Genomic DNA, 57,473 nt, shown 5'->3' with positions numbered 1-57,473 from the left:
GCGCAGGTGCGGCGAGGTGTGCCCGGTGTCGGACACCTCGGTCAGCAGGGTCAGATCACGCAGCAGCCGCAGGTGCAGCGGCCCCGAGGCGTGCCGTACCGCATTGGTGACCAGCTCGCTGACCGCCAGCTCGGTCGCGTACGACAGCTCCTCCAGGCCCCACGCCCGCAGCTGCGCGGTCGCCAGCTCCCGGGCCGCACCCACCGCGGCCGGTTCGGCGGGCAGCTCCCAGGCCGCCACCTGCCGCGCGTCCAGCTCACGGGTGCGCACCAGCAGCAGCGCCGAGTCGTCGGCGGCCGGTCCGTCCGGCAGCAGCTCGGCCATCGCACGGTCGCACAGCTCCTCCAGCGGCCGGCGGTTCTCGGCCAGCACCCGGCCCAGGATCTCCAGCCCCTGGTCGACGTCCCGGTGCGGTGACTCCACCAGCCCGTCCGTGAACAGCGCGATCAGACTGCCCGGCGGCAGTTCGAGGTCCAGCGACTCGAACGGCAGCCCGCCCAGGCCGAGCGGCGGCCCGGCCGGCAGATCGGGGAAGAACATCGTGCCCGACGGGTCGACCACGGCCGGCGGCAGATGCCCGGCCCGGGCCATGGTGCAGCGCCGCGACACCGGGTCGTAGACCGCGTAGAGGCAGGTCACGCCGGTGGCCACGTCGTCCGGGCCGGTGTGCGCGCCGACCTGGACCGTCTCCTCCTCCGCGGGCTGCCCCACCAGGTCGTCCAGCCGGCTCAGCAGCTCGTCGGGCGACAGGTCCAGCTGGGCCAGCGCCCGGACCGTGGTCCGCAGCCGCCCCATGGTCGCCGCCGCCTCCAGGCCGTGACCCACCACGTCGCCCACCACCAGCCCGACCCGGGTCCCCGACAGCCCGATCACGTCGAACCAGTCACCGCCCACCCCGGCCCGGTCGTCGCTGGGCAGATAGCGGTACGCCACGTCCACCGCGGACTGCTCCGGCACGTGCTGCGGCAGCAGATTGCGCTGCAGGGCCAGCGCGGCGGCGTGCTCGCGGGTGAAGCGGCGGGCGTTGTCCAGGCACACCGCCGTCCGGGTGACCAGCTCGTCGGCGAGTTCGATCTCGCCCTTGTCGAACACCGAGGGGTGCGTCCCGCGCGTGAAGGTCACCAGCCCCATCGGGGCGCCGCCCGCCCGCAGCGGCACCACCATCGAGTTCTCCGCCCGCACCATCCCCCCGGAGGACAGACTGCGGTACTGCAGCGACCCCGGCGGATACTCGATCCGGTACGGGCTGTGCGGTACGGCGTCCGCCGGGTCACCGGCGCTGCGGGTGGCGACCCGGACCAGCGGCGGCACCGTACCGTCCCCCGGCGCCGGCTCCTCGCCCTCCAGCACCGGGCGCACCAGGTCCACGGTGACCGTCCGCGCGAAGTCCGGCACCGCGACCTCGGTGATCTCCCGGGCCGTGACCGTCATGTCGAGCGTCGTCCCGATCCGGATACCGGCCGCCACCAGCAGGTTCAGCCGGCGCTGCGCCTGATAGCGGTCGGTGATGTCGAAGGCGTCCTCACACACCCCGAGGACCCGCCCGTGCGCGTCGTGCAGCCGGTAGTAGGAGCACGACCAGACGTGGTCCGGGCCCGGCTCGGACGGCTGCTGGCCGACGAAGTGCAGATCGAGGACCGGCTCACCGGTCTCCAGGACCTGCTGCATCACCGCGTCGAGCGTGCGCGGGTACCCCTCCGTCACGAACTCGCCGTCCGGGTACAGCGCCTCGGCCCGGGTACCGAGGAACTCCCGCAGCGGCAGCCCGATCTCCTTCACGAACGCGGCGTTCCCCCACGTCACCCGCAGATCGGTGTCATAGATGCCGAGCCCCACCGGGGACTGCGTGGCCAGCCCGTGCAGCATCGCCTGCCGCGACTCCCACTCCTGCTGCGCGTCCAGCCCGGCCGCCACCAGGATGCAGGCCGGCGCACCCGGCGCGGAGCCGCCGGCCGCGGGCTCCAGCGGGCAGGTGGTGACCGCCACCGGCAGCAGCCGGCCGTCCCGGTGCCGTGCGGTGCCCGGCCGGCCGCTGCTCAGCAAGGGCTCCGCGGACGACCGGGACCCCGCGTCACCGCCCGCCTCGGCGGCCGGGAAGAACGTCTCACAGGGGCGCCCGATGACCTCCTCCGGCCGGTACCCGAGCAGCCGCTGCGCGGCCGGACTCCAGCCGATGACCAGGTCCCGGGCGTCGAGCACCGCTGTGGCCGCCCTGGTGACGTCGAGGGGACCACGGAAGTCGGCGCTCTCCGCCGCGTTCCATGCGTTCATGGCATCAACCCAGCCCGGTTCAGTACCTACAGCATCGAGCCGGATCAAGACCGGCACAACTGCGCTGCCCCGCGACGGGCGCCCCGGTGCGGCCCCGCTGTGTCGCTGGCACAGTGGGAGGGGGTGCGAAGCGACAGGAGGCGGATGGCATGTCGGCCCATGGCCCCACGACCCCGGTGCGCGGCGCTCCGTGCTGGGTCAGCCTGATGGCCCGCGATCTCGAAACGGCGCAGGAGTTCTACTCCGCCGTGCTGGGCTGGCGGTTCCGCCCGGCCAGCCTCGGCCAGGAGTTCTCCGTCGCGATGGCCGACGGGCAGCCGGTCGCCGGCATCGGCGCACTCGCCCAGAGCTTCCAGGTCGCGGTGGCCTGGACGTCGTACTTCGCGGTGGAGGACGCCGACCTGACCGCCGACCGGATCCGCGAGCGCGGCGCGACCGTCGCGGTCGGCCCGCTCAAACTCGGCCCCGGACGCGCCGCGCTGGCCGCCGACCGCGACGGCGCCACCTTCGGTTTCTGGGAGGGCCAGACGCTCGCCTGGTCGGTCGGGCAGGGGCGCGCCCCCGCCTGCCTGGAACTGCGCACCCGAGATGCCTTCGAGGCCGCCATCTTCTACGCCGAGGTCTTCGAATGGGCCTCCGACCGGCCCGGCGGCTGCGAGGTCACCTACGAACACGACCAGGTCGTCGTGCACGACGGCACCCACACCGTCGCCACCCTGCGCGGCGGCGGGGTCGAGGCCGCCCCGGACCCACGGGTGCGGCCGCGCTGGCACGTGCACTTCCCGGTCGACGACATCGAGAAGGTGGCCGCCACCGCGGTCGCCGCCGGCGGGACCGTCACCCCGGTGACGGCGACCGCCGACGGCAACGGCAGTCAGGCCGTCGTCCGCGACCCCGACGGCGGCCTGTTCACCGTCACCTCGTCCGAGCCCCCCTGATCCCCGCCGGACCGCGAGTCCGGGCGGCCGGCCGGCGCGTCACCGGCCCTGCTCCGGTTCCAGCGGGGGACACCACGCCGCCTGCTTCCGCCCGCCGACCCGGCCGCAGAACCCGGCCTGGGCGGGCCGCCCCGTCCGGTCGATGCGCTGCACCGACAGCAGCTTGTCCAGCGGCACCTGGCGGTCCACCTCACCGCCGAAGCTGATGATCCCGCTCGCCCCGTCGAGCGCCTCGTCCCCGTGCACCCCGCTGATCGCGTGCCACACCGCGGGCGGCGTCAGCGGCATCTGCGCGGCCTCCTCCCGCAGTTGCTTGACCGCGTTGACGTACAGCTTCACGGCGTCGAAACCGAGCGCCGCATGCCCGTCGAGCGAGGAGTTGGGCACCTTCGCGCACTCCTCGGGGAACAACCGGCTCAGCTCCGCGTACAGCTCGCTGCTGCCGTCGCAGTGCGCCGAACCGAGCGTGAAGTCCAGGAAGTCGTACGGGATCCCCGGATAGTGCCCCCGGCGGTCCGCGTCCGCCGCCAGCCGGGCCACGTCGTCCCCGCCGATCAGCACCGGCGGATCGGAGTTGCAGGACTCGTTGATCCCGCCGAGCAGCGACTCGAAGTCCTCCGAGCGCCCCGCGAAGAACACCACCCCCGGGTACGAACAGCTCCGCTGCCCCACCGTGCCCGGGCCCGGGGCGTCCGACGAGGGCTCCTGGCCCGGCGGCGGGGGCGGGGTGAACGACGTCCGCTCCACCGCGAACTCCCGCGCCCGGAAGCGCCGTTCGACGTCGTCGCTGAGCGTCCTGCTGTAGGTGTCGCTGGGATCGGCGGACGCGATGATCCGCACCCGCCGGGCCGGCCGGCCCGCACCGGTCCGTACCACGTGGTCGGCGTAGGCGGCGGCCACCTCCGCCTCCCGGGTGTTCTGCGGCGACACCTGGAAGTACATCGGCGACTGGCGCACCAGCGAATCCGCGGACAGCGTGGTGGCCACCATCGGCAGCCCCACCGCGGTCAGTTTCCGTATCGTCCGGTTGGTCGCCTCCCGGCTCTGGTCCAGCCCGGTGACCCCCACCAGCGACGGGTCCTGCTGCCCCAGCCGCTCCAGGATCTCCACCACCCGCGGGCCGAACCGCATCCCGGACCCGGCGTTCGCGGGGAAGATCCGCAGGATCGGCTCGGTGGCCCCGCTGCTCCGCAGCTGCCGGGACTGTGCGCTCGCCGCGCCCTGCAACGCCTCGCGCCCGTAAGCGAGTTGACCGGTGAGCTTGCCCGAGACGCTGAGCAGCGCGGACAGATGCACCAGGGTGACGAACGGCCGTTCCGGCGCCGCCCGGTGCTCCTGCTCGGCGACCGCGTTCTGGGCGTAGATCTTCTGCAGGGTCCGGTCCAGCGACGGATCGGGGGAGTGGAAGGTGAAACCGTGCCGGGCCACCCCGATGCACTCGCCGGTCTCCGCGGTGCGCAGGGTCTCCGCGTCGGCGTTGAACCGGCCGAGGCCGCAGTGCGCCTGCCGGTACCGGCCCTCCGCGCCCAACACCAGACCGCCCGCGCCCAGCAGCGCGGCGACGACCGCGCCGGCCGCCACGACGGACACCCCCTTGCGCGCCCACAACGGCGGTTCGGGGATCCGCAGCCGGGCGTCCTGCGCCACCTCCAGCCGCCGGGTCAGCTCGTAGCTCTCCTCGGACGGCGGCATCAGCCGCGGCACCCTGACCGGCAGGTACCAGGGGGCGCGGTTACGGGCCCGGCCCTGGTGCAGGAAGGTGTCCCGCCAGCCGCCGTAGAGCCGGTCGGTCAGCTCCCACAGCTCGCTGCGGCCCCAGTCCGCCCGGGCCCGGCTGCCCTCGGCCGGCGGCTCCGCCCCGCACGCGATGATCAGCAGCGGATCGAAGGCACCGGTCTCGTTGCGGACGTCGATGACGGCCTGGAGCAGCTCATGACCGCAGTTGTCCGGGCCCACCCCGTCGAGCAGCGCGACGCAGTACGCGGTGCGCCGGGCCGTACGGGGCCGCCACGGCCGGCGGCGGAAGGCGACCCGCAGATCCTCCAGGAACGCGTTGACCATCAGCTTCCGCAGCTGCTCCGGGTCCTCGACCTGGTGGTGCGGTGCGGTCAGCCGCTCGGCGAACCCGATGAAGGTACCCGGGTCGCGCGGGGCGAGATAGGGCTGGTTGAGCAGCCAGCGGTACTCCCGGCCCAGGCCGCGGCGGACCCGGAACCAGGCGAGCGGGAAGACGTGCACCGCGAACAGCCACACCCACCACGGCACCGTGCCGTCGACCGCCAGCTCGGTCTCCGGGGAGCGCAGCAGCCCGAACATCCGCCGCCGCCGGAACTCCCGCTCGCGCAGCCCCTGTAACAGCGTGTGGTCGGTGCCCTCCACGTCGCCCAGGTCGTCGGGGCGGTTCCCGGTGCCGACCTGGGTCAGCCAGTTGACCAGGCCGAACCGGCGGAAACGGACCCTGCCGTCACTGCCGTTGACGCTCCGTGCGAAGCCCTGGGCGAGGCGTTCCAGGGTCCGCCGCACCGCCTCGACGGACTCCGGCTCGGACCGCGGCGCGTCGGCCGCGAGGTCGCAGCGCACATGCGGCACCCGGCGCGGATCGGCGTGGCTGAGGAAGTAGCCGATGCCCTTGGCGAGTTGGGTGTGGTCGGGGCCGGCCACCAGACAGAGCACCGGCAGGCCCTCCCGGCCCTGCGCCACTCCTCGGTGCCGCACCGGTTCCGGACACTCCCGCCGGCGTGGCCGGCGGGTCAGGTCGGCGATCAGACGGAGCAGATGGCCGGCTCCGCGGAAGACAGGGATCTGGGAATCGAGTTCGTTCGACGCCATGGTGCCCCTGAGGACGGGTCGGGGTAGGGCCGGTATTCTGACACCGCGTCCCAGGCGGTCGCTATGGTTCCGCCGTACTCGAGGACCCCGTGGCCACCAACGGCCCCGCCCGCCCCGGGGAGGGGGCGGGCGGGGCGTCAGCTGCGTCGTCGCTGTCTTGGTCGCTGTCGTGCCGGTGTGTCGGACGAATCCGTCGAACGTCTTCGGCGGACGTCGTTGCCGATCGGCGTTGTCGAACGGCGTTGCCGATCAGCGTTGTTGAACGGCGTGGTCAGTTCAGCGAATCGATCACGGCATCACCCCCGCACTCTGGTCACTGCCGGCGCTCTGGTCGGCACCGGCACCCTGGTCGGCACCCGCGCTCGGGTCGGCACCGGCGCTGGCGTCGCCCCCGGCGCTCTGGTCACCACCGGCGGCCTGGCCGCCGCCGGCGCTCTGGTCACCGCCCGCGCCCGCGCTCCCGGCGCCGCCACCGGCTGCACCCGCGTCGCCGCCACCGGCTGCACTCCCGTCACCGCCGCCGGCTGCACCGCCGCCGCCCCCGCCGGCGCCGATCTCCGCGCCGGTGGCCTTGAGGGCGTCGGTGACCGGCTGGAAGAAGGTCTCGCCGCCCTGGGTGCAGTCGCCGCTGCCGCCCGAGGTCAGCCCGACGGCGGAGTCACCGGCGAACATCGAGCCGCCGCTGTCGCCCGGCTCGGCACAGACGTCCGTCTGTATCAGGCCGTTGACGATGTCGCCGTTGCCGTAGTTGACCGTGGCGTCCAGCCCGGTGACGGTGCCGTCGTGCACGCCGGTGGTGGACCCCGAACGCTGCACCTTCATGCCGACGGCGGCCTCCGCCGCCTTGGTGATCTTCTGGGTGGAGCCGTTGCCGAGATCCACCGCGCTCTGCGGCTGCGCGCTCTTGTCGTCGTAGGTGACCAGCGCGAAGTCGGTCTTCGGGAACTGCGAGTCCTGCACGCTGCCGAGCGGCTGGCTGCCGGCCTGGTCCGCGGACCAGGTGGGGGAGTCGTTGCCGCAGTGGCCCGCCGTCAGGAACGCGGGCGCGCCCTTCACCGTGACGTTGAAGCCCAGCGAACAGCGGGCGTTGCCACCGAAGATGGCACTGCCGCCGATCGGCCCGGCCGCCGAACCGCCGCCCCCTTGCCCGCCGTTGGCCCCCTGCCCGCCGTCCTGGCCGCCGTTGGCCTGACCGCCGTTGGCCTGACCGCCGTTCGCCTGGCCGCCGTTGGCCCCCTGGCCACCGTTCTGGCCCTCGCCGCCGGCCGGCGGGGTCCCCGGGTCCTCGCTCATTCCCCCGCCGTCGAACCGCCGGAACTCGCCCTGCGACCGCTTGACGGTGACCATGTCCGCGCCCATGCCACGGGTGGCCTTGTTGAGCGTCGCCATCTTCGTACCGGTGACAGTTCTGTCGGCGACCACCACGATCTTGTTGGTCTTCGGGTCGATCGACCAGGCGGTGCCGGGCACCGCCACGGTCTCGCGCAGCGTCTGCGTCCCGGCCTTGAGCGCGGTCATGCTGTTGTGCACGACCTTCGCGACCGCGCCCTTGGCCTGCACCCGCTCGGCGGCGTCCTGCGACAGCACGTTCATCACCAGGTGGCCGTTGGCGCCGTCCAGGTACCAGCCGGCGTTGTCGGCGCCGAGGTCCGACTTCAGGGCCGTCGCCAGCCGCGTCGCCGCGGAGGCGCTGAAGGTACGTGGGGCCGGCGGCCGGTCCGTGCTCGCATTGGCGTTGGGGAGCAGGATCGCCGCGCCCATGACGGCGGCCGCGGCGGCGCCGATGACGACGCCGGTCCGCTTGTTCACATGTCGGTGGCTCACTTCACTGACCTCCAGGCCGCACAGGAACGGAGCACACGGAGCGCCGTGGTGCGGCGCGGCGCGCCCCGTGTGTGGTTGCATCCAGTCCTACGGAGTCCGCCGCACCCCGGACTCAGGCCCGCTCAACCTGTGATGAATTCCGCCGGCCACCTGTGCGACGCCCTACACTCCCGCGCCCGGCCCGCGCGGACCGGCCGGAGGACGACCGGCCCGGGCGTGACCGAATCCGTGCCCTCACCGCCCCGGCTCTGCTTGGCTGGTGCCCTCGGCGATCACCACGACCGGGTGATCACCACGACCACGGGAGGTCCACGCCATGGCACTCACCCACTGGGGGTTCATCTACACGGCGGCCGGCAGCGCCGCCGGCGGCGAGGTGAACGTGGTGGACACCGGCTCCTGCCGCAGCGTGTTCATCGGGGTAAGCAAGCCCGAGGAGGGCGTCGAGGCGGCCCGCAAGCTGGTGGCCGACGGGGTCCAACTGATCGAGCTGTGCGGCGGTTTCGGGCCGGTCTGGGCCGGCCGGATCATCGACGCGATCGACGGCGTGGTCCCGGTGGGCACGGTCGGGTACGGGCCCGAGGCCGTCGACCAGGTCCACGCGATCTTCTCCTGACCGGGCCGCGGCCCGTCCGCCCCGCCGGGCGCCGCGGCGGGGCGTGAAGATCAGCTGTCACCGCGCTTAAGAAAACCTCGATGGACCCGGCGCCCGCCGTACGGAAGATTTTCCGGCGGAGATCGGGTGGCCGGAACATGACCGCCCCCGACACGTCATGCACTCTTACGTACGGGAGCCGTCGCGGTGAAGGCACTGGTCAAGCAGAAGGCGGAGCCGGGGCTCTGGCTCACGGAGGTGCCGGAACCGGCCATCGGCCCGGGCGATGTCCTGATCAAGGTGCTCCGCACCGGCATCTGCGGCACCGACCTGCACATCCGCGCCTGGGACGGCTGGGCGCAGCAGACGCTGACCACCCCGCTGACGATCGGCCACGAATTCGTCGGCGAGGTGGTCGCCACCGGCCGTGACGTGGCCGACATCGCGACCGGCGACCTGGTCAGCGGCGAGGGCCACCTGGTCTGCGGCAAGTGCCGCAACTGCCTCGCCGGGCGCCGCCACCTGTGCCGCGCCACGGTCGGGCTCGGCGTCGGCCGGGACGGCGCCTTCGCCGAATACGTGGCACTGCCCGCGACGAACGTGTGGGTGCACCGCGTCCCCGTGGACCTCGACATCGCCGCCGTCTTCGACCCGTTCGGCAACGCCGTGCACACCGCGCTGTCGTTCCCGCTGGTCGGCGAGGACGTCCTGATCACCGGCGCCGGGCCGATCGGCCTGATGGCGGCGGCGGTGGCCCGGCACGCGGGCGCTCGCAACGTCATGATCACCGACGTCAGCGAGGAACGCCTGGCGCTGGCCCGCAAGATCGGCGTCAGCCTGGCGCTCAACGTCGCCGAGGCGGACATCGCCGACGGCCAGCGCGCCCTCGGTCTGCGGGAGGGCTTCGACGTCGGACTGGAGATGTCCGGGCGGCCCGAGGCGGTCCGCGACATGATCGCTAACATGACGCACGGTGGCCGGATCGCGATGCTCGGCCTGCCCGCCCAGGACTTCCCGGTCGACTGGTCGCGGATCGTCACCTCCATGATCACGATCAAGGGCATCTACGGCCGGGAGATGTTCGAGACCTGGTACGCGATGTCCGTCCTGCTCGAAGGCGGACTGGACCTCGCCCCGGTGATCACCGGCCGGTACCCGTACACCGACTTCGAGGCCGCCTTCGACGACGCCGCGAGCGGCCGCAGCGGCAAGATCATCCTGGACTGGAGCGCCTGATCACGGCCCGACCGCGCCCGCCCGTCCCACCCGCACCCTCCTGGAGATTTCCTGATGTTCCACTCCGTACGCGACGAACTGCGCGGCACCCTCGACGAGATCGTCGCCGCCGGCCTGCACAAGCCCGAGCGGGTCATCGGCACGCCCCAGTCGGCGACCGTCGACGTCACCGCCGGGGGCAACCCCGGTGAGGTCCTCAACTTCTGCGCCAACAACTACCTGGGACTCGCCGACCACCCCGAGGTCATCGCGGCCGCCCACCAGGCGCTGGACCGCTGGGGCTACGGCATGGCGTCGGTGCGTTTCATCTGCGGCACGCAGGAGGTGCACAAGGAGCTGGAGGCGCGGCTGTCCGCGTTCCTCGGCCAGGAGGACACCATCCTGTACTCCTCCTGCTTCGACGCCAACGGCGGAGTCTTCGAGACCCTGCTCGGCCCGGACGACGCGGTCATCTCCGACGCCCTCAACCACGCCTCCATCATCGACGGCATTCGGCTGTGCAAGGCCCGCCGCTTCCGCTACGCCAACCGCGATCTGGCCGATCTGGAACGGCAGTTGAAGGAGGCCACCGAGGGCGGCGCGGGCCGCAAGCTGATCGTCACCGACGGCGTCTTCTCCATGGACGGCTACGTGGCGCCGCTGCGCGAGATCTGCGACCTGGCCGACGCCTACGACGCGATGGTGATGGTCGACGACTCGCACGCGGTCGGCTTCGTCGGCGCCGGCGGCCGCGGCACCCCCGAACTCCACGGCGTGATGGACCGTGTCGACATCATCACCGGCACCCTCGGCAAGGCGCTCGGCGGCGCCTCCGGCGGCTATGTCGCGGCCCGCGCCGAGATCGTCGCCCTGCTGCGCCAGCGCTCCCGGCCCTACCTCTTCTCCAACTCGCTCGCCCCGGTGATCGCCGCGGCCTCCCTCAAGGTCCTCGACCTGCTGGAGTCGGCCGGTGACCTGCGCGAACGGCTGCACGCCAACACCGCGCTGTTCCGCTCCCGGATGACCGAGGAGGGCTTCGACGTCCTGCCCGGCGACCACGCCATCGCCCCCGTCATGATCGGCGACGCGTCCCGCGCGGCCCGGCTGGCCGAGCTGCTGCTGGAGCGCGGGGTGTACGTGATCGGCTTCTCGTACCCGGTCGTGCCGCAGGGCCAGGCCCGGATCCGCGTCCAGCTCTCCGCCGCGCACTCCACCGAGGACGTGCACCGTGCGGTGGACGCCTTCGTAGCGGCGCGAGCCGCGATGAACGCCGAGGCGCGGGCCGCGATGAACGCCGAGGCAGCCGTCACGGGGGACTGACCGGCCGGTCCGTCCCGCATGCTGGGACACTGGGGACATGATCGAAGCACGCCGGCTGCACATCCTCCGTGCGGTGGCCGACCACCGCACGGTCACCGCCGCGGCCGCCGCGCTCTACCTCACGCCCTCGGCGGTGTCCCAGCAACTGGCCGCCCTGGAACAGGAGACCGGCCACCGCCTGGTGGAGCGCAGCGCCCGCGGGGTCCGGCTGACGCCCGCGGGCGACATCCTGCTCAGCCATGCCAACGCCGTCCTCGCCCAGCTGGAACGCGCCGAGTCCGAGCTCGCCGCGTACGGCTCGGGCGAGGCCGGCACCGTCACCGTCGCGTCCTTCGCCACCGGCATCGGCCTGGTCGTCGCGCCCGCGCTCACCGCGCTGGCCGGCTGCGCGCCCGGCATACGGGTCCGCGTCCAGGACGCCGAGGGCGACGCCAGCCTGCGGATGGTCCTCGACCGGCAGGTCGACGTCGCGGTGGCGGTCGAATACCGGGGCGCGCCCCGCGCCGACGATCCCCGGCTGACCCGGGTCCCGCTCTACGCCGAACCCTTCGACGCGGTCCTCCCGCCCGGCCACCGCCTCGCCGAGGCCGACCGGGTCGCCGTCGCCGACCTCGCCGAGGACCCCTGGATCGGCCCCTACCCCGGCAACCCCTGCCATGACGTGGTCGTCCTGGCCTGCGAGTACGCCGGTTTCCAGCCCCGGCTGGAACACTCCTCCGACGACTTCCGGGCGGTGGTCGCGCTCGCCTCCGCCGCGGCCGGCGTGGCGCTGGTGCCCCGCTCGGCGCTGCGCGACATGGACCTGACCGGGGTCGTGGTCCGTCCCCTCGACGATGTCGCGCCCACCCGCCGGGTCTTCGCCGCGGTGCGCCGCGGGGCAGAGGAGCACCCGCTGTTCCGCCCGGTCCTGACCGCGCTCCAGGAGGCGGCGGCCGCGCAGGGCTGACCGGCGTTCGGGTGCTTCGGTCCGCCGCGGACGGCGTCCTTCCGCGCTGCCCCGCCCGCCCGTGGCAGGCTCGGCACCGGCTGTGGCGAGGAGGCGAGGCGATGTCGGTCGGCCCCACCGGCCGGAGCGGATCCACCGGCCCCGGCGCCCCGGACGGCACACCGCCGGCCGCCGCGCCCCCCGACCCCTACGGCCCGGTGCGCGCCCACGGCTACGCGAGGGTGCTGCTGACCGCGGCCCTGATCGGGTTCCCGGTCTGCCTGGTCGCGTTCGGCTTCCTCGCCGCCGTCCACGCCCTGGAACCGCTGCTCTACGACGACCTGCCGCATGCGCTGGGCCTCGCCGGCACGCCGCTGTGGTGGCCGCTGCCGATGCTCGCGGTCGCCGGGCTGCTGACCGGGCTCGCCATCCGCCACCTCCCCGGGAACGGCGGCCACGAACCGGCCGAGGGACTGGCGCTCGGCGGCCCGCCCGCGCTGTCCGCACTGCCCGGCGTCGCGCTCGCGTCCCTGGCCTCGCTCGCCTTCGGCGCGGTGCTCGGCCCGGAGGCCCCGCTGATCGCCCTGGGCGGCGGGCTGGCCGCGGCCGCCGGCCGGCTGACCAGGCGGGGGACCGACGCCCGGACGGTGGCCGCGGTGGGCGCGGCCGGCAGCTTCGCCGCGATCAGCGCGCTGCTCGGTTCGCCGCTGGTGGGCGCGTTCCTGCTGATGGAGGTCTCCGGGGTGGCCGGCCCGATGCTGGGGATGATGCTGGTGCCCGGCCTGCTCGCCTCCGGCATCGGGGCGCTGGTCTTCACCGGGCTGGGCGACTGGACCGGACTCGGGACGTACTCCCTCACGCTGCACGACGTCCCCCGGGCCGCCGAACCCACCGCCCCGGAGTTCGGCTGGGCCCTGGTCATCGGGGTGGCCGCCGCGGTCGCCGGCACCGGGGTCCGGCGGTTCGCGCTGTTCCTCAAGGGGCGGGTGGCCCGCCACCGGGTGCCGGCCACGGTGCTGATGGGGCTGGTGGTGGGCGCCCTGGCGGTGGGCTTCTCCGCGGCCACCGGCAAGCCCGCCCAGGAGCTGCTCTTCTCGGGCCAGTCGGCGCTGGGGACGCTGTTCCACGACAGCGCCGGATATTCCGTGGCGGCGCTGCTGCTGCTCCTCCTGGGCAAGGGCCTGGCGTACTGCGCGTCGCTGAGCGCCTTCCGGGGCGGGCCGATCTTCCCGGCGCTGTTCCTCGGCGGGTCCGGCGGGGTGGTGCTGTCACATCTGCCGGGCCTCTCGCTCACCCCGGCCTTCGCGATGGGCGTCGGGGCGATGGCGGTGGCCATGCTCCGGCTCCCGATGACGTCGGTGCTGATGGCGACGCTGCTGCTGGGCCGCGACGGCCTCACCGTGATGCCGCTGGTGATCGTCGCCGTCGTGGTCGGGTACGTGGTGACGCTGCGGCTCACCCCGGCGCCCGCCGCGCCCGGCCGCACCGCCGCGGCGCCGTCGGCCGCCTGACCGGGCGTCCGGTCAGCGCGGTGTGCGGCCGGTGGTCGTCCAGGTGGCCAACTGGCGCGCCGTCCAGGTGGTGATGACCCGCTCCGCCGGGACGTCGCACTCCTCCGCGCGGGCACAGCCGTAGATCTGCCAGTCCAGCTGGCCCGGTGCGTGCGCGTCGGTGTCGATGGCGAACAGCGTCCCGGCCGCCAGCGCCCGGCGCAGCAGCCGGCGCGGCGGATCGAGGCGCTCGGGGCGGCAGTTGATCTCGACCGCGGTGCGGTGCTCGGCGCAGGCCGCGAACACCTCGTCGGCGTCGAACTCCGACTCCGGACGGCCCCGGCCGGTCACCAGCCGCCCGGTGCAGTGCCCGAGGACGTCCACCAGCGGATTGCGCACCGCGGCCACCATCCGCCGGGTCATCGGCGCCCGGTCCATCCGGAGCTTGGAGTGCACCGAGGCCACCACCACGTCGAGCCGCTCCAGCAGCTCCGGTTCCTGGTCCAGGGAGCCGTCGTCGAGGATGTCGCACTCGATCCCGGTCAGCAGCCGGAACGGCGCCAGCCGCTCGTTGACCTCCGCCACCAGCTCCAGCTGTTCCCGCAGCCGTTGTGCGGACAACCCGCGGGCGACGGTGAGTCGGGGGGAGTGGTCGGTCAGCACGCACCACTCGTGGCCGAGGTCGCGGGCGGCCCGGGCCATCACCTCGACCGGGCTGCCGCCGTCCGACCAGTCGGAGTGCAGATGGCAGTCGCCGCGCAGGGCCCGCCGCAGCCGCTGCCCGCGCTCCCCCTCGACCAGCGGGGCGCCGGCTTCATCCTCCAGATGCGCCAGATAGGTGGGCCGCACGCCCGCCAGTGCCTCCTCGACCACCCGGGTGGTCTTGGGGCCCAGCCCCTTGAGGCGGACCAGCGTGCCCTGCCGCGCCCGCGCGCGCAGCTCCTCGTCCGAGAGTGCGCCGAGGGCGGCCGCGGCCCCGCGGAACGCCTGTACGCGGTAGGTCGCCGCGCCCTGCCGTTCCAGCAGGAACGCGATCCGCTCCAGCGCGTCGACGGGCTCCACGTACGGCTCCTTCCGGGTGCGCCGGTCCCGCGGCTCTTTTCACCGTGCCGCAACCGGGTACCGGCTGCCACCGGGCCCGGCCGCCGGATCGCCGTCCGGGGGCGGTACCGGCGGTAAATCGCCCATTCCCGCCGAGTCGGACGGCGTGCCGTTATGCGGTTATGTCCGTTCTCGGGGCGGTCGATCCGATTCCATGGGAATGCTGTACGGATAGTGCCGAAGAATCCGTGCAAGACGTTGAATGGGTGCGATGCCATCCCGGTAACTCCGGGTAAATCGGGCGTGGTCAATGCCTGCGCACCATTCGGCGGAGGGTTCCGGAGGTGCTCGCCGGAGTTCTGTCGGCGCCCGTCGACCGGTGCCGTAAAAACTGTGTGTCTTCAAGGGATCTGCACACCGATTGCGCAGCCGGCACGCCCCCTCCCTTTGTTATTCCCGGCGCTGACCTGCACGTAAGCGGTTTGATACGGGAATGTCCCGTTCGTCTGACGGACCTTCAACAACCGAGGCGAACGCAAACCGCAGAAGTTGTGAAGAAGCTGCCACCACTTCATGGACGCGCGTCCACGTCAGGTAATGGAGAGGTTCGAAGCGGTCCGGATCGGCCGTAGTCCGATTCGCAGCACAACCCGCCTGCATGCTTTGATCCTTCGCACTGCGGGAGTTACCCAGAGGTCTCGATTTCGGGGCCTTCGGCGACTGCCGTCGTGGCCGGACCGCCCTTCCGGACGGCGCCGCCGCAGCTATTGAGATATGCATCCGAAAGGAATCATCATGCGCGAGATTCAGACCCAGGAAATCGCCGACAGCGAGCTCGACAACGTGGCCGGTGGCCTCGTCGGCAGCCTGGCCGGCACCGCCACCTCCGCCCTCGACGGCGCCACGGGCCTCAACGTCGGCGGCACCCTCGGCACCGCCACCGGCACCGTCGAGGGTCTGACCGGCGTCAACACCGGCCAGGTCACGGGCCTCGTCGCCGGTCTCTAAAGACCAATGGCAGGTCGGCGTCCCCTCCTTGCCGACATGCCGCCCGGCTGCCCCGGAACCGCCAGGCCTTCGCCGGGTTCCGGGGCACCCGGCTGCCGTCCACCGGACCGGCCACCGTACGCTCGGTCCCACCGCGGCGGCGGAGCGAGAGCCCGTTTCCGTGGTGTCCTGACAGTCCTTTGCAGTTGAGGGAAAGAGTGTCGTGCAGTTCCGTCAACAGGCCCTTTCCAAGCTGCAGTCGCCGGAGGAAATCGATCTGCCGGTGCGCTTCGCCCGGCCACAGGGACTGCTCGTCCTGATCGTCACGGTCCTCAGCGTGCTCGCCGCCGCCGTATGGGCGGTGACCGGCACCGTCTCCTCCACCCTCACCGCCCCCGGGATCCTCACCCACGGCCAGGGCAGCTACGTCCTGCAGAGCCCCGTCGCGGGCCAGGTCACCGCCGTACTCGCCCAGGAAGGGCAGCGGGTGGCCGCGGGCGCCCCGGTCCTCAAGGTCCGCACCGCACAGGGCACCGCCGTCGTCCGCGCGATCGCCGCCGGCCGGCTGACCACGATGGTCGCCACCATCGGCTCGGTCGTCACCACGGGCGCGGACGTGGCCTCCGTCGAACGCGTGGCACACGCCCGGGACCCCCTGACGGCGACGCTGTACGTACCGGCCGAGAACGGCGCCACCGTCCCCGTCGGCGCCTCCGTCGACCTCACCGTCCAGTCCGTGCCGAACCAGCAGTACGGCGTGCTGCGCGGCCGGGTCAAGGCCGTCGGCCGGACCGCCCAGACCCGCCAGCGGATCGGCGCCTACCTGGGCAGCAGCCAGCTCGGCGAGCAGTTCTCGAAGACCGGCCCGCCGGTCGCCGTCCTGGTACAGCTCGACCGTGCCCCCCGGAACAGGTCCGGCTACGCCTGGTCGACCTCCGACGGCCCGCCCTACGCCGTCGACTCCATGACGCTGGCCAGCGGCGCCGTCCACCTCGCCGCGCAGCACCCGATCGATTGGCTGCTGCCGTGACCGCATCCCAGGACTCCGCACCCCCGCAGGACCGGCTGCCGCCGCCCGGCCGCCGCCGGCACCGCACCGAACCCGCGCCCGCCGCCCGACGCCGGCGCGCCGCCCCGCCCGCGCCCCCCAAGAAGGTCAAGGCCGTCCGCACCCCCACCGTCCTCCAGATGGAGGCCGTGGAATGCGGCGCCGCCTCCCTGGCGATGGTGCTCGCCCACCACGGCCGGCACGTCCCCCTGGAAGAACTCCGGATCGCCTGCGGCGTCTCCCGCGACGGCTCCCGCGCCAGCAACCTGCTCAAGGCCGCCCGCAGTTACGGACTGCAGGCCAAGGGCATGCAGATGGAAACCGCCGCGCTCGCCGAGGTCCAGGGCCCGGCCATCCTCTTCTGGGAGTTCAACCACTACGTCGTCTACGACGGCATGGGCCGCCGGATGGGCCGCCGCGGCGTGCACATCAACGACCCCGACAAGGGCCGCCGCTTCGTGCCCATGGAGGACTTCGACACCAGCTTCACCGGCGTCGCCCTGGTCTTCGAACCGTCCGAGTCCTTCCGCAAGGGCGGCCGCAAGCCCGGCGTCCTCGGCGCCGTGCCCGCCCGGATGCGCGGCACCACCGGCACCCTGCTCGCCGCGCTCCTCGCCAGCCTGCTGCTGGTCGCGGTCGGCGCCGCGGTGCCCGCGCTCAGCCGCACGTACATCGACATGTTCCTGATCGGCAAGCAGACCTCGCTGCTGGGGCCGCTCTTCGCGTCGATGGCCGCGATGGTCGCGCTCACCGCCGTCCTCACCGGACTGCAACAGGCCAACCTGCTGCGCGGCCGGATCATCTCCTCGACCCTCACCAGCGCCCGCTTCCTGCGCCATCTGCTCCGCCTCCCGGTCACCTTCTTCGCCCAGCGCAGCCCGGCCGACCTGGTCCAACGGCTGCAGTCCAACGACGCGGTCGCCGAAACCCTCGCCCGGGACCTCGCCGCCGCCGGCGTGGACGGGATCGTCGTCGTCCTCTACGCCGTGCTGCTGTGGACCTACGACCCCCAGCTCACCGTCATCGGCGTCGGCATCGCCCTGCTCAACGTCGTCGCCATGCGGATCGTGATCCGGCTGCGCGCCACCCACACCGCGAAACTCCGCGCCGACACCGCCCGCCTCACCAACACCGCCTACACCGGCCTGCAGCTCATCGAGACCATGAAGGCCACCGGCGGGGAGAACGGCTACTTCCGCCGCTGGGCCGGCCAGCACGCCGCCACCCTGGAGGAACAGCAGCGGCTCGGCGTCCCCAGCGCCTGGCTGGCCGTCGTCGCGCCCACCCTCGCCACCCTCAACAGCGCCCTGATCCTGTGGATCGGCGGACTGCGGGCCGTCGAGGGCCATATCTCCATCGGTCTGCTGGTCGCCTTCCAGGCGCTGGTCACCCGCTTCACCGCGCCCATCACCCGGCTCAACGGCGTCGCCGGCCGCATCCAGGACTTCGCCGCCGACGTGGCCCGCCTCAAGGACGTCGAGTCCTTCCCCGCCGACACCCTCTACACCCGGCCCGGCTCGGAGGGCGACACCCGCCGGCTCAAGGGCCATGTGACGCTGGAGAACATCACCTTCGGCTACAGCCTGCTGGACAAACCACTGCTCACCGGCTTCTCACTGGCCGTCGGACCGGGCCGTCAGGTCGCCCTGGTCGGCGGCTCCGGCAGCGGCAAGTCCACCGTCTCCCGGCTGATCTCCGGCCTCTACAGCCCCTGGGAAGGCACCATCCGCATCGACGGACACCGCCTGGAGGACCTCTCCCGCAGCACGCTCGCCGCCTCCGTCTCCTTCGTCGACCAGGACGTCTTCCTCTTCGAGGGAACGGTCCGGGACAACGTGGCCCTGTGGGACCCGTCCATCCCCGACGACGCGGTCATCGCCGCCCTCAAGGACGCCGCCCTCTACGACGACGTCATCGCCCGCCGCCCGGACGGCATATACACCCGGGTCGACCAGGACGGCCGCAACTTCTCCGGCGGGCAGCGACAGCGCCTGGAGATCGCCCGCGCCCTGGTCCGGCGCCCCAGCATCCTGGTCCTCGACGAGGTCACCAGCGCCCTGGACGCGCAGACCGAACAGATCATCATGGACAATCTGCGGCGGCGCGGCTGTGCCTGCGTCGTCATCGCCCACCGGCTCAGCACCGTCCGCGACAGCGACGAGATCGTCGTCCTCGACCACGGTGTGGTCGTCGAACGCGGCCGCCACGAGGACCTGGTCGCCGCCGGAGGCGCGTACGCCGAGCTGGTCAAGGAGCACTGAGGTGTCAGCCCTGCCCCCGTTCCCGCACGCGGGACCCGGCGAGACCGATGCGGTGACGCAGGCCCTGGGCGGCCTCGGCGCGCCCGTCGACTGCGCCGGACTGCGCAGCCTCCCCCTCGAAGGGCCGCACGTGCTGTGGCTGGTCACCGCCGGAGCGCTCGACCTGTTCGCGGTCGACGCCGCGGCCGAGGGCCACTGGCACTTCCTGGGCCGGCTCGAACCCGGCGCCCTGCTCCTCGGCCCGGTCGACGGCCCCCAGCACACCCTGCTCGGCCGCCCCTCGCAGGACTGCGCGGTGCGCCGCATCCCCCTGCGCGAGCTGCCCCGCTGGGAGTACGGCGGATACGGCGAGCAGACCGACACCGGTGCCCAGCCCCTGTACGGCGCCCCCGGCGGCTACGGCCACCAGGCGGCGTACGGCCCGCTGGAGCACGCCTTCGCGCTGGGCACCGCCCGCAGCCTGGGCATGCTCTTCGAGGCCCCGCTGGACGGCCGGCCCGGCGACGACGCGGTGGCCGACGACGACGTCCTGTGGATGCCGGTCCCGCCCGGCAGCGTCCAGTACGGCGCCTCCTACAGCGCGGAAGCCGCCGCCGACCTGCTCGTCGACCCCGAACTGTGGCAGCGGATGGTCAATCAGCAGTACCGGCTGCTGTCCGCCGTCGACCGCTGGATCGAGCAGCTGGAGCGCGCCCACGAGGACCGTACGGCGGCCGGCATCAAGGCCGGCGAGGCGGTCCGCGAACGCGCCGACCAGGCGCTGCTGGCCTCCATCGGCCGCCAGGACCGGGCCGGCCGGGGCGGCGGCACGGACCGGGCCGGCGACGACACCACCTTCGCGGTCTGCCGCACCGTCGCCGAGGCCGCCGGTATCACCCTCACCGAGCCCTCCAGGGGCGGCGCCGTCAACGACCGCCTCACCCCCGTGGAACGGATCGCGGTCAGCTCCCGGATCCGCACCCGCGCGGTCCGCCTCACCGGCACCTGGTGGCGGACCGACTCCGGCCCCCTGGTCGGCCACCGCGCCAAGTCCGGCGCCCCCGTGGCACTGCTGTGGCGCCGCGGCCGCTACGAGGCGGTCAACCCCGTCTCCGGCCTGCGGCTGCGGATCGGCAAGGACAACGCCGACGAGTTCGAGGCCCGCGCCGTCATGTTCTACCGCCCGCTGCCCGAGCGGCCGATGAACATGTGGCGGCTGATGCGCTTCAGCCTGCGCGGCACCCGCACCGACGTCCGCAACCTGGCCCTCAGCGGCCTGGTCACGGTCGCCCTCGGCGCCCTCGTCCCGATCGCCACCGGCAAGGTCCTCGGGGTGTACGTCCCGGCCGCCGACAAGAACCTGATCGTGCAGGTCGCGCTGGCCGTCATCATCAGCAGCGTGGTCGCCGCCGCCTTCATGCTGCTGCAGAGCCTCACCGTGCTGCGCATGGAGGGCCGAATAGAGAGCGCGCTGCAACCGGCCGTCTGGGACCGGCTGTTGCGGCTGCCCACCAAGTTCTTCACCGAACGCTCCACCGGCGAACTCGCCAGCGCCGCGATGGGCATCAGCGCCATCCGCCGGGTGCTGTCCGGCATCGGCCCGGTGGCCGTGCAGTCCCTCACCATCGGCGCGATGAACTTCGTCCTGCTCCTCGTCTACAGCGTGCCGCTGGCGCTCGCCGCGCTCGGCATGCTGCTCGTCATCGGGGCGGTCTTCCTCACCATGGGCCTGTGGGAGCTGCGCTGGCAGCGGCGGCTGATCAAGCTGAGCAACAAGCTCAACAACCAGGCGTTCCAGACCCTGCGCGGACTGCCCAAGCTGCGGGTCGCCGCGGCCGAGAGCTTCGCCTACGCCGCCTGGGCCCGGGAGTTCGCCCGGTCCCGGGAGCTCCAGCAGAAGGCCGGCCGGATCAAGAACCTCACCACCGTCCTCAACGCCGTCTACCTGCCGCTGTGCTCGCTGGCCCTCTTCATGCTGCTGGCCGGCCCGGCCCGCGGCACCATGTCGGCCGGCTCGTTCCTCACCTTCAACACCTCGGTCACCATGCTGCTGACCTCGGTCACCCAGATCACCGGCGCCTTCGTCTCGGCCGCCGCCGCGCTGCCGATGTTCGAACAGATCAAGCCGGTTCTGGACGAGGCACCGGAGGTGCGCGGCGCCAGCGCCCAGCCCGGCACCCTCACCGGCGCCCTCGAGGCCAAGAAGCTCTCCTTCCGCTACACCGACGACGGCCCACTGGTCCTCGACGACATCTCCCTCCAGATCCGCCCCGGCGAATTCGTCGCCGTCGTCGGCCCCAGCGGCTGCGGCAAGTCCACCCTGCTGCGGCTGCTGATCGGCTTCGACAAACCCACCTCCGGCAGCGTCCTCTACGACGGCCAGGACCTCGCCGCCCTGGACCAGGCAGCGGTCCGCCGCCAGTGCGGCGTCGTCCTGCAGAACGCCCAGCCGCTCACCGGCTCCCTCCTCGACTGCATCTGCGGCGCCGAGTCCTTCACCCAGGAGGAGGCCTGGGCCGCCGCCGAGATGGCCGGTCTGGCCGAGGACATCAAACGGATGCCGATGGGCCTGCACACCATGATCTCCGGCGGCGGCGCCATCTCCGGCGGCCAGCGCCAGCGCCTGATGATCGCCCAGGCCCTGGTCCGGCGGCCGCGGATCCTCTTCTTCGACGAGGCCACCAGCGCCCTGGACAACGAGACCCAGCGGATCGTCATCGACAGCACCCGCAAGCTCAGCGCCAGCCGGCTGGTGATCGCCCACCGGCTCTCCACCGTCATGGACGCCGACCGGGTGATCGTCATGGCGGACGGCCGGATCGTCGAGCAGGGCGCCCCGGCGGAACTCCTCGCCGACACCGGCGGCCGGCTGCACGACCTGGTACGTCGTCAGCTCACCTGACCGCGCCGCCCGCCCGGGACGGCCGCACCGCCGGACGAGCCGTTCCCGGCATCCCCGCCGTCCAGCGCATATCGTGCGAAAACGGCGGACGGAGGATGAGATGGCCACGGCGCGAAGCCTGTTCGACGCGATGCCCCCCGAGCAGCGGCGACTGCTGACCGAGCTGGCCCGCGAGGTGACGCTGCCCCGCGCCACCCGGCTCTTCGAGGAGGGCCGGCGGGCGGACCGGTTCTGGATCATCCGCAGCGGGCAGGTCGCGCTCGACCAGCACGTACCCGGCCGCCGGTCGGCCGTCGTGGAAACCCTCGGCCGGGACGAACTGCTCGGCTGGTCCTGGCTGTTCCCGCCCTACCTGTGGCACCTGGGCGCGCAGACCGTCGGCCCGGTGGAGGCGGTCGAGTTCGACGCCCGGGCGGTCCGCGAGCTGTGCGACCGCGACCCGGTCCTCGGCCGCGCGGTGTACCGCTACGTCGCCGAGACCGTCGCCCAGCGCCTGCACGGCACCCGCAACCGGCTCCTCGACCTCTACGGCCCCCAGGGCAGCGGCTTCGACGACTGAACGGCCCGGGCCGGGCGAGCACCATCCCACCGCGAAAGCCACCCACCGCGAAACCACCCACCGCGAAACCACCCACCGCGAAACCACCCACCGCGAAACCACCCACCGCGAAAAGCCCCCGCCGCCCGGAACCGCACCCCCGGACCGGCCGACTACCTGTGCCGGGCCGTGTCCACGGCCCCCCGGCCGGGCGGACCGGCCGCGGAAGCGTAGGGGAGAAGCACCATGCGTCCTGGGAAGTTGTGCGGTCTGGCCGTCGTCGTGGCACTGACCGCCACCGCGTGCGCCGGCGGGGGAGCGGACACCGGCGGGGACGCCACCGGCCGCGGCGGCGCCGGATTCCCGGTACGGATCGCCGACTGCAAGGGCGCGAAGACCACCTTCACCGCCCCGCCGCGCCGCATCGTCACCAGCAACGCCGCCGCCCTGGAGATGCTGCTCCGGCTGGGCGCCGGCGACCGCGTCATCGGCACCGGCTTCCCCCCGGGCAAGGGCACCCTGCCCGCCGCCCTCGACGCCCGCGCCCGCAAGGTGCCCGTCCTCGGCAAGCACCTCATCCCCAAGGAAAAACTGCTCGGCTCCGGAGCCGACGTCTACCTCGACACCTTCGCCTCGATGGGCCACATGGGCGGTGCCGGGGACGCGCCCACCGACGACGAGTTCGCGGCGGCCGGCATCAAGCACCTCTACCTCGCCTCCACCGCCTGCGCCCCGATGGCGAAGCAGCCGCAGCGGGACCTCTCCGCGGTGGAGGGCGACATCCGGCGACTCGGCGCGGTCACCGGTACGGCCGACCGGGCCAAGCAGCTCATCGCGGGCATGCGGGCCAAGGTCGCCGCCGTGCACCAGGCCGTCGGCGCCGTCCCCGAGCGACAGCGGCCGACGTACTTCTTCTTCGACTACGACGCCGGCACCAAGCAGCCCCTCGCGGTCTGCCGCAAGCAGGTCGCCAACGCCGTCCTCACCCAGGCCGGCGCGCGCAACGTCTTCGCCGGCTGCGACGGCGACTTCCGGCCCGTCTCCTGGGAGGACGTGGTCGCCAAGGACCCGGACTGGATCCAGCTCGGCGTGCGCAACCGGGGCGACGCCGCGGCCAACGCCCGCGCCTTCGACGACGCGGCGGCGTTCCTGAAGAGCTTCCCCGCCACCAAGGGACTGACCGCGGTGAAGAAGGGGCACTTCCTGCGGATCGGTTCGGAACGGACGACGATCGCCGGGGTCGGCACCGCCGACACGGTCGAGGAGATCGCGCACACCCTCTACCCCGCACGGTTCCAGGGGGCCCGCCGGTGACCACCGCCCTCACCGACGCCCCCGAAGAGGCGGAAGCGGACGACCCGACGGCGCACCGGCCCCCGCGCGCCGGGCTGCTCGCCCTCGTCCTGGGCGCCGCGCTGCTGGCGGCCCTGACCGCCGCGGTCTCCGTCGGCACCACCGCCATCCCGCCCGCGGAGGTCTGGTCGGTGGTGCTGCGACGACTGGCCGGCGCACCGCCCCGGCCGGGCACCGACGACCTCATCGTCTGGCAACTCCGCGTTCCCCGCGCCCTGTTGGCCGCCCTGGTGGGCGCCGGCCTGGGACTCGTGGGCACCGCGACCCAGGCGCTGGTCCGCAACCCGTTGGCCGACCCGTACCTGCTGGGCATCTCCAACGGCGCCTCGCTCGGCGCGGTCGCCGCGATCGTGCTGGGCGCGAGCACCGGCGGACTGCTCGGGCTGGGGCTGTCCGCGGCCGCCTTCACCGGCGCCCTGGCCGCCTTCGCGCTGGTGTGGTGCCTGGCCCGGCGCGGCGGCGGATTCGCGCCGCTGCGGCTGGTACTGGCCGGGGTGGGCATCGGCCAGTTCCTCTCCGGGTTCACCAGCTACCTGGTCCTCCAGGCCGGCGACGAACAGCAGACCCGCAGCGTGCTGTTCTGGCTGATGGGCAGCCTGAGCGGGGCCACCTGGAGCCTGCTGGGGCCGCCGCTGCTCGCCGTCGGGGCCGGACTGCTGGCCCTCCAGGCCCGGGCCCGCGCCATGAACGCCCTGCTCATGGGCGACGAGACCGCCGCCGGCGTGGGGGTGCCGGTGACCCGGCTGCGCCGCGAGCTGTTCGTGGTCATCAGCCTGCTGACCGGCGTCCTGGTCGCGGTCTCCGGCGCGGTCGCCTTCGTCGGCCTGATGGTGCCGCACCTGTGCCGGCTGGTCATCGGCGGCGACCACCGCCGGCTGCTGCCGCTGTCCGCGCTGACCGGGGCGCTGCTGCTGGTCGTGGTGGACCTGGTGTGCCGTACGGCCATGGACACCCAGGAACTGCCCGTCGGGGTGGTCACCGCGCTGATCGGGGCGCCCGCCCTGCTGTTCGTGCTGGACCGGCGGACGGCGGCCGGCCGGTGAACGTCGCGATCGAGGACCTGCACGTCGGCTACGCGGGCCGCAACGTCGTCGCCGGGGTGCATCTGATGGCCGCCTCCGGTGAGATCGCCGGGCTCGTCGGCCCCAACGGCAGCGGCAAGTCCACCGTCCTTCGGACCGTCTACCGCCATCTGCGCCCCACCGCCGGACGCGTCCTGCTGGCCGGCACCGACCTGCGCACGCTGCCGCCCGGCCGGACCGCACGACAGGTCGCCGCGCTGCCCCAGGAACGCGGCAGCGACTTCGAACTGACCGTGCGCGAGGTCGTGATGATGGGCCGGACGCCCTACAAACGGGCCTTCGCCGGAGACGACCGCGAGGACCGGGAACGGGTGGCCGGCGCGCTGGCCGCCGTCGGGCTCGCCGGTCATGAGGCCCGCAGGTTCTCCGCCCTCTCCGGCGGTGAACGTCAACGCGCCCTGCTCGCCCGGGCGTTCGCCCAGGACCCCGAGGTGCTGGTGCTGGACGAGCCCACCAACCACCTCGACATCCGCCACCAGGTCGAACTGCTCACCCTGCTGCGCGACCGCCGCCGCACCACGCTGATCTCGCTGCACGACCTCAACGCCGCCGCCTCCCTCTGCGACCGGCTGCACGTCCTGCACGGCGACCGGCTGGTGGCCTCCGGCACCCCGCGCGAGGTGCTCACCCCGGACCTGCTGGCCGAGGTCTTCGGCGTCCGCGCCGCGGTGACCGAACACCCCCTCACCGGCGACCCGTTGATCGCCTACGACCACCGCGCACCGCTGCCCGCGGAATGCGGCTGACGGGCGAGGACACGGTGGCGAGGCAAGGCGCCCGACCGGGGGAGGGCGGCCACCGGCCGCCCTCCCCTCCGCTCACCCCGCCGCCACGAAGTGGCTCGGCCGGCCGTCCCGCAGCACCAGCCGCCCGAGCCGCTCGGCCTCCGCCCGGTGCCGCAACTCCCGCCTGCCGTCCGGGTGTTGCAGCACGCACGAGTGCCAGGGCGTCAGCCAGACGTCCGGCGCCGCCAGCAGCCGGATCCCGAACTTCGCCGCACCGAGCGGCTGCGGATGGATCGAGAGCCGGACCGCCCCCGGATGGTGGCGGGCGACCAGCTCGCCCCAGGCGCTGCTGCGCCGCATCACCCCGTACGCGCGCCGGCGGCAGTCGCGCTGCAGCGCCGAACGGGTGCCGGCGAACGCGGCGGTGTCCTCGAACAGGAACCGGGTGATGCCCTGGTACAGCCGGCGGGTCGGCTCGTGGGTGCGGGTCCGGGCGCGCAGTGCCTCCAGCGTGGGGGCGTGCCGTTCGTCGACCAGCGCCCGCCGCGCGTCGTACGACAGCCCGGGTCCGTACACCGCCCGCAGGTCGAACACCGCCAGCCGGGTCAGCCCCTCGGCGCGGATCAGGGCGCGCAGCGCGTCACCGTAGGCGTCGACGGTGCGGTCGGGGACGTGGATGAGGTCGCTGAAGACATGCCCGTCCGAGCAGATGACCACCCGTGCGCCGGGCGGGTGGACGGCCTCGATCCGGGCACAGAGCGCGTCCAGGAAGCGCAGGGCCAGCCGCTCGCCCTCGTCGGGCAGCGGGCCGAGCACCTTGGCCGGGTTCGGCGACTTGCAGGGGAAACCCGGGAGCGTGAACACGATCGGCTCACCCGCCGCCACGGGACCCATGAGCTGCCGCAGCTGATCGGGGAACGCGTCCGGCCCGCCCCCGCCCACGGCGTCCAGCGTCCGCCGGTACGGCAGGAGGACGGCGAGCACCGCCGCGCACACCGCCCCGGGGTCGCCGGGCGGCGGGACGGCGGCGGGACGGTCGGGCAGCAGCCGGTCGGGCAGCAGACGGTCGGGACGGGTCAGCACGCGGCGGCCGCCCCGTCCGTGGCGCGCCCCGCGGTGAACGGGCAGCCGCCCCCGGAGGCCGGCCCGCCGGCGTCCCCGCCGGCTCCGTACGCCACCGGCAGCCGGTCGACGCCCCGCGCCAACACCGCCGGTATCCAGGTGAGTTGGTCGTCCGGTTCGGCGAGCCGGAGTCCGGGGAGCCGTCGGAGCAGCGTCTCCAGGGCGATCCGGAGTTCGGTCCGGGCGAGCGCGGCACCGGGGCAGAAATGGATGCCGTGGCCGAAGGCCAGATGAGGGTTGGGGGAGCGGCCGAGGTCGAGCCGGTCGGCGTCGGCGAACCGGCGCGGATCCCGGTTCGCCGCACACAGCGACACGATGACCGAGTCGCCGGCCGGCACCCGGGTCCCGTGCAGATCGGCGTCCTCGGCGAAGAACCGCCAGGTCGTCAGCTCGAAGGCGCTGTCGTACCGCAGCAGTTCCTCGACCGCGCGCGGCAGCAGCTCCGGACGCGCGGCCAGCTCCGCGAGCTGCCGCGGGTGGCGCAGCAGGGCGACCAGGGCCGTGGTGATCTGGTTCGTGACCGGTTCCTGGCCGGCCACCAGCAGCTGGAAGATCATCGAATCCAGCTCCGCCGGCTCGATCCGGCCGTCGTCGCACGCGGCCACCAGCCGGGACAGCAGATCCGCGCCCCGCTCCCGGCGCTTGTGGTCGACCAGAGCGGCGATGTACCGCTGCAGGCCGCGCAGCCGCGCCTCGTACACCGGCCGGCCCGGATCCGTCGGCCCCACCGGCTGGACCACCTTCCCCCAGTCCCGGTCGAAGCGGTCCGCGAACTCCTCCGGCAGACCGATGACTTCGGCGAGCACCTGGAAGGGGAAGCGGGCCGCGAAGGTCTCCACGAGGTCCGTGGTGCCGCTCTCCGGCAGCCCGTCGAGCAGCGCCTCGGCCCGCTCCTGGAAGCGGGGCCGGAGCGCCTCGACGCGCGACGGGGCGAAGGCGTCGGTGAGGAGCCGGCGCAGCGCGGTGTGCCGGGGCGGGTCCTGGTGCAGCAGATGCACCTGGAGCTGGGAGTGCTGCGGCTCGGGCATGATCGAGGCGCGGGCCCGCCAGGCCGCGTTGCCCCGGGAGTGGTGCTTGCCCAACCGCGGGTCGGTCAGCGCCTGATGGGCCGCGTCGTACCCGGTGACGAGCCAGGCGCACACCCCGCTGGGGAACCGCACCCGGTGCACCGGGCCGCGCGCCCGCAGCTCGGTGTAGAGCGGATACGGATCTCGGGTGTGGGCGGCCCCGTAGAGCTCCACGGGTTCGGGCAATCTGGACATGGGTGTTCCTCCACGGCACTGACCGGTGACCGCCGTGCGCGAACGGCACGGCGTGGGAGAGGTCGGGCGCCGAGCGCGTCGAGTTCCCGCCGTACGCCGACGAATCCGGCGGAAGCGGGAGCGACGCGGCCAACGGGGTGACGAACGGCGTTGCGGGCAAACCCAGTTAGTCGGCCGGTGACGCCACCGGGTTCCGCTGCCGGACCGGGATGTACCTCACGCGCCAAAAGCCCCCCGATCGGCCGCCGCACCCCGCTTCCACCTGCCACGATGACGCGATGTCCCGTTCTCCGGCCGACCGCAGTCGGCCCCCGTACCGCACCACCGCCGCCCGTCTGCTGCCCGCCCGGTCGGTGCTCGGATTCATCGCCCTGCTGGCCGTCCTCTTCGCGCTGTCCTACGCGGCCGGTACGGCGGCCGGCCCGGTCGCCCCGGGGCTGCACCCGGCCGGCGGCACCCGCGGCGACGACCACGCGCCCGCCGACGGCGGGGACATGGGCGGCATGCCCGGCATGGGCGCCCCCGCGCCCCGCCCGCTCGTCGTGGGGGCACCGCGATGACCGCCCGTACGACCACCCTCACCATCGGCGGGATGACCTGCGCCGCCTGCGTGGGCCGGGTCGAGCGGAAACTCGGCCGGCTGGACGGCGTCGCGGCCTCGGTCAACCTGGCGACCGGCCGGGCCACCGTGCAGCACCCCGACGCGGTGTCCGTCGACGACCTCATCACCACCGTCGAGGCGGCCGGCTTCACCGCCCGGCTCCCCGCACCGGAGGTGCCTCAACTCCGAGAGACGAAGATCGAGTCGGCGACACCGGACGAGGACGGTCGCAGCGGCCGCCACCGGCTGCTGGTCACCGCCCTGCTCTCGCTGCCCGTCCTGGTCCTGTCGATGGTGCCCGGCTGGCAGTTCCGCCACTGGCAGTGGCTGTGCTTCGCGCTCGCCGCCCCGGTCGCCGTATGGGGCGCCGCCCCCTTCCACACCCGAGCGCTGCGCGGACTGCGGCACGGGGCCGCGACCATGGACACCCTGGTCTCGCTCGGCGTCACCGCGTCCTTCGGCTGGTCGGCGTGGGCGCTGTTCCTCGGCGGGGCGGGCGCGCCCGGCATGACGATGCCCTTCGGCCTGCTGCCCACCGCGGGCGACGGCAGTGCGCACCTCTACCTCGAAGCCGCCGTCGGCGTACCGCTGTTCGTGCTGGCCGGGCGGCACCTGGAGGCCAGGGCCCGGCACGGCACCGGCGCCGCGCTGCGGGCGCTGGCCGAACTCGCCGCCAAGGACGTCGCCGTACGGGTGGCGGGGGAGGAGCGGCGCATCCCGGTGGAGCGGCTGCGGGCCGGCGACCACTTCCTGGTCCGGCCCGGGGAACGGGTCGCCACCGACGGCACCGTCGTCACCGGCAGTTCCGCCCTGGACCTGTCCCTGATCACCGGCGAGAGCCGCCCGGTCGAGGTCGGCCCGGGCTCGGCGGCGGTCGGCGGCGCGGTCAACTCCGGCGGGCTGCTGGAGGTACGGGCCGACGCGGTCGGCGCCGACACCCAGCTCGCCCGGATCACCCGGCTCGTCGAGGACGCCCAGACCGGCAAGACCCGGATCCAGCGGCTGGCCGACGCGGTGGCCGCGGTCTTCGTCCCCGCGGTGCTGACCGTCTCCGTCACCGTCCTGGGCTTCTGGCTCGGCGCCGGGGCCGACCCCGAGGCCGCGGTCACCGCCGCGGTCGCCGTCCTCGTCGTCGCCTGCCCGTGCGCGCTGGGGCTGGCCACCCCGACCGCCCTGCTGGCCGCCACCGGCCGCGGCGCCCAGCTCGGCATCCTGGTCCGCGGCCCGCAGGCACTGGAACGCCTGCGCCGGATCGACACCGTCGTCCTCGACAAGACCGGCACCCTCACCACCGGCCGGATGGCCGTCACCGCCGTCACCGCCCGCACCGGAGGCCTCGGCCCGGACACCGCGCTGCGCCTGGCGGCCGGTGTCGAACAGGGCTCGGAACACCCGCTGGCCCGCGCCGTCACCACCTGCGCCCGCGACCGCGACCCCGGCCAACTCCTGCCCCCCGTCGGCGACTTCACCGCCCTGCCCGGCCACGGCGTACGGGGCACCACGGACGGGCACCGCGTGGAGGCCGCCCGGCCCGGCGACCCCGCCGCGTTGCCGGCCCCCCTCCCGGACGCGGTACGCGACGCCGAAACCGCCGGCCACACCGCCGTCCTGGTCACCGTCGACGGCACCCCCGAGGCCGTCCTCGCGGTCGGCGACGCACTGCGCCCGGACAGCTACCGCGCCGTCGACCACCTGCGCCGGCTGGGCCTGCGCCCGGTCCTGGCCACCGGCGACCGCGCCGCCACCGCCCGCGCGGTCGCCGGCCACCTCGCCATCACCGAACTGCACGCCGACGTACACCCCGAGGACAAGGCCGCCCTCGTCACCACCCTCCAACAGCAGGGCGCCCGGGTCGCGGTGGTCGGCGACGGCGTCAACGACGCGGCCGCCCTGGCACTGGCCGACCTCGGCATCGCCATGGGCAGCGGCTCCGACGCCGCGATCGGCGCCGCCGACGTCACCCTCGTCCGCGAGGACCTGCAGGCCGTCGCCGACGCGGTACGCCTGGCCCGGCGCACCCTGGGCACCATCCGCACCAACCTCGTCTGGGCCTTCGGCTACAACCTGGTCACCGTGCCGCTCGCCGCCGTCGGCCTGCTCAACCCGATGCTCGCGGCCGCCGCGATGTCCGCCAGCTCCCTGCTCGTCGTCGGCAACAGCCTCCGGCTGCGCGCCTGGCGGCCCGGCGGCGGACCGGCCCGGCCGGGCCGCGGCACCGGCCGCCGCACCACCACCGCACACCGGGAGACCGCATGACACGGCTGCCCGCGGCCACCGTCGCCGTACCGCTGCTCACCTGCCTGGCGACGCTCGGCGCGCTCACCGCCTGGACGGCGGCGGGCCGGGCCGGCACCCCGGCCCGGATGGAGATCACCGGCGGCCGGGTGCTGGTCCCGTCCGGCCCCGAGGCCACCGCCGCGTTCCTCACCGTCCGCAACACCGGCGGCGCGGACGACGTGCTGACCGGCGTCACCGGCCCCGACGGGCACCGGGCCATGCTCGGCCGCTCCGTCGACATCGGGCACAACGCCCGCAGCATGGCCATGGTTTCCACCGCGGCCGTCCCGGCCGGCGGCGCCCTGCGGATGACGCCGACCACCCTGGACATCATGATCAGCCCGCCGCCGCGGCTCGCGCCCGGCGACCGGCTCACCCTCACCCTGCACTTCCGCGACAGCCCCCCACGGACCGTACGGGCCACCGCCGTACGCCCCGGGGAAGCCCTCCCCACCGGGGGCCCGGGGACCGGCCGCGCCCGTCCCTGAGCCCCCTCGCGCTGGCGGGCGCGGCCCGGCCGTCAGGACACCGCGCCCGCGAGCGCACAGTCGGCCGGCTCCGGCCGCTCCGCCTCCGCCAGCAGCGCCACCAGCGTCTCCCGGGCCCGCGCCACCCGGGACCGTACGGTCCCGACCGGGCAGCCCATCACGCCGGCGGCCGCCGCATACGGCAGCCCCAGCACCTGGGTGAGCAGGAACGCCTCCCGCCGCTCCGGCGCCAGCGCCGCCAGCAGCCCGGTCAGCGCGATGCCCTCGTCGAAGCCGGGCACCCCGCGCGGCTGCATCCGCTCCGCCGCCGCCTGCCAGTCGTCGGTCGCGGCCAGCCGCGGCCGCACCGCATGCGACCGGAACCGGTCCGCCACCACCCGCCGGGCGATGGTCAGCAGCCAGGTCCGGGCCGACGACCGGCCCTCGAACCGCGGCAGACTGCGCAGCGCCCGCACATAGGTGTCCTGCACCAGGTCGTCGGTGGCCTGCGGATCACCGCTGAGATGCGTCACATAGCGCCGCACATCGAGCTGGGTGGCCCGGACGAACTGCTCCACGGCCCGCTCGTCGCCGGTCCGGGCGGCCAGCGCCCAGCCGGTCACCGCCTCGTCATCCCGCATTCCGCGACCGCCCCTCGCCGCCGGTCCGCGCTTCGGAGAGGATGGCGGTATGCACTGCGCACGCCTCCGTACGGCCCTCTCCGCCCGTCTCGACGGGGAGGAGCTGCCACCCGGCCTGACGCCACGTCTGCTCGACGGCCATCTCGCCGGCTGCGCCGACTGCCGGCGCTGGCAGGCGCAGGCCCGGGCACTGTCGGCGCGGGTCGCGCGGGCGAGCGCGGAGGGCGGGGACGATCCGACGTCCGTCGAGGCACTGCTCGCCGGGCTGCGGTCGCGGCCGGTACGGCCGGGCGGGACCGCACGCGCCCATGGGGAGGAGGCCGGTGGGGCCGCACGCGCCCGTGGGGAGGAGGCCGGTGGGGCCGTACGCGCCCATAGGGAGGGGCCCACCGGAGGTACGGCCGCGGGCTGAGGCCGCCTGGGCGCCCCGCGCGCCGGCCGCGGACACGGGCGGCGTCGCCACCGGCATCCGGACACGATTCATCATCTGGAGTCCTTCGCATGACCCGGTCCCGCACACGGCGGTGACCGGTGATGTCGGAGCGGGGCGTGGGCGCCCGGCGCCCGTCCCCGGCTCGGGAATTCGACCGTGCTGTCAGCGGACAGCCGGCCCATGCGGCGGACCCCGCAACGACATCGCGTGGGCCAGCAGGAGTTCGCGCACCGCCCGGCGCGGCTCCTGACGCGCGGCGCGTTGGGCGGGCGGCGCGTCGGGCAGGACGATCCGCAGCACCGGCGCCAGCGGCGCGAACAGCCGGGCCGACACGCTCCGTACGAGACGGAAGGCGGCCCGCTCACCGCCCCACAGCCACCAGGCGCTGAGCAGCGCGACGAGGAGGTGGGCCGCCAGCATGCCGGCCGCACTGCCGTGCGCCGCACCGCCGGGAGGCGCCATTCCCGCCATGCCCGGCATCCCTGCCGTGCCCGGCACGCCGGCCATGTCGTGTGTCCCGTCCGGCATCCCGGGCATCGCGGCCATCTGGCGGTGCATCAGCCGCATCATCTCCGCGGCATCGCCACCGGAGGCCGGCAGTTCGCCGGCGCCGCACAGCAAGCTGTCCGCCCACTGCCGGACCAGCGGCAGCTGCCCCCCGCCGGAACGGGCCATCGCCTGGCCGAGGGAGAAGGCGCTGTGCAGGGCGGTCTGGGTGCCTACGGTCAGCAGGCCGACGAGCAGTGGCCCGCGTTCCCGGCCCGCGACGCACCAGGCGCCGGCCGTGGTGGCCGCGCCGGCGCCGAGCAGCATCCACCAGGGCACCGCCGTACCGGACATCACCGAGTGACCCAGCGCGGCGAGCAGCACACAGACCACGGCGAACACCGCGGCCCGAAGCCCCCTGAGTACCTGCCCCGCAACCATGACGGGCCCATCGTCGCACCCCGCCCGCGACGCGGAACGCCAGGGTCACCGATGTGACAAGGCGTCAGGAGCCAGGCAGGGCACTCCTCGTGAAAGGCCTTGCCGGCCCGGCCACTTCATGGCATCCTGCGTTCTAACGCAACTGAAGTAGCAATAAGCAAGCGGCAGCAGGAGACCCGTGTCCCACAGCCCCCACCTCCGTCCCCCATCCACCTCTCCCTCCATCACTGAGATACCCGTCTCCGACCCCGCCGCCGGTCCGTATGCGATCGCCGCCGGGCCCGACGGTGCGCTGTGGTTCACGATGGTCCACGCGGGCCGGATCGGACGGCTGGCGCCCGACGGCCGGCTCGACCGGTACGACCTCGACGCGCCGTCCTGCGGGCCGTCGCTCATCACGCCCGGACCTGACGGCGCCCTGTGGTTCACCCGCGCCCGGGACCACCGGATCGGGCGGATCACGGTCACCGGAGAGGCCACGTCGTTCGCCGTACCCACCCCGGACAGCGGCCCGTTCGGCATCGCGGCCGCCTCCGACGGCGCCCTGTGGTTCACGCAGATGAACGGGAACCGCATAGGCCGCCTCACGCCGGACGACGGCCGGGTGACCGAGTTCCCGCTGCCGGTGAGCGGGGCCTTCCCCTCGGCGCTCGCCGTCGGGCCGGACGAGGCGCTGTGGTGCACGCTCCACCAGGCCAACGCCATCGGCCGGATCGGCCTCGACGGTGCCCTCACCCTCCACCCGCTGCCGACCGAGGCCGCCGGACCGGTCGGCATCACCTGCGGTACGGACGGCGCCCTCTGGTTCGTCGAGATCGGTGCGGGGCAGATCGGCCGCATCACGACGGACGGCCGGATCGAGGAGTTCCCCCTCCCGGACCGCACGGCCCGGCCGCATGCCATCACCGCCGGCCCCACCGGCGGTTGCTGGTTCACCGAATGGGCCGCCGGCCGTATCGGCCACATCACCCCGGACGGCCGCATCCAGGAGTACGACCTGCCGGACCGTGATTCCGAGCCGCACGGCCTGGCCTTCGGCCCCGACGGTGCGCTCCATGTGGCCCTGGAGGCCGGGCGGATAGCCCGGGTCGAGATGACACGTACCCCGAGCGCCTGAGGCACCGTACGTACGGTGAACGGCCCGGTGGGGCGCGGCCGTCGGCCACGCCCCACCGGCCGGCCCCTCACCGGTTCCGTCCGGCGGCCCGCCGCCTCAGGGTCGGGGCCCGACGACCTCTCCGGCGGCCCGTACGGTGATCGCCATGGCGGGGCAGACATCGGCCGCGTCCAGGGCGCGTTCGTCGGCCTCGATCCGGTCGTGCCGCGGCCGGGCATGGGTGCCGTCGAGGGTGAAGAGGTCCGGTGCGATGGCGGCGCACGAGCCCGAGGCCATGCACAGCTGAGGATCGATCTCGATCTCCCAGGTCATCGGCGCACTCACCACCCCACCGGCAGGACCCGGGGGCCGCGCACCAGCATCTGGGTCTTCCACTCGACATCGCCGGCCACATGGAGCTTCGGGAAGCGGGTGATCAGGGCGCCGATCGCTTCCTGGAGTTCCAGCCGGGCCAGCGGGGCGCCCAGGCAGTGGTGGACGCCGTGCCCGAAGCCGAGGTGCTGGTTGCCGGTCCGGGTGATGTTCAGCGTGCCGGGCGCGTCGAAGCGCAGTGCGTCACGGTTGGCGGCGCCGACCGCGACCAGGACGGGTGTGCCGGCCCGCACCAGCGTGCCGCCGACCTCGATGTCCTCGGTGGCGTAGCGGGCCTGGCCGGCGCCGCTGCCGAGCGGGACGAACCGCAGTAGCTCCTCGACGGCGCCGCCGATCAGCTCGGGCCGCTCGCGCAGCAGGGCGAGCTGGTCCGGGTGGTCCAGCAGCGCCAGCACGAAGTTGGGGATCTGGGTGGCGGTGGTCTCGTGCCCGGCGACCAGGATCCCGACGCACAGGTCGACGAGTTCCAGCTCCGAGAGCCGGTCGCCGGTGTCCCGCGCGTCGATCAGCGCGGTCATCAGGTCGTCCTGCGGGGCGCGCCGGTGCTCCTCGATCAACTGCCCCATATAGCCGCGGAGTTCCTCCAGATTGGCATCCAACTCCTCGGCCGTCAGCGAGCTCGTGGACAGCGCGGCGTCGCTCCACACCCGGAACTTCGGACGGTCCTGTTCCGGCACGCCGAGCATCCGGCAGATCACCGCGACGGGGATGGGCAGCGCATAGCGGTCCACCAGGTCGGCGGGCGGCCCGGCGGCCTCCAGCTCGTCGAGCAGCTCCCGGGTCAACTGCCGGACCTGCGGCCGGAGTTTCTCGACCTGCCGGACCGTGAAGGCCTTGGCGACCAGGGTGCGCAGCCGGGTGTGGTCCGGCGGGTCCATGCCCAGGATGCCGCTGTCCCGGCGGCCCTCGGACTGCCGGGGCTCGTCGTGCCGGGCACTCTCCGCGCGGCTGAAGCGCTGATCACCGAGGACTAACCGGGCCTCGGCGTAACGGGTGACCAGCCAGGCCGGTTCGCCGTAGGCCAGCTGTACCTTCAGCAGCCCCGGGTGGTTGCGGGCCCGCTCGTACGCGTCCGAGAGGTCGAGGCTCTCGGCGACATTGAAGGGGTAGGGGAGGGGTGCAGTGTCGACTGTGGTCAAGGTGACCTCCCTTGTGTAAGCACCTGCTTACACAAGGTATGCCGCTCCCCCGGGGCGGTCAACGACGCATCGGCACCGTCATCGTGACGGTCCGTCGGAAAGGAGCGTGACACGACCATGGGGGAGACCTCCCAGCACGGCACGGTGGGCACCCACCGCCGGGACGCCCAGGGCACCCGGCGGCGCCTCCTGGACGCCGCGGCGGAGCTGTTCGCGGAGCGGGGGTACGAGCGGGCGACGGTACGGGACATCGCGGCCCGCGCCGGCGCCAACCAGGCCCTGCTGTTCCGTTACTTCGGCACGAAGAAGGCGCTGTTCGGCGAGGTGATGGCGCGCGGCGGGCAGGAACAGCTGCGGACCACGCCCGCCGACCGGCTGTTCGAGGTCGCGCTGCGCGGCATGCTGGCCGGCGGCGGCCCGGGCGCCGACCGCTCCCTGGAGGTGTGCCTGCGTTCCATCGGCGGCAGCGACGAGATCGCGGACGCGCTGCGCGGGCTGGGGGAGGAGTACGCCGAGGTGCTCGCCACCCTCTCGGCGTCCGAGGACGGCGGACTGCGCGGCGATCTGGCGCTGTCCTGGCTGCTGGGCATCGGCCTGATGCGGGTGGTGGTCGGCAAGGAGCCGCTGGCGAGCGCCGATCCCGACACGGTCTGCACCCTCGCCGTCGGCGCGCTGCGGCACCTGCTGGAGGACCTGTCGACGGACGGGGCAACGGGTGGGGCGACGGACGGGTGAGGGCGCTGGGCGAGCGTGCGCGTACGAGCGTGCACGCCCCCGGGAATTCACTCGAAGGCTTCGTGCGGTATGCCCCATTTCGTACTGCGTTCCGGTGATTCCTCGGCGGGTCGCAGGTCAAGGAACAAAACCCTCCTTATTGTCGCGTATGCAGAGAATATTCATTTTCTGCAGAGTCGAGTGAAGGTGGAAACATGCTCCGTTCGATCCCTCGCGGCCTCGCAGTGGCCGGCCTGACCGCGGCTGCCCTCGTGGTACCGACGGCCGGCGCCGCCACCGCCGCGACCGCACCCCCCAGCAGCGCCCAGAGCGCGAAGTGCTCCTCGCAGCGCTGCGACGAGGGCCACCACGGCAACCGGCACCCCAACCGACACCACGGCAGCCACAAGGGCAAGGGCAAGAGCAAGGGCCGCGTCGGGCACGGCGGCCACGACGGCTACGACGGTTTCGGCCGCGACGGCCGCCGGGACAACTACGGCTACGGCCACCACGACGGGTACGACGGCTACGGGCGCGAGGGCTACGGTCGCGACGGTTACGGCCTGGGCCGGGGCGGCCTGCTGGGCCTCGGCCTGCTCGGGCTCCTCTGACCCCCGTCAGGCGGTCACGCGCAGGAGGCCCGGGAACACCTCCCGGGCCTCCTGCATGCCGCACCGGCGGCGGTCCGCGCCCCCGTCCACGGAGTCCGCATGTCACCATCCGCCACCCGTAGCAGGAACCGCCGGCGCACCCTCGTCGCCACGGCCCTCCTGCTGTCCGCCGGCGTCGTCCTCACCGGTCTCGTCCGGCAGGCACCCCCGACGCCCACGGGCACACCCACCGGCACCGCCACCGCGCCCGCCGACCAGGGCGGCCTCGACCCGCGCACCGCCGCCGTCCTGCGCAAACCCCCCTACCGGCACGCCCAGTGGGGCCTGTTCCAGCAGGACCCGCGCACCGGCAAGGTGATCCGGTCCCGCTACGCGGACCAGTTCTTCCTGCCCGGCTCCACCGCGAAGCTCTTCGGCGTCAGCGGCACCTGGCACACCCTCGGCGGCGGCCACCGCTTCGTCACCCCGGTGTACGCCGTCGGACAGCGCCGGAACGGCACCCTCAGGGGCGACCTCGACCTGGTCGCCCAGGGCGATCTGACCCTCGGCGGCCGGACCCGCAAGAACGGCACCGTCGCCTACACCACCGTCGACCACACCTACGCCAACGACATCCCCGGAGCCACCCTCACCCCGCAGAACCCGCTGGCCGGCCTCGACCAACTCGCCCGCCAGGTACGGGCGTCGGGGATCCGGCGGGTCACCGGCGACGTGGTCATCGATCCCCGGCTGTTCCGCCCCGACCCCGCACTCGACCCGGTGCCCACCCCACTGATCGTCAACGACAACGTCATCGACCTGCTGTCCACCCCCGGCAGCGGCCCCGGCGCCCCCGCCGGCCTGGAGGTGCGCCCCAAGGTCGCGCCCTACCGGGTCACCTCCGAGGTCCGCACCGTCGCGCCCGGCCGGCCCGCCGACATCGCCGTCACGACCTCCCCCGACGGCACCCGCATCCGGCTGACCGGCACCATCGCCGCCGGCTCCGCCCCCGTCCTGCGCATCGCGCCCGTCAAGGACCCCAACGCCTTCGGCCGCACCGCCCTGATCGAGGCGCTGGTTCGGGCCGGCGTACAGGTCACCGCACCCCCCGTCGGCCCCAACCCCGCCGCCCGGCTGCCCCGTTCCTACCGGGGCGCCACCACGGTCGCCCGCTACACCTCCCCGCCCTACGCCGAGTACGCCGAGCTCATCCTCAAGGTCAGCCACAACCTCGGCGCGAACCTCGGCATCTGCCTGATGGCCGTCCACAAGCGGAGCACCGACTGCCAGGACGGGTTCCCGGTGCTCGCCGCGTTCCTCGACCGGGCCGGGGTCGATCGCCGGGCCGTCCAGCTCGCCGACGGCCGCGGCGGCAACCCGGCCGACCGGACCACACCGCGGGCCCTGGCGCAGATGCTGACGTACTGGCAGCGCACCCCCGAGGCGCGGCGCTTCCGCGAGGCGCTGCCCATCCTGGGCGTCGACGGCTCCCTCGCGGACAGCTGCCGGCACTGCCCCGCCCGCGGCAAGGTCTTCGCCAAGACCGGGACCGTGGCCGGCGGCGACACCCTCAACGACCGGATCGCCGTGGGGGCCGAGACCATCGCCGGCTATCTGGACCGGGGCAAGGGCCGGTTCGACGTGTTCTTCGTCGGCGTGAACGGCGCCTCGGCACCGGACATCAACGGCGTCCTCGCCATCGCCGACGACGTCGCCACCGTCGCCGGGCGCCTCCAGCAGCAGCGCACCGGCTGACGCCCGCACCCACCGGGCCGGCCGCCCGGCCGGCCCGTCATCCGGCCTGGCTGCTGTCCTTCAGGCTGCCCCAGCCGTGCCAGCGCTCGACCTCGATCCAGGCGCTGACCCGCCGCCGGTCCCGCTGCGGATACGGCCTGCCCAGATAACGCTGCGCCAGCCGGTCGATGTCGGCCAGCTGCGCGTCGTCCCGCAGCTCGGCCACCCGCCCGATCAGGGTCAGATGGGTGTACCAGTTGCCCTCGTCGAGCACGGTCAGCGTCACCCGCGGATCGTTGCGCAGGTGCTGGAGCCGTTTGCGGCCCTCGTCCATGTTGACCAGCACCCGGCCGTCGTCCCAGAGGTACCAGGTCGCGGTGGACACCGGCTGGCCGTCGGACCGCAGGGTGGTGATCACCGAGGGGTTGGGCTTGGCCAGCAGGGCGGTGGCGGACGCGGGAAGCGGTGGTTTCGACATCAAAGCCCTCATCAGTTCGTGGTGGCTGCCGTCCGGGACCGCGCTGCGGCGGCGCTCCGGCTCCTGGCGGAATCATGACGCGGGCGGAGCGGAATGTTCCGGAGGCGGGCGGCGTGCGGATTCCTGATCATGCGTCTGCCCGGTCAACGACCGGACCCGACGAGGAAGGACCCCGGATGCCGCTGCGACTGCGGGCCCCCCACCAGGCCGTCGCGGCCGGCGCCCGGGTCGTCCTCGGCGGCCGTACGCCGGACAATCTCGCGGCCGCGGCCGACGCGCTGGGCGACGCCGCCGGACGGTACCGCGTCGCCAAGCACGCGGCGCCGCTGCTGTCCGAGGACGGCTCGGTGGTGCTGATGTCCGGCGCCGCGGGCGCCCGGCCCCGGCACCCGCGCCCGCCTGCGCCGCGTGCGACGCCGCGATCGAAGGACCCGGCCGGGGCCTGGCCGTCGAACTCGCCCCGGTCCGCGTCAACGTCGTCCCGCCCGGCACCGTCGACGGCCACCTCCGGGCCGGGCGCCCGGCCCAGGACCGCGAGTCCGCCTTCGCGCAGTACCGCAGCGACACCCTGCGGTGAGGCCCGGCGGCCGGGCGGCGTCCGGCGTCAACACGGCGGGTCCGCCGGTGCGGTCCGTCCGCCCGGCGTCCCGCCCGCCGCGGCTCAGGCGTCCTGGTGCGCGGGCCGGGCCGCCGGCACCGGCCGCCGCGACGGCAGCACATCGGGCGCACGGTGCGGCCGCAGCGCGGTGAGCGCGGTCTCGGTCTCCTCCATCAGTGCCCGGTAGGAGACCAGCCGCTGCCACTCCGGGTCGGCGACTCCGGGCACGGTGGCCGCGCGCTCGGTCCACAGGCACACCAGTGCCGCGTAGACCGGGGTCTGCCGGACGATTTCGGCGGTGATCCAGCGCGGTGTGGACGCGGGACGGGGGAGGAACGTGTGACCGTGACCTGCGACGGTGCCGGAGGTAGGGGCGCTCATGGCCGTAGAAACGATTTTTCCGGCCTGGGGTCACTGCGTATTTTTGCGGCTGCCCGCACATGAGTCCCGGAGGTGGGGGGTTAACTCCCTCGAATATCACCTCATGCAGTGATCTATTGCCGGGAAGCGGACCAATCCGGACGAAAAAACGTTGTCGCTGTCATGGAACCGAGGGAGTTGTGGGAGCGCCACGCGGTACTCGCACAGGCGTTTTGCAGCAGCGATGACGAGGTCCGCCGGACGCAGGGACTCCTCGACGAGGCCGAGGCCCGCCGGTCCCGGACCCTGGCCGCCTTCGCCGTGACCGTCGGCAGCGACGCGGTGGTGGCCGACCTGCTCGGCCTGGACGAGCGCGAAGTACGGCTGGCCCGCCGCACGGTGGGCAAGGACGACGCCCGCGCGGTCGCCAAGAGCCTGCTCGCCGAACGGCCCCCCGCGCGCGAACAGGGCCCGGCGCGGGAACAGACCACGGTACGCGAGCCGTCCCCCGCCCAGCCGGCCGCCGCGCCGCCCGCCGCCCGCCCCGCCCCGGCCCAGACCGCCACGGACCGACCCACCGCGGACCGCCCCGCACCGTCCGGCACCACACCCGGCACCACCGCCGGCCAGTCCGGCGCGTCCCCGGTCACCCACGACCCGGCCTGGGCACCCGCCCTCGACGCCGTCCTGATGACCAGCTGGCACACCGGGGTCGACCTCACCGCGCTCGCCACCGAACTCGGCCTGGACGTACGGCTCCTGGTCGCCCGCGCCCAGCAACTGTCCACGGAGACCCGCCCCACCCCGCCCACGCCCCCGGACCGCACCGGCCGGCACCGAAGAATGGCCACCCTCCAGCCCTCCGCGCAGACCGACACCGGCCCGACCGCCTGGCGAGAACGCACCGACCGGCCCGCCTGGGAGCAGTACGAACACGACACCTGGAAACAGCAGCCGTACCAGCAGTACCAGTCCTACGCGACGACCTACCCCCACCACCCCCAGTACACCGCCTCGTCCGCCTCCGCCGGCTACCACCAGTACCCCACCCACCAAACCCACCAGACCCACCACAACCCCCCGAGCCACCAGTCCCACCAGGCCCACCAGCACCCCCACGACCCCCAGACCGTGCAGACCCTCCACACCACCCAGAACGGCCAGCACGTCCACCACGGGCACGAGCACCACCCCGGATACCAGGACCACCAGGAGTACCCGGCGTACGAATCCCCGCCGCCACCCGCCGCCCCCACCTGGGACGCCAACGCCATCACCGCCGCCCAGCACGACTGGGACGGCATCCTCAGCCAGTGGGAGGCCACCACCCCCACCACCCCGCCCCTGTCCGCGCCCGGCCACGGAACCACCTGACCGGCCCGCGCTCCGCGCCCGCCCGGCTCCTCACCCCCACGGGTGAACCGTCGTCTACAGTGGACGGCGGGCCGTGACTGGCGCTTGGGTGGAGTACCACCGGGGAGCGGCCCGGCCACCACGGCCACTGCCGCGCGCCTGGGCGATCCACGACGACGCTCAGGAGTACCCGATGTCCCCGACCGCCCGCCTCATGGACGGCACCGCGCTGGCCCGCCGGATCGTCGAGCAGGCCGCCGAGCGCGCCGCCGCCCTCACCGAGCAGACCGGCCGGACCCCGTGCCTGGCGACCGTCCTGGTGGGGGAGGACCCCGCATCGGAGACGTACGTGCGGATGAAGCGCAACCGCTGCGAGAAGGCCGGCATCCGCTCCCGGCACGTGGCCCTGCCCGCCACCACCACGACCGAAGAACTGGTCGGCACCCTCACCGCGCTCTCCCAGGACCCCGAGGTGCACGGCATCCTGCTCCAGCACCCGGTCGGAGCGCACATCGACGAGCGCGCCGCCTTCGAGGCCATCGCCCCCGAGAAGGACGTCGACGGCGTCACCTACCACTCCTTCGCCACCATGAGCTTCGGCGCCGAGGGCTTCGCCTCCTGCACCCCCGGCGGAATCCTCCGGCTGCTCGACCACTACGGCGTCGAGCTGGCCGGCAAGCACGCCGTCGTGGTCGGCCGCAGCGCGATCCTCGGCAAGCCGGTCGGCATGCTGCTGCTCGGCCGCAACGCCACCGTGACGTACTGCCACTCCCGCACCACCGACCTCGCCGCCCTCACCCGCCAGGCCGACATCCTGGTCGCCGCGGTCGGCCGGCCCCGCCTGCTCACCGCCGAACACATCAAGCCCGGCGCGGTCGTCATCGACGCCGGCTACAACCCCGGCAACGTCGGCGACGTCGACTTCGACTCCGCCGCCACCCGCGCCTCCCTGATCACCCCCGTCCCCGGCGGCGTCGGCCCCATGACCATCGCCACCCTCCTCACCCAAACCGTCGATGCCGCCACCCGCCAGCTGAAGGGGGCCTGAGCCTCCGGCCCCGGGACCGGACCGGTCCGGTCCGGGTCCGGTCCGGGTCCGGTCCGCAAAGGGCCGAAAGCATGCGGTTCCCCGTCCTCGCCGAACGTATGATCACGAGACGGTGGATGATCCTCGGGGAGGCGGGAACCGGCATGACGGAACGGCGAGTGGTGGTCGTGACGGGCGGCGGTACGGGCATCGGCGCGGCCACGGCCCGGCTGCTGCGGTCGGCCGGGCACGACGTGGTGATCTCCGGCCGCCGCCCCGAACCGCTGCACCGCCTCGCCGAGGAGACCGGGGCGCTCGCCCACCCCTCCGACACCGCCGACCCCGAGTCCGTACAGGACCTCGTCGACACCACGCTGTCCGCCTACGGGCGGCTCGACGGACTGGTCCTCAACGCCGGTGTCGCACGCAGCGGTTCGGTCGGCGACCTGACGCTGGAGGACTGGCAGACCGTCATGACGACCAACGTCACCGGCGCCTTCCTCCTCCAACGCGCCGCGCTGCCCCACCTGTTGGCGGCCCGCGGCGCGGTCGTCGCGGTCGCCTCCGTCTCCGCGCTGCGCAACGGCACCGCCAACGCCGCCTACGCCACCTCCAAAGCGGCGCTGCTGCAGCTGTGCCGCTCGCTCGCCGTCGACTACGGCCGGGACGGTCTGCGCGCCAACATCGTCTGCCCCAGCTGGGTCCGTACGGAGATGGCCGACCGCCGGATGGCCCGCTTCGCCGAGGAAGCCGGCCTCGCGGGCGGTATCGACGCCGCCTACGAGGAGGCCACCCGGCTCCTGCCGGCCGGCCGCCCCGGCGAACCGGAGGAGGTCGCCGAGGCGATCGCCTGGCTCCTCTCCCCGGCGGCGTCGTTCGTCAACGGCGCCGTCCTCACCGTCGACGGGGGCGCCACGGCCTTCGACACCGGAGGCGCCGCCTTCTCGTTCCGCATCGACCCCCGCGACGCGCCGACGCCCTGACCGTCCGCTGCCTGACCGCCCGCTGCGAGGAGCCCGGTCCGGGCGCGGAGTGCAGACCGGCCGGACGGGTGCTGCTCCGCGGGGGTCAGGTGGTGGCCGGCTGGGCGGCGCGGGTGAGTTCGCGGCGGTGCCGCATGAAGGGGCGGGGGCGGTTGAGGGCGAGGACCGCGGTGGTGCGGCCGTCGCGTTCGTAACAGGCGAGGAAGCTGCGGTCGTCGGGGGAGCCTTCGAGGATCCGCGGGGTGTCGGTGGGACCGCGGCGGCCGGCGAACTGGATGCGGACGCCGTACTGGTCGGACCAGAAGTAGGGCAGGGCGCGGTGGGTGGTGACCGTGCGGCCGGCGAGGAGGTTGGCCGCGGCGACCGCGGCCTGTTCGGTCGCGCTGGTCCAGTGCTCGGCCCGGACCCCGTCCACCCTGGCGACATCGCCGACCGCGACGACGTTGGGCAGCGCGGTGGCACCGCCGGCGTCGCAGACCACGCCGTCGTCGAGGGCGAGCGCGCAGGAGGCGAGCCAGTCGGTGTGGGGCCGGACGCCGATGCCGACGACGACCACGTCGGCCGGGAGGTGGCGGCCGTCGGACAGTTCGACCGAGGTGACGCGGCGGTCGGCGCCGGCGGCGTGCAGCCCGGCCACGCCCGTGCCGGTCAGCAGGGTGACGCCGTGGTCCGCGTGCAGTGCGGCGCAGATCCGGGCCATCTCGTCGCCGAGTTGCGGCCGGAGCGGGAGCGGGGCGGCCTCGACCACGGTGACGTCATGGCCGAGGGCGGCGCAGGACGAGGCGACCTCGGCACCGATGAATCCGGCGCCGATCACCACGACCCGGGCCGGCCCCCGGGTCAGGTCGGCGCGTAGCGCCCAGGCGTCGTCGAGGGTGCGCAGGGTGTGGGTCCCGGCGGGTGCCGGGCCGGGCAGGCGGCGCGGGGTGGCGCCGGTGGCGAGGACCACGCCGTCGGTGGTCAGCGGCCGGCCGTGGTCCAGCAGTACCGCGCCGGCGGCGGTGTCCAGGCCGGTGGCGCGGGTGCCGAGCCGCCATTCGGCGTCGAGTTCGGCGGTCTCCTCGGCGTCGGCCAGGGCGAGTTGGTCCTGGCCGGTGGCGCCGGTGAGGAAGTCCTTGGACAGCGGCGGCCGGTCGTAGGGGCGGTGGTGCTCGTCCCCGACGATCACCAGCCGGCCGTCGAACCCCTCGGCGCGCAGTGCCCGGGCGGCGTACAGACCCGCCAGCGAGGCCCCGATGACAGCGACCGACTTCATGCGGCGGTGCCCTCCTCGGCGACGTGGTGCACGTAGATCATGCCGTCCTCGACGGTCACCGGATGGGTCCGCACGGCCCGGCGGGCGGGCAGGCAGGTGGGCGCACCGGTGCGGAGATCGAATGAAGCGGCGTGCAGCGGGCATTCGACCAGACACCCCTCCAGCCAGCCGTCCGCGAGCGAGGCGTCCTGGTGGGTGCAGGTGTCGTCGATGGCGTACAGCTGCCCGTCGGCGTTGAAGACGGCGATCGGAGGAGCGGTGTCGATGCGTACGGACTCGCCTGCGGGCAGGTCGGCAAGGTGGCAGACAGGAATCACAGGACCCCCCTGTTACTCTTCGGTATCATCGAGTTTCGTGTTGCGCACGATGGAGCGCTATGCGCAACAGAATCCAGACCGGGAGCGGGCGCGTCAAGCGCTCCCCGGAATTGCCGACCGCTCAAATTCGGACCCGCAACCGGGTTGCCAGGTGGTGAGAACCAACACATGACGGACATCGTGGAGGGGCACGCGGACGGCAAGCCGTCGAAGGGACCCGCCAGCGCCGTGCAGTCGGTGGACCGCGCGGTGACCGTTCTGGAGATCCTCGCCCGGCACGGCGAGGCCGGGGTGACCGAGGTCGCCGACGAACTGGGCGTCCACAAGTCGACCGCGTTCCGGCTGCTCGGCGTGCTGGAGAGCCGGGGCCTGGTCGGCCAGGAGCAGGAGCGCGGCAAGTACTTCCTCGGGGCCGGGGTGCTGCGGCTGGCCGGTGCGGCGGCCGTCCGGCTGGACATCTCCCAGGAGGGCGCGGCCGTCTGCCGGCAACTGGCCGACGAACTCGGGGAGACCGTCAACATCGCGGTGCTGGAGAGCGATGCCGCGGTGAACATCATGCAGGCCCGCGGCCCGGCCTCGGTCACCGCGCAGAACTGGCTCGGCCGGCGCACCCCGCTGCACGCCACCTCCAGCGGCAAGGCGCTGCTCGCGTACCAGCCGGCGCCGGTCCAGGACGCCGTCCTCGGCCGGAAACTGCCGCGGCTCACCGAGCGGACCGTCACCTCGGCCGCGGAACTGCGCCGCGAGCTCGAGGAGGTCGTCGAGCGCGGCTTCGCGATGGCCGTCGAGGAACTGGAGCTGGGGCTGCGCGCGGTCGCGGCGCCGGTGCGGGCGCACGACGGCTCGGTGATCGGGGCGATCAGCGTGTCGGTGCCCGCGTACCGGCTCGACGAGGACCGGCTGCCCGAGGTCGTCAAGGGCACCGTCACCGCGGCCGAGGAGCTCTCCCGCCGGATGGGATACGCCTGTTGAGCACCTGACGGGCATCCGACGGACACCTGACGGCGGCGGGGCCGGGGCGAAAAGCGCCCGCCCCCCCCCCCAGTCCGGACGCGTAATGAGCCTTTTACGAACAGCTGGCCCGCACCTCTTGACGGTGCCGAGACGGCGTTCCCACTATGTCTCTCATCGCGCAACCAGTCGTGCACTGCGCAACACTGAGGGGTAGGGCATGCCACACGAAGTCCATGCCGTCGTCGCGGCGAAACAAGGCGCACCCGTCGAGCTCCGGACGATCCTGGTGCCGGACCCCGGCCCGGGAGAGGCGCTCGTCGCCGTACAGGCCTGCGGAGTCTGCCACACCGATCTGCACTACCGGGACGGCGCGATCAACGACGAATTCCCCTTCCTGCTGGGCCACGAGGCCGCCGGGATCGTCGAAGCCGTCGGCCCCGGCGTCACCGATCTTGCCCCCGGCGACTACGTCGTACTCGCCTGGCGCGCCCCCTGCGGCAGCTGCCGGTCCTGCCGCCGCGGCCGCCCCTGGTACTGCTTCGACTCCCGCAACGCCACCCAACCCATGACCCTGGAGGACGGCACCCCGCTCAGCCCCGCCCTCGGGATCGGCGCCTTCGCCGAGAAAACCCTGGTCGCCGCCGGGCAGGCGGTCAAGGTCGACCCCGCCGCCCGGCCCGAGGCGGCCGGCCTCATCGGCTGCGGCGTCATGGCCGGCTACGGCGCCGCCGTCCACACCGGGGGAGTGGGCAGCGGCGACACCGTCGCCGTCATCGGCTGCGGCGGCGTCGGCAACGCCGCGATCGCCGGCGCCTCGATCGCCGGAGCCCGCCGGGTCATCGCCGTCGACATCGACGAACGCAAACTCGACGGCGCCACCCGCTTCGGCGCCACCCACACCGTCAACTCCCGCCGCACCGACCCCGTCGAGGCGGTACGCGAACTCACCGGCGGACACGGCGCCGACATCGTCATCGACGCCGTCGGCCGCCCCGAAACCTACCGACAGGCCTTCTACATGCGGGACCTGGCCGGCACCCTCGTCCAAGTCGGCGTGCCCGCCCCCGACATGACCATCGAACTGCCGCTCATCGACCTCTTCGGCCGCGGCGGCGCCCTGAAGTCCTCCTGGTACGGCGACTGCCTGCCCAGCCGCGACTTCCCCGTCCTCATCGACCGCCACCTCAGCGGCCGCCTCGACCTCGACGCCTTCGTCACCGAACGGATCAGCCTCGACGAGGTCGAGTCCGCCTTCGAGAAGATGCACCGCGGCGAGGTCCTGCGATCGGTGGTGGTCCTGTGACCCCTCCCCACCCCGCCCGCGTCGTCATCATCGGCGCCGGCATCGTCGGCTGCTCCCTCGCCGACGAACTCACCGCCCGCGGCTGGACCGACCTCACCGTCCTCGACCAGGGCCCGCTGCCCGCCCCCGGCGGCTCCACCTCCCACGCCCCCGGCCTGGTCTTCCAGACCAGCCCTTCCAAAACCCTGACCGCCTTCGCCCGGTACACCGTCGAGAAGTTCACCGCCCTCCAGGTCGACGGCCTGTCCTGCTTCAACCCGGTCGGCGGCCTGGAACTCGCGACCACCCCCGAACGCTGGGCCGACCTCCACCGCAAGGCCGGCTGGGCCGCCTCCTGGGGCGTCCGCGGGGAACTCGTCACCCCCGCCCGCTGCAAAGAGATGTGGCCACTTGTCGACGAGTCGATGATCCTCGGCGGCTTCCACACCCCCGACGACGGCCTCGCCCGCGCCCTCCTCGCCTCCCGCGCCCAGCGGCAGCGGGCCGAGCAGCGCGGCGCCCGCTTCCTCGACCGCCACACCGTCACCGGCATCGAACAGGACGACGGCCACGTCACCGGCGTGACCACCGACCGCGGCACCTTCCCCGCCACCCACGTCGTCTCCGCGGCCGGATTCTGGGGCCCGGTCATCGGCCGCATGGCGGGCGTCGACGTCCCCCTCCTCCCGCTCGCCCACCAGTACGCGAAGACCAAGCCGCTGCCCGAACTCGCCGGCGCCAACGACCCCCGCACCGAAGCCTCCAGGCCCATCCTCCGCTTCCAGGACCGCGACCTGTACTTCCGCGAGCACACCGACCGCCTCGGCATCGGCAGCTACGCCCACCGCCCGCTGCCCGTCGACCCGTTCACCGTCCCCGGCTACGACCAGGCGCGCGCCCGGAACATGGACATGCCGTCCTCGCTCCCCTTCACCGCGGCGGACTGGGCACCCAGCTGGGAGGACAGCCGCCAACTGATGCCCGCCCTGCGCGCCACCGACATCGACGAGGCCTTCAACGGCGTCTTCTCCTTCACCCCCGACGGCATGCCGGTCCTCGGCGAGTCCGGTGTGCTCAGCGGCTTCTGGCTCGCCGAAGCGGTCTGGGTCACGCACTCCGCGGGCGTCGCCAAGGCCGTCGCCGAGTGGATGGTCGACGGCCACGCCCGGACCGACCTGCACGAATGCGACCTGCACCGCTTCGAGGACGCCCAGCGTTCCCCCGCATACGTCCACGACCGCGGGGCCCGGCAGTTCATCGAGGTCTACGACGTCATCCACCCGCTCCAGCCCATGGACCAGCCCCGCCCGCTGCGCGTCAGCCCCTTCCACGCCCGCCAGCAGGAACTCGGCGCCCACTTCCTGGAGGCCGGCGGCTGGGAACGCCCGCACTGGTACGAAGCCAACGCCCACCTCGTCACCGACACCCCGCAACGCGACCCCTGGGCGGCCCGCCACTGGTCCCCCATCGCCGCCGCCGAAGCCAAGGCCACCCGCGAGAAGGTCGCCCTGTACGACATGACCCCCTTGCGCCGCCTGGAGGTCACCGGTCCCGGCGCGCTCGCCTTCCTCCAGCGCATGACGACCAACAACCTCGCCAAGAAGCCGGGCGCGGTGACGTACACCCTCCTCCTCGACGAGAAGGGCGGCATCCGCTCCGACCTGACCGTGGCCCGCCTCGCCCCCGACCGCTTCCAGATCGGCGCCAACTCCCCTGCGGACATCGAGTGGTTGAGGCGCCACGCACCGTCCGACGTCCACCTCCGTGACACCACCTCCGGCACCTGCTGCATCGGCGTCTGGGGCCCGCTCGCCCGCGACCTGGTCCAGCCGCTGACCCGCGACGACTTCTCCCACGAGGCGTTCGGCTACTTCCGCGCCAAGGAGACCCACCTCGGCCACGTCCCGGTCACGGCCCTGCGCCTCAGCTACGTCGGTGAGCTCGGCTGGGAGCTGTACACCACCGCCGACCTGGGCCTCCGCCTGTGGGACACCCTGTGGGAGGCCGGCCGGCAGCACGGCGTGATCGCGGCCGGCCGCTCGGCGTTCAACAGCCTCCGCCTGGAGAAGGGCTACCGCTCCTGGGGCCACGACATGACCGAGGAACACACCCCCTACGAGGCCGGGCTCGGTTTCGCCGTCCGCATGGACCGCGGCGACTTCCTCGGCCGCACCGCCCTCGAACAACTCCCGCCCCCGACAAGGAAACTGACCGCACTGCTCCTCGACGACCCGGCCGCCGTCGTCCTCGGCAAGGAACCGGTCTTCGTCGACGGCGCCCCCGCCGGCTACGTCACCAGCGCCGCCTACGGCTACACCCTCGGCCGCTGCGTCGCCTACGCCTGGCTCCCGGCCCACCTCGCCACCGGCACCGGCGTCCACATCGAGTACTTCGGCGAGAAGATCCCCGCCACCGTCGCCGACGAGCCGCTGTTCGACCCGAAGATGACCCGCATCCGCTGCTAGGAGACGCTCGTGTCACCGTCCTACGACGTCATCGTCCTCGGCCTCGGCGGCATGGGCAGCGCCGCCGCCCACCACCTGTCCGCACGCGGCGCCCGGGTCCTCGGCCTGGAGAAGTTCGGCCCGGTGCACAGCCGCGGCTCCAGCCACGGCGGCTCCCGCATCACCCGCCAGTCCTACTTCGAGGACCCCGCCTACGTCCCGCTGCTGCTCCGCGCCTACGAACTCTACGAAGACCTGCAGAAGGCAACCGGACGGGAGATCGCCACCCTCTGCGGCGGCGTCATGGTCGGCCGCCCCGACTCCCGCACCGTCGCCGGCTCCCTGCTCTCCGCCCGGCGCTGGGACCTGCCGCACGACCTGCTGGACGCGGCCGAGATCCGCCGCCGCTTCCCCACCCTCACCCCCGAGGACGACGAGGTCGCCCTTTACGAGCCGCGGGCCGGCCTGGTCCGGCCCGAGAACACCGTCGCCGCCCACCTCCAGCTGGCCACCCGCCGCGGCGCCGACCTGCACTACGAGGAACCCGTCACGCGCTGGGAGCGGTACCGCGACGGCGTACGCGTCCACACCCCGGAAAACACCTACACCGCCGGCCAGTTGGTGATCTGCCCGGGCGCCTGGGCGCCCCGGCTGCTCGACGACCTCGGCGTCCCGTTCACCATCGAACGGCAGATCATGTACTGGTTCCAGCCGCACGGCGGCACCGCCCGCTTCGCCCCCGCACACCACCCCATCTACATCTGGGAGGACGCCACCGGCTCCCAGGTCTACGGCTTCCCCGCCATCGACGGCCCCGACCTCGGCGCCAAGGTCGCCTTCTTCCGCAAGGGCACCGTCTGCACCCCGGAAACCATCGACCGCACCGTCCACGACCACGAGGTCGCGGCCATGGCGGACCGGATGTCGCGGCACATCCCCGCCCTGCCCGGCCGCTTCCTCAAGGCCGCCACCTGCATGTACTCCAACACCCCCGACGAGCACTTCGTCATCGCCCGGCACCCCGCCCACCCCGAGAACGTCACCGTGGCCTGCGGGTTCTCCGGACACGGCTTCAAGTTCGTGCCGGTCGTCGGGGAAATCCTCGCCGACCTGGCGCTGACCGGCACCACCGAGCACCCCATCGAGCTGTTCGACCCGCGCCGCCCCGCCGCCGCGCCCGCCGTCCGAGGAGCCCACGCATGACCACCACCCACCTGCCGCCCAGCCTGGTGGCGACACTCCCCGGCCGCTACTACACCGATCCCGAACTCTTCCGCACCGAACAGGAACGGATCTTCGAGCGCATATGGTTCTGCGCCGTACGCTCCGCCGACCTCGACCGGCCCGGCGCCTTCCGCACCGTCCAGGTCGGCCGCGAGAACGTCCTGATCACCCGCTCCCGCACCGGCGAGCTGCGCGCCTTCCTCAACGTCTGCCGGCACCGCGGCGCCCGCCTGTGCACACAACCCCAGGGACAGGTCCGCCGCACCCTCCAATGCCCCTATCACGCCTGGACCTACGACCTCGACGGCAAACTGATCGCCGCCCCCAACCTCACCAAGATGCCCGACCTCGACCGCACCGCGTACGGCCTGGTCACGGTCGCCCTGCGGGAATGGCTCGGCTACGCATGGGTGTGCCTGGCCGACGAGCCACCGTCCTTCGAGGACACCGTGATCGGCGCGGCCGTCGAACGGCTCGGCGACACCGCCGCCATCGACCACTACGGCACCGAACGGCTCGCCCTCGGCAAACGCCTCACCTACGACGTCGCGGCCAACTGGAAGCTCATCGTCGAGAACTTCATGGAGTGCTACCACTGCGCCACCATCCACCCCGAACTCACCGACGTCCTCCCGGAGTTCGCCGACGGCTACGCCGCCCAGTACTACGTCGGCCACGGCGCCGAATTCGGCGACGGCGTGCAGGGCTTCACCGTCGACGGCAGCGAGGGATTCGGCAGACTCCCCGAGATCTCCGACGACCAGGACCGCCGCTACTACGCCCTCACCGTCAAGCCCACCGTCTTCGTCAACCTCGTACCCGACCACGTCATCCTGCACCGGATGTTCCCGCTGGCCGAGGACCGCACCGTCGTCGAATGCGACTGGCTGTACGCACCCGAAGTCGTCCGGTCCGGCGCCGATGTGTCCAAGTCCGTCGAACTGTTCCACCGCGTCAACACCCAGGACTTCGACGCCTGCGAACGCACCCAACCCGCCATGTCCTCCCGCGCCTACCGCTCCGGCGGCGTCCTCGTCCCCACCGAGCACCACATCGGGATCTTCCACAGCTGGCTCCTGCGGCAGTTGGGAGCCGACGGTGCCTGACCTGTTCATCGGCGGCAGCTGGACCACACCCCGGGACGAGCGGACCCGCGAGATCCGCTGCCCCGCCGACGGCGGCCTCGTCGCCGTCGTCGACGAGGGCGGCGGCAAGGACGCCGCCGACGCGGTCGCCGCCGCCCGCCACGCCTTCGACCACGGCCGCTGGCCCACCACCCCGGCCGCCACCCGCGGCGACCTGCTGCTCCGCGTCGCCGGCCTCCTCGAACGCGACCGGGCCGCGCTCGCCCGCGCCGAATCCCTCGACACCGGGAAACGCCTGCCCGAGAGCGAAACCGACATCGACGACGTCGCCGCCTGCTTCCGCTACTTCGCACGGCTGGCCGGCACCGAGGACGGCCGGCTGCCCGACCCCGGCGTCCCCGGCGTCGACAGCCGCATCGTGCACGAACCCATCGGCGTCTGCGCCCTGATCACCCCCTGGAACTACCCCCTGCTGCAAACCAGTTGGAAGGTCGCACCCGCCCTGGCCGCGGGCAACACCTTCGTCCTGAAGCCCAGCGAACTCACCCCGCACACCGCCCTCCACCTGATGCGGCTGCTCCAGGAAGCCGGACTGCCGGACGGCGTCGCCAACCTCGTCCTGGGCACCGGACCGGAAGCCGGCGCCCCGCTCACCGACCACCCCGACGTCGACATGGTCTCCTTCACCGGCGGACTGCCCACCGGCCGGCGGATCATGGCCGCCGCGGCCGGCAGCGTCAAACGCGTCGCCCTCGAACTCGGCGGCAAGAACCCCAACATCGTCTTCGCCGACACCGACTTCGACACCGCCGTCGACCACGCCCTCACCGCCGTCTTCCTGCACTCAGGACAGGTCTGCTCGGCCGGCACCCGACTGCTCGTCGAGGACGCCCTGCACGACCGCTTCGTCGACGAGATCGTGCGCCGGGCCCGGCTGATCCGGCTCGGCGGCCCCTTCGACGCCCACGCCCGCACCGGACCGCTGATCTCCGCCGCCCACCGCGCCAAGGTCGAGGCGTACGTCGCCGCCGGCATCGCCGAGGGCGCCGTACTCCGCTGCGGCGGCACCCGCCCCGACGACCCCCACCTCGCCGACGGCCACTACTACCTGCCCACCGTGCTCGACGACTGCCACGCCGCGATGTCCGTCGTCCGCGAGGAGTCCTTCGGACCCGTGCTCACCGTCGAGCGCTTCACCGACGAGGACGAAGCGGTACGGCTCGCCAACGACACCGTCTACGGACTGGCCGGCGCCGTCTGGACCACCGACCAGGCACGCGCCGACCGCGTCGCCGCCGCACTGCGCCTCGGCACCGTATGGATCAACGACTACCACCCCTACCTCCCGCAGGCGGAATGGGGCGGCTTCAAACAGTCCGGCACCGGCCGGGAACTCGGCCCCAGCGGCCTGGCGGAGTACCGGGAGATCAAACACATCTGGCGCAACACGGCACCCGCGCCGGTGCACTGGTTCGACTGAGGAGGACATCGTTGACCACACCTGATGCACCATCAGCAAGAGTCGCACCACCGGCCGAGAGCCCCGAACCGGACGACACCGGACTCACCGAATTCGGCTACCGCCCCGAACTCCAGCGCACCCTCGGCAACTTCCACACCTTCGCCGCCGGCATCAGCTACATCTCCATCCTCACCGGCACCTTCCAACTCTTCTACTTCGGCTACGGCATCGGCGGCCCCGCCTACTGGTGGTCCTGGCCCCTGGTCTTCGCCGGCCAGCTGATGATCGCCCTGTCCTTCGCCGAACTCGCCGCCCGCCACCCCGTCGCCGGCTCCGTCTACAACTGGGCGAAAAAACTCGGCAATCCCCACATCGGCTGGCTGGCCGGCTGGATGATGCTGGTCGCGTCCGTCGTCTCCCTCTCCGCCGTGGCCCTCGCCTACCAACTCACCCTGCCGAAGATCTCCGCCACCTTCCAGTTCATCGGCGACGGCACCGGCACCTACGACACCGCCACCAACGGCGTCCTCCTCGCCGCCGTACTGATCCTCTTCACCACCCTCGTCAACGCCTTCGGCGTCAAACTCATGGCCCGCATCAACACCGCCGGCGTCTTCATCGAACTCATCGCCACCGTCGCGCTGATCGCACTCTTCGCCGTCCACGTCGTACGCGGCCCGGACGTCGTCCTCCAGACCCACCACGCCGGCACCGGCCAGCCCCTCGGCTACCTCGGCGCCTTCCTCACCGCCTCGCTGGCCTCCGCCTACGTCATGTACGGCTTCGACACCGCCGCCTCACTCGGCGAGGAATCCCTCGACCCGTCACGCAACGCCCCCCGCGCCATCCTCCGCGCCCTGATCGCCTCGTTCGTGCTCGGCGGACTCGTCCTGCTGCTCGCCATGATGAGCGTGAGCAGCCTGAACGGTAAGGGACTGGCCACCGACGGCCTCCAGTACGTCGTCCTCGACGTCCTCGGCGACACCGGCGGCAAGGCCATGCTCTGGTGCGTCCTCATCGCCGTCACCGTCTGCGCGCTCGCCGTGCACACCGCCGCCATCCGGCTCGCGTTCGCCATGGCCCGCGACAACAACCTCCCCGCCGCCTCCCTCATGGCCAAGGTCAGCCCGCGCTTCCGCACCCCGGTACTGCCCGCGGTCATCGTCGGAGTGCTCTCCCTCGGCGTACTGCTCCTCAACATCCGCCAGCCACAGATCTTCTCGGTGGTCACCAGCATCGGAATCATCATGATCTACCTGGCCTATCTGCTGGTCACCGCACCCATGCTGGTCGCCAGGCTCCGCGGCCGCTGGACACCGGCCGGCGGCGGCCGGTTCACCCTGGGCCGCTGGGGCCTGCCGGTCAACGTCGTCGCCGTCCTCTGGGGCGCCGGCATGATCGTCAACCTCGCCTGGCCCCGCGACGCCGTCTACAACGCCACCCCGCCGCACCACTGGTACCTGCGCTACGGCGCGGTGCTGTTCGTCGGCGCCGTCGCCGTCGGCGGCTTCGCCTACTACTGGTACGTCCAACGCCACCGCACCGGCGTCCTCGCCGAACACGCCGCCACCACCGACCACCCCACGACCGGCACCACCGACGCCACCGACACCTCCATCACCGCCACCGCCACCGACTGACCGCGCCTGCCCCGGGAGGACAACACCCCATGGAACACGCCGAGTTCGACTACGTCATCGTCGGCGGCGGCACCGCGGGCAACGTCGTCGCCGCCCGCCTCAGCGAGGACCCCACCGTCACCGTCTGCGTCCTGGAAGCCGGCCCCAGCGACGTCGGCGACGACAACATCCTGCGCCTGGAACGCTGGATGGCACTGCTGGAATCCGGCTACGACTGGGACTACCCGGTCGAACCCCAGGAGAACGGCAACAGCCATATGCGGCACGCCCGCGCCAAGGTCCTCGGCGGCTGCTCCTCGCACAACTCCTGCATCGCCTTCTGGGCACCCGCCGAGGACCTCGACGGCTGGGAGGCCGGCGGCTGCACCGGCTGGGGAGCCCGGGACACCTTCCCGCTCTACCGCCGCCTGGAGAACAACGACGCACCCGGCGACCACCACGGCCGCACCGGCCCCGTCACCCTGCGAACCATCAAACCCACCGACCCCTGCGGCACCGCCCTCCTCGAAGCCTGCGCCCAGAGCGGCATCCCCACCACCCCCTTCAACACCGGCCGCACCGTCCTCCGCGGCGCCCACTGGTTCCAGATCAACTCCGACGAGAACAACATCCGCCAGTCCTCCTCGGTCGCCTACCTGCACCCCGTCATGGGCAACCGCCCCAACCTCACCGTACGCACCGGCATCCGCGCCAAACACCTGCTCATCGACGACGACCGGCGCTGCACCGGCGTCGCCTACCTCGACCCCGACCTGATCCACACCCGCACGGTCCGCGCCCGCCGCGAAACCATCGTCTCCTGCGGTTCCATCGACACCCCCAAACTGCTGATGCTCTCCGGCATCGGCCCCGCCGACCACCTCCGCGACACCGGCATCGACGTCCGCGTCCACTCACCCGGCGTCGGCGAGAACCTCCAGGACCACCCCGAGGGCGTCATCATGTGGCAGGCCAAACAGCCCATGGTCACCACCTCCAACCAGTGGTGGGAGATCGGCATCTTCGCCGACACCGAGTCGGGCCTCGACCGCCCGGACCTGATGTTCCACTACGGCTCGGTGCCCTTCGACCTCAACACCGCCCGGCACGGCTACCCCACCTCCGAGAACGCTTTCTGCCTCACCCCCAACGTCACCCGCGCCCGCTCCCGCGGCACCGTCCGGCTCCGCACCCGCGACTTCCGCGACAAACCCAGGGTCGACCCGCGCTACTTCACCCATGAACACGACATCCGGGTGATGACCCACGGCCTGCGCCTGGCCCGCGAGATCGCCGCCCGCCCCGCACTCGCCGGCTGGACCGGCGCCGAACTCGCCCCCGGCCCCGACCTCCACACCGACGACGAACTCCTCGACTACATCCGCACCACCCACAACACCGTCTACCACCCCTCCTGCACGGTGAAGATGGGCGCCGACGACGACGCCATGGCACCGCTCGACGCCCGGTTGCGGGTCAAGGGCGTGGCCGGCCTCCGGGTCGCCGACGGCTCGGTCATGCCGGAACTCGTCACCGTCAACCCGTGCATCACCACGATGATGATCGGGGAGAAGTGCGCGGACATGGTGCGGGAGGACGCCGGCTGAAGGCATGAAGGAGGATGCCCGCTGAAGGCATGAAGGAGGATGCCTGCTGAAGGTATGAATGGGTCTTCATGCCTCATCGCTAGGATGACCCCATGGGCCACGGAATGGACGACAAAAGCACCACCACCACCCGCGAACGACTCGACGCCGTCGGCGCCGACGACGTCGCCGCCACCCTCCAGGCCCTTTCCACCCCCTCCCGGCTACGCATCCTCGCCCGCCTCCAGGAAGGGCCCTGCGCCGTCGGCGACCTCGCCACCGCCGTCGGCATGGAACAGTCCGCCTGCTCACACCAACTCCGCCTGCTCCGCAACCTCGGCCTGGTCACCGGCGAACGCAACGGCCGCTCGATCGTCTACGCCCTCCACGACCACCACGTCGCCGAACTCCTCGACCAGGCGCTGTACCACGTCGAACACCTCCGACTGGGACTGCGCGACGACACATCAGGGGCGGGCGTGGGGTGAGTGGTTGGGCTGTGCGGCGGCTGCGATGGGGGGTGCGATGCGGCTGTGCGGCGGCTGTGGTGGGGCGGTGACGGGGGCGCGATGGGGGTGCCTGACGGATCGTCACGGGTTGGTGTCTGCGGTGAGGAGTCGGGCTGTGTGACGGGGGGCGCCCCCGCCCCCCGGGGGGCCCCCGGCCCCCAACCCGGGCCCGTTGAGGCCCCCCACCCCGAGTCAGACCCCCGGGCCCCCGACAACCC

48 protein-coding genes and 1 riboswitch (1 of these 49 running past the window's edge) are annotated in these 57,473 nt (G+C 73.2%); of the genes, 34 read left to right on the top strand and 14 right to left on the bottom strand.

Features of this window, described 5'->3' with window-relative positions; genetic code table 11:
• Positions 1-2,271, bottom strand: the 5' portion of a protein-coding gene (locus ACFV1J_RS22545) for a SpoIIE family protein phosphatase (protein WP_385860672.1). The gene continues 204 nt to the left of window position 1, outside the view; 2,271 of the gene's 2,475 nt are visible here — the first part of the coding sequence; it begins with the start codon at positions 2,269-2,271; its stop codon lies off the left edge, out of view.
• 149 nt (positions 2,272-2,420) lie between these two features.
• On the opposite strand from ACFV1J_RS22545, the gene ACFV1J_RS22540 reads away from it, so the two are divergent.
• Complete coding sequence (locus ACFV1J_RS22540; RefSeq protein ID WP_385860671.1) at positions 2,421-3,209, top strand: VOC family protein; 789 nt, start codon at positions 2,421-2,423, stop codon at positions 3,207-3,209.
• A 39-nt stretch (positions 3,210-3,248) separates the two neighbouring features.
• Here the strand turns inward: ACFV1J_RS22540 and ACFV1J_RS22535 are convergent, their stop codons facing one another.
• Positions 3,249-6,038 (bottom strand): hypothetical protein, encoded by a 2,790-nt coding sequence (locus ACFV1J_RS22535; protein WP_385860670.1) that lies wholly within the window; start codon positions 6,036-6,038, stop codon positions 3,249-3,251.
• Between the two features lie 288 nt (positions 6,039-6,326).
• Positions 6,327-7,862, bottom strand: a complete 1,536-nt coding sequence (locus tag ACFV1J_RS22530) for a S1 family peptidase (RefSeq protein WP_385860669.1) — start codon at positions 7,860-7,862, stop codon at positions 6,327-6,329.
• Positions 7,863-8,178: 316 nt separating this feature from the next.
• On the opposite strand from ACFV1J_RS22530, the gene ACFV1J_RS22525 reads away from it, so the two are divergent.
• The 5 genes from ACFV1J_RS22525 (at position 8,179) to ACFV1J_RS22505 (ending at position 13,428) form a co-directional block, all read left to right on the top strand.
• The gene (locus ACFV1J_RS22525) at positions 8,179-8,478 is read left to right on the top strand and encodes a DUF6506 family protein (RefSeq protein WP_385860668.1); all 300 of its coding nucleotides are present in this window, start codon (positions 8,179-8,181) and stop codon (positions 8,476-8,478) included.
• A 186-nt stretch (positions 8,479-8,664) separates the two neighbouring features.
• Positions 8,665-9,693 carry an L-threonine 3-dehydrogenase gene (tdh, locus tag ACFV1J_RS22520; protein ID WP_385860667.1) on the top strand — a complete coding sequence of 343 codons (1,029 nt, stop codon included), beginning with the start codon at positions 8,665-8,667 and terminating at the stop codon, positions 9,691-9,693.
• A gap of 54 nt (positions 9,694-9,747) precedes the next feature.
• On the top strand, positions 9,748-10,992 hold the full coding sequence (locus ACFV1J_RS22515) for a glycine C-acetyltransferase (RefSeq protein WP_385860666.1): 1,245 nt from the start codon (positions 9,748-9,750) through the stop codon (positions 10,990-10,992).
• Positions 10,993-11,029: 37 nt separating this feature from the next.
• Complete coding sequence (locus ACFV1J_RS22510; protein ID WP_385860665.1) at positions 11,030-11,938, top strand: LysR family transcriptional regulator; 909 nt, start codon at positions 11,030-11,032, stop codon at positions 11,936-11,938.
• 101 nt (positions 11,939-12,039) lie between these two features.
• Positions 12,040-13,428 (top strand): chloride channel protein, encoded by a 1,389-nt coding sequence (locus ACFV1J_RS22505; RefSeq protein ID WP_385860664.1) that lies wholly within the window; start codon positions 12,040-12,042, stop codon positions 13,426-13,428.
• Positions 13,429-13,440: 12 nt separating this feature from the next.
• Here the strand turns inward: ACFV1J_RS22505 and ACFV1J_RS22500 are convergent, their stop codons facing one another.
• Positions 13,441-14,469: a PHP domain-containing protein gene (locus ACFV1J_RS22500; RefSeq protein WP_385860663.1), complete on the bottom strand. Its 1,029-nt coding sequence runs from the start codon at positions 14,467-14,469 to the stop codon at positions 13,441-13,443.
• Positions 14,470-15,243: 774 nt separating this feature from the next.
• Here ACFV1J_RS22500 and ACFV1J_RS22495 point away from each other — a divergent pair.
• The 8 genes from ACFV1J_RS22495 (at position 15,244) to ACFV1J_RS22460 (ending at position 25,344) form a co-directional block, all read left to right on the top strand.
• Positions 15,244-15,456 (top strand): type A2 lantipeptide, encoded by a 213-nt coding sequence (locus ACFV1J_RS22495; protein ID WP_385860662.1) that lies wholly within the window; start codon positions 15,244-15,246, stop codon positions 15,454-15,456.
• A gap of 202 nt (positions 15,457-15,658) precedes the next feature.
• Positions 15,659-16,465, top strand: a complete 807-nt coding sequence (locus ACFV1J_RS22490) for an HlyD family efflux transporter periplasmic adaptor subunit (RefSeq protein WP_385860661.1) — start codon at positions 15,659-15,661, stop codon at positions 16,463-16,465.
• Entirely contained in the window at positions 16,462-18,744 is a 2,283-nt protein-coding gene (locus tag ACFV1J_RS22485) for an NHLP family bacteriocin export ABC transporter peptidase/permease/ATPase subunit (RefSeq protein WP_385860660.1), read from the top strand. The genes ACFV1J_RS22490 and ACFV1J_RS22485 overlap by 4 nt, the downstream gene beginning before the upstream one ends.
• Position 18,745: 1 nt before the next feature.
• On the top strand, positions 18,746-21,625 hold the full coding sequence (locus ACFV1J_RS22480; RefSeq protein WP_385860659.1) for an NHLP bacteriocin export ABC transporter permease/ATPase subunit: 2,880 nt from the start codon (positions 18,746-18,748) through the stop codon (positions 21,623-21,625).
• A gap of 100 nt (positions 21,626-21,725) precedes the next feature.
• The gene (locus tag ACFV1J_RS22475) at positions 21,726-22,184 is read left to right on the top strand and encodes a Crp/Fnr family transcriptional regulator (RefSeq protein WP_385860658.1); all 459 of its coding nucleotides are present in this window, start codon (positions 21,726-21,728) and stop codon (positions 22,182-22,184) included.
• Positions 22,185-22,409: 225 nt separating this feature from the next.
• Positions 22,410-23,477 (top strand): ABC transporter substrate-binding protein, encoded by a 1,068-nt coding sequence (locus ACFV1J_RS22470; RefSeq protein WP_385860657.1) that lies wholly within the window; start codon positions 22,410-22,412, stop codon positions 23,475-23,477.
• Between the two features lie 74 nt (positions 23,478-23,551).
• Complete coding sequence (locus ACFV1J_RS22465; protein WP_385860714.1) at positions 23,552-24,559, top strand: FecCD family ABC transporter permease; 1,008 nt, start codon at positions 23,552-23,554, stop codon at positions 24,557-24,559.
• A complete protein-coding gene (locus ACFV1J_RS22460) occupies positions 24,556-25,344 on the top strand; it encodes an ABC transporter ATP-binding protein (protein WP_385860656.1) in 789 nt (262 codons plus the stop codon). The genes ACFV1J_RS22465 and ACFV1J_RS22460 overlap by 4 nt, the downstream gene beginning before the upstream one ends.
• 72 nt (positions 25,345-25,416) lie before the next feature.
• Here the strand turns inward: ACFV1J_RS22460 and ACFV1J_RS22455 are convergent, their stop codons facing one another.
• Entirely contained in the window at positions 25,417-26,367 is a 951-nt protein-coding gene (locus ACFV1J_RS22455) for an L-tyrosine/L-tryptophan isonitrile synthase family protein (RefSeq protein WP_385860713.1), read from the bottom strand.
• 32 nt (positions 26,368-26,399) lie between these two features.
• A complete protein-coding gene (locus ACFV1J_RS22450; RefSeq protein WP_385860655.1) occupies positions 26,400-27,707 on the bottom strand; it encodes a cytochrome P450 in 1,308 nt (435 codons plus the stop codon).
• A 278-nt stretch (positions 27,708-27,985) separates the two neighbouring features.
• Here ACFV1J_RS22450 and ACFV1J_RS22445 point away from each other — a divergent pair, with 278 nt between their 5' ends.
• From ACFV1J_RS22445 to ACFV1J_RS22435, 3 genes are read left to right on the top strand one after another with little or no spacing between them, the layout of a single operon-like run.
• Entirely contained in the window at positions 27,986-28,267 is a 282-nt protein-coding gene (locus ACFV1J_RS22445) for a hypothetical protein (protein WP_385860654.1), read from the top strand.
• Positions 28,264-30,564 (top strand): heavy metal translocating P-type ATPase, encoded by a 2,301-nt coding sequence (locus tag ACFV1J_RS22440; protein WP_385860653.1) that lies wholly within the window; start codon positions 28,264-28,266, stop codon positions 30,562-30,564. Before ACFV1J_RS22445 ends, ACFV1J_RS22440 begins: the two co-directional genes overlap by 4 nt.
• Positions 30,561-31,073: a copper chaperone PCu(A)C gene (locus tag ACFV1J_RS22435; protein WP_385860652.1), complete on the top strand. Its 513-nt coding sequence runs from the start codon at positions 30,561-30,563 to the stop codon at positions 31,071-31,073. Before ACFV1J_RS22440 ends, ACFV1J_RS22435 begins: the two co-directional genes overlap by 4 nt.
• A 32-nt stretch (positions 31,074-31,105) precedes the next feature.
• On the opposite strand, the gene ACFV1J_RS22430 is transcribed toward ACFV1J_RS22435, so the two are convergent.
• A complete protein-coding gene (locus tag ACFV1J_RS22430) occupies positions 31,106-31,693 on the bottom strand; it encodes a sigma-70 family RNA polymerase sigma factor (RefSeq protein ID WP_385860651.1) in 588 nt (195 codons plus the stop codon).
• 49 nt (positions 31,694-31,742) lie between these two features.
• On the opposite strand from ACFV1J_RS22430, the gene ACFV1J_RS22425 reads away from it, so the two are divergent.
• Positions 31,743-32,105, top strand: coding sequence for a zf-HC2 domain-containing protein (locus ACFV1J_RS22425; RefSeq protein ID WP_385860650.1), 363 nt, complete (start codon positions 31,743-31,745; stop codon positions 32,103-32,105).
• Between the two features lie 183 nt (positions 32,106-32,288).
• Here the strand turns inward: ACFV1J_RS22425 and ACFV1J_RS22420 are convergent, their stop codons facing one another.
• Positions 32,289-33,053, bottom strand: coding sequence for a PE-PGRS family protein (locus tag ACFV1J_RS22420; protein WP_385860649.1), 765 nt, complete (start codon positions 33,051-33,053; stop codon positions 32,289-32,291).
• Positions 33,054-33,231: 178 nt separating this feature from the next.
• Here ACFV1J_RS22420 and ACFV1J_RS22415 point away from each other — a divergent pair, with 178 nt between their 5' ends.
• A complete protein-coding gene (locus ACFV1J_RS22415) occupies positions 33,232-34,170 on the top strand; it encodes a virginiamycin B lyase (RefSeq protein ID WP_385860648.1) in 939 nt (312 codons plus the stop codon).
• A 96-nt stretch (positions 34,171-34,266) separates the two neighbouring features.
• On the opposite strand, the gene ACFV1J_RS22410 is transcribed toward ACFV1J_RS22415, so the two are convergent.
• Complete coding sequence (locus ACFV1J_RS22410) at positions 34,267-34,482, bottom strand: ferredoxin (protein WP_385860647.1); 216 nt, start codon at positions 34,480-34,482, stop codon at positions 34,267-34,269.
• An 8-nt stretch (positions 34,483-34,490) separates the two neighbouring features.
• Positions 34,491-35,681 (bottom strand): cytochrome P450, encoded by a 1,191-nt coding sequence (locus ACFV1J_RS22405; RefSeq protein ID WP_385860646.1) that lies wholly within the window; start codon positions 35,679-35,681, stop codon positions 34,491-34,493.
• A 117-nt stretch (positions 35,682-35,798) separates the two neighbouring features.
• Between ACFV1J_RS22405 and ACFV1J_RS22400 the strand changes: the two genes are divergently transcribed.
• The 3 genes from ACFV1J_RS22400 to dacB all read left to right on the top strand — a co-directional run bounded on the left by ACFV1J_RS22400 (position 35,799) and on the right by dacB (position 38,740).
• The gene (locus ACFV1J_RS22400; protein WP_385860645.1) at positions 35,799-36,416 is read left to right on the top strand and encodes a TetR/AcrR family transcriptional regulator; all 618 of its coding nucleotides are present in this window, start codon (positions 35,799-35,801) and stop codon (positions 36,414-36,416) included.
• 194 nt (positions 36,417-36,610) lie between these two features.
• Positions 36,611-37,006 carry a hypothetical protein gene (locus ACFV1J_RS22395; RefSeq protein WP_385860644.1) on the top strand — a complete coding sequence of 132 codons (396 nt, stop codon included), beginning with the start codon at positions 36,611-36,613 and terminating at the stop codon, positions 37,004-37,006.
• 99 nt (positions 37,007-37,105) lie between these two features.
• Complete coding sequence (dacB, locus tag ACFV1J_RS22390) at positions 37,106-38,740, top strand: D-alanyl-D-alanine carboxypeptidase/D-alanyl-D-alanine-endopeptidase (RefSeq protein ID WP_385860643.1); 1,635 nt, start codon at positions 37,106-37,108, stop codon at positions 38,738-38,740.
• Between the two features lie 37 nt (positions 38,741-38,777).
• On the opposite strand, the gene ACFV1J_RS22385 is transcribed toward dacB, so the two are convergent.
• Both ACFV1J_RS22385 and ACFV1J_RS22380 read right to left on the bottom strand, forming a co-directional pair.
• Positions 38,778-39,197 carry a PPOX class F420-dependent oxidoreductase gene (locus ACFV1J_RS22385; protein WP_385860642.1) on the bottom strand — a complete coding sequence of 140 codons (420 nt, stop codon included), beginning with the start codon at positions 39,195-39,197 and terminating at the stop codon, positions 38,778-38,780.
• 661 nt (positions 39,198-39,858) lie between these two features.
• Positions 39,859-40,176 (bottom strand): hypothetical protein, encoded by a 318-nt coding sequence (locus tag ACFV1J_RS22380; protein ID WP_385860641.1) that lies wholly within the window; start codon positions 40,174-40,176, stop codon positions 39,859-39,861.
• Between the two features lie 162 nt (positions 40,177-40,338).
• Here ACFV1J_RS22380 and ACFV1J_RS22375 point away from each other — a divergent pair, with 162 nt between their 5' ends.
• From ACFV1J_RS22375 to ACFV1J_RS22365, 3 genes are all read left to right on the top strand, one after another.
• The gene (locus ACFV1J_RS22375) at positions 40,339-41,529 is read left to right on the top strand and encodes a hypothetical protein (protein WP_385860640.1); all 1,191 of its coding nucleotides are present in this window, start codon (positions 40,339-40,341) and stop codon (positions 41,527-41,529) included.
• A 63-nt stretch (positions 41,530-41,592) separates the two neighbouring features.
• A riboswitch (ZMP/ZTP riboswitch) is annotated at positions 41,593-41,680 on the top strand.
• A 21-nt stretch (positions 41,681-41,701) separates the two neighbouring features.
• On the top strand, positions 41,702-42,556 hold the full coding sequence (locus ACFV1J_RS22370) for a bifunctional 5,10-methylenetetrahydrofolate dehydrogenase/5,10-methenyltetrahydrofolate cyclohydrolase (protein ID WP_385860639.1): 855 nt from the start codon (positions 41,702-41,704) through the stop codon (positions 42,554-42,556).
• A 143-nt stretch (positions 42,557-42,699) separates the two neighbouring features.
• Positions 42,700-43,518, top strand: coding sequence for an SDR family NAD(P)-dependent oxidoreductase (locus ACFV1J_RS22365; protein ID WP_385860638.1), 819 nt, complete (start codon positions 42,700-42,702; stop codon positions 43,516-43,518).
• An 85-nt stretch (positions 43,519-43,603) separates the two neighbouring features.
• Here ACFV1J_RS22365 and ACFV1J_RS22360 read toward each other — a convergent pair whose 3' ends face one another.
• Together ACFV1J_RS22360 and ACFV1J_RS22355 are read right to left on the bottom strand one after the other, a co-directional pair.
• Entirely contained in the window at positions 43,604-44,773 is a 1,170-nt protein-coding gene (locus ACFV1J_RS22360) for an NAD(P)/FAD-dependent oxidoreductase (protein ID WP_385860637.1), read from the bottom strand.
• On the bottom strand, positions 44,770-45,090 hold the full coding sequence (locus tag ACFV1J_RS22355) for a bifunctional 3-phenylpropionate/cinnamic acid dioxygenase ferredoxin subunit (RefSeq protein WP_030411057.1): 321 nt from the start codon (positions 45,088-45,090) through the stop codon (positions 44,770-44,772). Before ACFV1J_RS22355 ends, ACFV1J_RS22360 begins: the two co-directional genes overlap by 4 nt.
• 168 nt (positions 45,091-45,258) lie before the next feature.
• Here ACFV1J_RS22355 and ACFV1J_RS22350 point away from each other — a divergent pair, with 168 nt between their 5' ends.
• The 9 genes from ACFV1J_RS22350 to ACFV1J_RS22310 all read left to right on the top strand — a co-directional run bounded on the left by ACFV1J_RS22350 (position 45,259) and on the right by ACFV1J_RS22310 (position 57,234).
• Positions 45,259-46,062 carry an IclR family transcriptional regulator gene (locus tag ACFV1J_RS22350; RefSeq protein WP_385860636.1) on the top strand — a complete coding sequence of 268 codons (804 nt, stop codon included), beginning with the start codon at positions 45,259-45,261 and terminating at the stop codon, positions 46,060-46,062.
• A gap of 199 nt (positions 46,063-46,261) precedes the next feature.
• Positions 46,262-47,347: an S-(hydroxymethyl)mycothiol dehydrogenase gene (locus tag ACFV1J_RS22345; RefSeq protein WP_385860635.1), complete on the top strand. Its 1,086-nt coding sequence runs from the start codon at positions 46,262-46,264 to the stop codon at positions 47,345-47,347.
• On the top strand, positions 47,344-49,791 hold the full coding sequence (locus ACFV1J_RS22340) for an FAD-dependent oxidoreductase (RefSeq protein WP_385860634.1): 2,448 nt from the start codon (positions 47,344-47,346) through the stop codon (positions 49,789-49,791). The genes ACFV1J_RS22345 and ACFV1J_RS22340 overlap by 4 nt, the downstream gene beginning before the upstream one ends.
• Positions 49,792-49,800: 9 nt before the next feature.
• A complete protein-coding gene (gene solA / locus ACFV1J_RS22335; RefSeq protein WP_385860633.1) occupies positions 49,801-50,973 on the top strand; it encodes an N-methyl-L-tryptophan oxidase in 1,173 nt (390 codons plus the stop codon).
• Positions 50,970-52,100, top strand: a complete 1,131-nt coding sequence (locus ACFV1J_RS22330; protein WP_385860632.1) for an aromatic ring-hydroxylating dioxygenase subunit alpha — start codon at positions 50,970-50,972, stop codon at positions 52,098-52,100. The genes solA and ACFV1J_RS22330 overlap by 4 nt, the downstream gene beginning before the upstream one ends.
• Positions 52,093-53,559 carry an aldehyde dehydrogenase family protein gene (locus tag ACFV1J_RS22325; protein ID WP_385860631.1) on the top strand — a complete coding sequence of 489 codons (1,467 nt, stop codon included), beginning with the start codon at positions 52,093-52,095 and terminating at the stop codon, positions 53,557-53,559. The genes ACFV1J_RS22330 and ACFV1J_RS22325 overlap by 8 nt, the downstream gene beginning before the upstream one ends.
• 11 nt (positions 53,560-53,570) lie before the next feature.
• Positions 53,571-55,181, top strand: a complete 1,611-nt coding sequence (locus ACFV1J_RS22320; protein ID WP_385860630.1) for an APC family permease — start codon at positions 53,571-53,573, stop codon at positions 55,179-55,181.
• Positions 55,182-55,210: 29 nt separating this feature from the next.
• On the top strand, positions 55,211-56,767 hold the full coding sequence (locus ACFV1J_RS22315; RefSeq protein ID WP_385860629.1) for a GMC family oxidoreductase: 1,557 nt from the start codon (positions 55,211-55,213) through the stop codon (positions 56,765-56,767).
• A 92-nt stretch (positions 56,768-56,859) separates the two neighbouring features.
• Positions 56,860-57,234 carry an ArsR/SmtB family transcription factor gene (locus ACFV1J_RS22310; protein ID WP_385860628.1) on the top strand — a complete coding sequence of 125 codons (375 nt, stop codon included), beginning with the start codon at positions 56,860-56,862 and terminating at the stop codon, positions 57,232-57,234.
• Positions 57,235-57,473 lie beyond the last annotated feature (239 nt).

It is taken from the genome of Streptomyces sp. NPDC059649 (assembly GCF_042734445.1).
GTDB lineage: Bacteria > Actinomycetota > Actinomycetes > Streptomycetales > Streptomycetaceae > Streptomyces.
This window is presented reverse-complemented; position numbering and strand designations above follow the sequence as displayed.

Bases quoted from the DNA above. Each gene is read 5' to 3' on its own strand.
- ACFV1J_RS22435 (WP_385860652.1), top strand. From the start codon at position 30,561: ATGACACGGCTGCCCGCGGCCACCGTCGCCGTACCGCTGCTCACCTGC.
- ACFV1J_RS22360 (WP_385860637.1), bottom strand. From the start codon at position 44,773: ATGAAGTCGGTCGCTGTCATCGGGGCCTCGCTGGCGGGTCTGTACGCC.
- ACFV1J_RS22345 (WP_385860635.1), top strand. From the start codon at position 46,262: ATGCCACACGAAGTCCATGCCGTCGTCGCGGCGAAACAAGGCGCACCC.
- ACFV1J_RS22370 (WP_385860639.1), top strand. From the start codon at position 41,702: ATGTCCCCGACCGCCCGCCTCATGGACGGCACCGCGCTGGCCCGCCGG.
- ACFV1J_RS22525 (WP_385860668.1), top strand. From the start codon at position 8,179: ATGGCACTCACCCACTGGGGGTTCATCTACACGGCGGCCGGCAGCGCC.
- ACFV1J_RS22540 (WP_385860671.1), top strand. From the start codon at position 2,421: ATGTCGGCCCATGGCCCCACGACCCCGGTGCGCGGCGCTCCGTGCTGG.
- ACFV1J_RS22395 (WP_385860644.1), top strand. From the start codon at position 36,611: ATGCTCCGTTCGATCCCTCGCGGCCTCGCAGTGGCCGGCCTGACCGCG.
- ACFV1J_RS22310 (WP_385860628.1), top strand. From the start codon at position 56,860: ATGGGCCACGGAATGGACGACAAAAGCACCACCACCACCCGCGAACGA.
- ACFV1J_RS22315 (WP_385860629.1), top strand. From the start codon at position 55,211: ATGGAACACGCCGAGTTCGACTACGTCATCGTCGGCGGCGGCACCGCG.
- ACFV1J_RS22410 (WP_385860647.1), bottom strand. From the start codon at position 34,482: ATGACCTGGGAGATCGAGATCGATCCTCAGCTGTGCATGGCCTCGGGC.
- ACFV1J_RS22430 (WP_385860651.1), bottom strand. From the start codon at position 31,693: ATGCGGGATGACGAGGCGGTGACCGGCTGGGCGCTGGCCGCCCGGACC.
- ACFV1J_RS22505 (WP_385860664.1), top strand. From the start codon at position 12,040: ATGTCGGTCGGCCCCACCGGCCGGAGCGGATCCACCGGCCCCGGCGCC.
- ACFV1J_RS22330 (WP_385860632.1), top strand. From the start codon at position 50,970: ATGACCACCACCCACCTGCCGCCCAGCCTGGTGGCGACACTCCCCGGC.
- ACFV1J_RS22495 (WP_385860662.1), top strand. From the start codon at position 15,244: ATGCGCGAGATTCAGACCCAGGAAATCGCCGACAGCGAGCTCGACAAC.
- ACFV1J_RS22535 (WP_385860670.1), bottom strand. From the start codon at position 6,038: ATGGCGTCGAACGAACTCGATTCCCAGATCCCTGTCTTCCGCGGAGCC.
- ACFV1J_RS22510 (WP_385860665.1), top strand. From the start codon at position 11,030: ATGATCGAAGCACGCCGGCTGCACATCCTCCGTGCGGTGGCCGACCAC.
- dacB (WP_385860643.1), top strand. From the start codon at position 37,106: ATGTCACCATCCGCCACCCGTAGCAGGAACCGCCGGCGCACCCTCGTC.
- ACFV1J_RS22445 (WP_385860654.1), top strand. From the start codon at position 27,986: ATGTCCCGTTCTCCGGCCGACCGCAGTCGGCCCCCGTACCGCACCACC.
- ACFV1J_RS22365 (WP_385860638.1), top strand. From the start codon at position 42,700: ATGACGGAACGGCGAGTGGTGGTCGTGACGGGCGGCGGTACGGGCATC.
- ACFV1J_RS22375 (WP_385860640.1), top strand. From the start codon at position 40,339: ATGGAACCGAGGGAGTTGTGGGAGCGCCACGCGGTACTCGCACAGGCG.
- ACFV1J_RS22400 (WP_385860645.1), top strand. From the start codon at position 35,799: ATGGGGGAGACCTCCCAGCACGGCACGGTGGGCACCCACCGCCGGGAC.
- ACFV1J_RS22380 (WP_385860641.1), bottom strand. From the start codon at position 40,176: ATGAGCGCCCCTACCTCCGGCACCGTCGCAGGTCACGGTCACACGTTC.
- ACFV1J_RS22350 (WP_385860636.1), top strand. From the start codon at position 45,259: ATGACGGACATCGTGGAGGGGCACGCGGACGGCAAGCCGTCGAAGGGA.
- ACFV1J_RS22385 (WP_385860642.1), bottom strand. From the start codon at position 39,197: ATGTCGAAACCACCGCTTCCCGCGTCCGCCACCGCCCTGCTGGCCAAG.
- ACFV1J_RS22470 (WP_385860657.1), top strand. From the start codon at position 22,410: ATGCGTCCTGGGAAGTTGTGCGGTCTGGCCGTCGTCGTGGCACTGACC.
- ACFV1J_RS22475 (WP_385860658.1), top strand. From the start codon at position 21,726: ATGGCCACGGCGCGAAGCCTGTTCGACGCGATGCCCCCCGAGCAGCGG.
- ACFV1J_RS22425 (WP_385860650.1), top strand. From the start codon at position 31,743: ATGCACTGCGCACGCCTCCGTACGGCCCTCTCCGCCCGTCTCGACGGG.
- ACFV1J_RS22515 (WP_385860666.1), top strand. From the start codon at position 9,748: ATGTTCCACTCCGTACGCGACGAACTGCGCGGCACCCTCGACGAGATC.
- ACFV1J_RS22440 (WP_385860653.1), top strand. From the start codon at position 28,264: ATGACCGCCCGTACGACCACCCTCACCATCGGCGGGATGACCTGCGCC.
- ACFV1J_RS22450 (WP_385860655.1), bottom strand. From the start codon at position 27,707: ATGTCCAGATTGCCCGAACCCGTGGAGCTCTACGGGGCCGCCCACACC.
- ACFV1J_RS22420 (WP_385860649.1), bottom strand. From the start codon at position 33,053: ATGGTTGCGGGGCAGGTACTCAGGGGGCTTCGGGCCGCGGTGTTCGCC.